Genomic DNA, 56,709 nt, shown 5'->3' with positions numbered 1-56,709 from the left:
GCCCGTCCTGTGCAAACGAGAGCGGAGAGAACGATGGGCACCACACCCTCACCCTCGTCACTCCCACCCCCGACGCCACCGAAGCCAACAGACCTCACTGGACGGCGGCTTGACCGACCGCCGGAACGGGCGGCCCGGCTGAACCCCCGCCGGGCCGTCCGCTCACCGGGGATCACCGAGGTGAAGACCGCTGCCGGGGCTTGGTATGGTTGTCCGCGTCGCCACGGCCAAGCCGGGCGACGACCCTTGTCCGGGTGGCGGAATGGCAGACGCGCTAGCTTGAGGTGCTAGTGCCCTTTATCGGGCGTGGGGGTTCAAGTCCCCCCTCGGACACAGAATTTGCGCCTGCCGGTGCCGGCCCTTCTTCAGCCGGCACCCGCGGGCTCCCCAGCGTCTCCGCGGCCGGGCAGCTTCCTCTCTGCGTACCGAGGGTGGCCTCACCCCCTCGTGTCCCCCGTGTTCACCGCACATCGGGGGCGTTCCCCGTCCCGGCACAGCGCCCCTCTCGCCTGCGCGGTCCTTCTCGGGCGATGCTTCCGTACGCGGGGACAGCACCCCGCAGCGGAAGCTCACGGAGGAAACGCACGGTGACCCGAGCCCGTCACACTGACAGTAAATAAGCACGCCCTGAGCAGTACCGTCACTGTCGCCCGTCCCCGCAGTACAACGGACCGTCCCGCAGCAGAACGGAACCGCAGAGCCGCCCAACACCCCGCAAAGGGAGACCGATGTCAGATTCACATCCGCAGCAGGTCGGCGTCGCAGCCGAGTCGAGAGCCGGTGAGACCCGGGTCGCGGCCACGCCCGACAGCATCCGGAAGATCCTGAAACTCGGCTACGAGGCCGTCGTCGAGTCAGGAGCGGGCGCGGCCTCGGGCTTCTCCGACGAGCAGTACACCGAAGCGGGCGCACGGATCGGCGACGCCTGGCAGGCGGACATCGTCCTGAAGATCAACGAACCCTCCCGCGAGGAGACCGGACGGCTGCGCGACGACGCGACACTGGTCGGCATGATCGGCCCGGGTCTGAACCCGAGCCTGCTGGAGGATCTCGCACAGCGGTCGCTGACCGTGATGTCCATGGACGCGGTGCCGCGCATCTCGCGAGCCCAGTCCCTGGACGTGCTCAGCTCCATGGCCAACATCGCCGGGTACCGCGCCGTCATCGAGGCCGCGCACGTCTTCGGACGGTTCTTCACCGGCCAGGTCACCGCGGCGGGCAAAGTACCCCCGGCCAAGGTCCTCGTGGCCGGTGCGGGCGTGGCCGGGCTCGCGGCGATCGGCGCGGCCAGCAGCCTCGGCGGTGTCGTACGGGCGACCGACCCGCGCCCGGAGGTCGCCGACCAGGTCCGCTCGCTCGGTGGTGAGTACCTCGCCGTCGAGGTCGAGCAGGAGGCCTCCACCGACGGGTACGCCAAGCAGACCTCGGACGACTACAACCGCCGTGCCGCGGAGATCTACAGCGAGCAGGCCGCCGACGTCGACATCATCGTCACCACGGCGCTGATCCCGGGCAAGCCCGCCCCGCGGCTGATCACGGCGGAGGACGTCGCGAGCATGAAGCCGGGAAGCGTCATCGTCGACATGGCCGCCTCACAGGGCGGCAACGTCGAAGGGACGGTTCCGGGCAAGGCCGTCGTCACCGACAACGGCGTCACGGTCATCGGCTACACCGACCTGCCCGGCCGCCTGCCGGCGCAGGCCTCACAGCTGTACGGCACCAACATCGTCAACCTGCTGAAGCTGCTCACACCCGAGAAGGACGGGCAACTGACGCTGGACTTCGACGACATCGTGCAGCGCTCCGTCACGGTCGTACGGGACGGAGAGAAGACCTGGCCGCCACCGCCGGTGCAGGTCTCCGCGGCCGCCCCGGCCAAGACCGACGAGGCAGCCGCGACCGCCGCCGAACCGGCGAAGCCGCGCCTTTCCGCGACGGGCCGCTACGGCCTCATCGGCGCCGGCATGGCCGCCATGTTCGCGCTGATCGCCTTCTCGCCCACTCAACTCGCTGAGAACTTCACCGTGTTCGCGCTGGCGGTCGTCATCGGCTACTACGTCATCGGCAAGGTGCACCACGCCCTGCACACACCTTTGATGTCCGTCACCAACGCCATCTCCGGCATCGTCGTCGTCGGGGCGCTGCTGCAGATCGGCCACGTGGGACCCACGGTCACCGTCCTGTCGTTCGTGGCGATCCTGCTGACCAGCGTCAACATCTTCGGAGGCTTCTCCGTCACCCGTCGCATGCTCGGCATGTTCTCGAAAGGCTGAAGCCCCATGACTGCCACCACATCCGCCCAGGCCGCGGATCTCGTCGCGGCCCTGCTGTTCATCCTCAGCCTGGCCGGGCTCTCCCAGCACCGTACGTCCCGTGCCGGCGTCGGCTTCGGCATCGCCGGCATGGGGCTGGCGCTGCTCGCCACCGTCGTGCTCGCCGCGCGCGAGATCTCCGTGACCGCCACTCTCCTGATCCTCGTGGCGATGGCGATCGGGGCCGTCGCGGGTCTGTGGCGCGCCCGTCTCGTGGCGATGACGGAGATGCCCGAACTCATCGCGATCCTGCACAGCTTCGTCGGAGTCGCTGCCGTACTGGTCGGCTGGAACAGCTACTTCGAGGTCGAGGCGAAGGGGGACGCGCAGCACGTCGTCCCCGCCGAGCTGCTGTCGATCCACCACGCCGAGGTGTTCATCGGCATCTTCATCGGCGCCGTCACCTTCACCGGTTCGGTCGTCGCCTTCCTCAAGCTGTCCGCGCGGATCAAGTCGCAGCCGCTGATGCTGCCGGGCAAGAACGCGCTCAACCTCGGCGCCCTGGCCGCCTTCGTGGCGCTCACGGTCTGGTTCACCATCGCTCCGAGCCTGGGGCTGATGATCGCCGTGACCGTGCTGGCTCTTCTCCTCGGCCTGCACCTCGTCGCCTCGATCGGCGGCGGCGACATGCCCGTCGTGGTCTCCATGCTCAACAGCTACTCGGGCTGGGCCGCGGCCGCCGCGGGCTTCCTTCTCGACAACAACCTGCTCATCGTCACGGGGGCGCTGGTCGGCTCCTCCGGTGCGTACCTGTCGTACATCATGTGCAAGGGCATGAACCGGTCGTTCATCTCGGTGATCGCCGGCGGCTTCGGCATCGAGGCCCCGTCGGGCGGCGACGACGAGCAGGGCGAGCACCGGGAGACGAGCGCGGAGGACGCCGCCGAACTGCTCGGCGCCGCAAGCTCCGTGATCATCACCCCGGGCTACGGAATGGCCGTCGCACAGGCCCAGCACCCGGTGGCCGAGCTGACCCGCACCCTGCGCGAACGCGGCGTCGAGGTCCGCTTCGGCGTCCACCCCGTCGCCGGGCGGCTGCCGGGACACATGAACGTCCTGCTGGCAGAGGCGAAGGTGCCCTACGACGTCGTCCTGGAGATGGACGAGATCAACGACGACTTCGAGCAGACGTCTGTCGTCCTCGTCATCGGCGCCAACGACACCGTCAACCCGGCCGCCGCGGAGGACCCCACCAGCCCGATTGCGGGCATGCCGGTGCTGCGCGCCTGGGAGGCGGAGAACGTGATCGTCTTCAAGCGCTCGATGGCCTCCGGATACGCGGGAGTTCAGAACCCGCTGTTCTTCCGGGAGAACACCGCGATGCTCTTCGGCGACGCGAAGCAGAGCGTGGAGAACATCCTCCGGGCGCTGGACGACGCGGGGTCTTCGGGTTCCGCGTCCGGCGGCGGCGCGGGGAGGCAGCCGGCGGGCGCCTCGGCGGAGTGACAGCCACGCACCCGGCCCCCGGCCGCCCGGCACTCGGGCGACCGGGGGCCGCGTACGTGCGCCAGAACATGCGTCGGCACCGAGCTCGGCGTGGCTGACAGTTCGTCGCCGTGCACCCGGCAACATGCGGATTCAAACCGGGAGATGAGCAACAGGGCCCCCTGCTATGGTGCGCCGATGTCATCGGTCAAGCAGTTCCAAGTCGCCTTCGACTGCGCGGAACCTGAGCGCGTCGCTCGATTCTGGTGCGAGGTGTTGGGGTACGTCGTACCGCCGCCACCGGAGGGGTTCGCCACTTGGGACGCTTTCGACCGCTCCCAGCCTCCTGAGGAGCGGGGTTCGTGGTTCGTATGCGTTGATCCCTCAGGTGTGGGCCCGCGACTGTTCTTTCAACGCGTTCCCGAAGGCAAGGCCGCCAAGAACCGGGTGCATCTTGACGTGCGGGCCGGCACCGGACTCGTAGGCGAAGAGCGTCTGGCCACGCTTGAGGCCGAATGCGCACGGCTGGTCGCGCTCGGCGCCACCCACGTGCAAACGCTGTATGCCGATGAGGAGAACGAGTCGTGCATCCCAATGCTGGACATCGAGGGCAACGAGTTCTGTCTCGACTGAGCATCCTCCGAGACGGTGAGGTGGGGAGCCGTCTCCCATCGGGCCACTCTTGCGGCAGTCCCATTGTTGGTCGAGTACCGGGCTCAGCCCGGTGAACGGGGCCGGCTCCCGGTAGGCCCGGCCGACGGTGCTGACGGCCAGGCGGCGATGGTCGGCAGCTTGGTGCCCACGGTCGGTGTGCGGTCCTGGATCTGCCGGGCGAGCTGCTGGGCGCGGAGCTGCTCGAACGGCGGGATGGGCGACGCCGAGTCGATGACGATCATCGGTTCGCCGGTGCGCTCGTGGCGTGCCCGCGCCGCCGTGCCGCTAGCGCGGTCCACACAGTGATCAGGGCGAGCGTGAACGCGCCCAGGGCGACGAAGACAATCCAGGCAGTGATCCACCAGTCAGGCACGGTGTCGAGCACCGAAACGGTCGGCAGGCACCACACCACGGTTGGTGTGGTGGCGTCGCGGGCGTCCTCGCCCCGCATGATGCCGTCGGCGGTCAGCGAGGCCTCGTCGTCGGCCACGACCGGGTGCGTCAGAACATGGCGCAGCTGGACAATCATGCCGACCGCGACCCCGCACAGCCCGATGAGCAGGATCAGTGCCGCGTACCGCGCGGTGGAGTCCTGCACGGTCAGGGCACCGATCGCCAGCACCGTCGCGCCCGCGAAGGTGGCAACCGCGAACGCGGCACGCGGACCGCCGAGCACGGTGCGCCAGCCGAGCCGGACCGGGTGGGCCGCCCGTCGCGGCAACGTCGCGCCGGCCCGCCGGTCGACCCGCCGCACCCACAAGCCCAGCAGCGACTGGGCCAGCACCAACCCCACCACCAGCAACGTCAAGACCAGCAGCGACCAGCGCGGGTACGACCCGGACCCGTCAACCGCGGCGCCGGCAGTCCGGTCGACGGAGTAGACAAGGGCGACCGCGAGGATGAACGCGGCAGGCAGGACAGCAGCTGCCAGACGGGCACGTTGCCGGGCCGCCAGACGCGTGGCCAGCAACGGTGTCGGCCGGACGTCGGCCAGGCCGTGCATGGCCAACCACACGCTGACCCGCTTTATATCCGTCGGACCCATCGACTGGTCAGTCATCCGGCAACCTTCCTTTCAGCATCACCCTATGTCTCAAGCCTTGTCTCAGTACAGTGCGTCAAGCTTTGCGACAAGTCAACGCCGCCGACTGGAAAGGTCTGTCCGCGGTACGGCCCGCGCGGGCCGCAGTCCGCGACCGGGTACTGCGGTTGGCTGGTTCTGCAGCACGCATCGAACGCCACGGGTGAGGTGGTCGTGGGCTTGGACGGGGTGCCGGTCCGGGCACGGCACACTCCAACGCGCCACGTCGCGCACCCACGAGCAACTGTCGGCCGTGCGGCCGGAGTTCATACTTGGCGGGCGTCGGCGTCGCGTTTGGCCGGCGGCGCCGCGTCAGCTGCGGTCAGGCGTCTCCGAGGATGAAGTCGGCCGCGCGCCAGGCCAGCGCTGAGACCGGCCCGTTGAGGTTGCCGGAAACCATGATCGGCAGCACCGAGGCGTCCACGACACGCAGATTGGCCACGCCGCGGACGCGCAGGCGCGAGTCGACCACGTCGTCGTCGTTCGGCCCCATGGCGGCGGTCCCGATGGCGTGGTACCCGCAGCCGCCCGCGACCAGCCCGGCGTCGATGATCTCCTGGTCGGTCTGCACCTCGTGTCCCGGCGCGGTTTCGTGCTCGATCCGGTTCGTGAGCGGCGCGGTGGAGAAGAGCCGGCGGACGGCGCGGAAGACGTCCACGGAGGTCGTGCGGTCGTGCTCGGTGGCGAAGTAGCCCGGGTCGATGTCCAGCGATGCGTCCGGATCCGCCGACGTGATGCGGACGCCGCCTTCGCTGTCCGGGCGCAGCATGTAGGCGAGGCACATCATGCCCGGCTCCCGCTCGGCCTGGATGCTCTTGCCGGGCTCGGGGGGCAGCAGCGAGTACGGCGCGATCTGCAGTTGCGCGTCGGGGCGGTCGAGCTCCGTGCGGGTCTTGAGGAAACCGACGATGTCGGACGCCGGCGCGGCCATCGGCCCGCCCCCGGTCGCTTCGTACTCAGCCTGCGCCTGCTTCACGCCCTCCGGAGTGCCGAGAAGGCGGTTGTACCCGATGTCCTCGGTGAGCCGGAACTGCAGTAAGAACACGCGGTGTTCGCGCATCCGGGCGCCGACGTTCGGGCTGTCCACCACGACGCCGACCCCGGCGGCGGCCAGTGTCGCGTGATCCCCGATACCGGACAGCTGCAGGATCTTCGGCGTGGCCAGCGCACCGGAGGAAAGGATCACCTCGCGCGTGGCGCGGTACTCGACGGCCCGTCCGTCCTGCCGGCCCTGGATGCCGACTGCCCGGGCACCGTCGAGCACGACCCGGTCGACGGATGTGCGCAGCGCGACGGTCAGGTTGGGCCGGTCCATGACCGGGTGGAGGAACGCGTCTGCCGCGCTGCACCGCCGGCCGTCGCGGATCGTCGTCATCGTGTAGCCGATGCGTTCGTCGTCGGCCTCGTTGTGGTCCCGCGTCCGCTGCCATCCGAGCTCGGTACCAGCGGTGATCACGTCCTCGAGCAGCGGGTCACCGCCGTCCGTGGTCGACACGTGCAACGGGCCGCCCGCACCGCGCAGTTCGGAGGCCCCGAGCTCGTTGTCCTCGATCGTCCTGAAGACCGGGAGCATGTCGTCCCAGCCCCACCCAGGGTTGCCGAGGGCGGCCAGCGCGTCGTAGTCGGCGCGGTTCCCGCGGGTGTACACCATGCCGTTGACCGAACTCGACCCACCGAGGGTCTTGCCCCGCACCCAGTGCTCGATCTGCTGGGCCGGCCCGAACGGGCGGGTCGGATAGTGCCACGCGGTGGTGGGGTCGCCCAGCAGTTCACCGAATCCTCGCGGCACGGCGATGAGTGGGTTCGTGTCCTGCCCGCCTGCCTCGACCAACAGGACGTTCACGCCGGGGGCTGCGGAGAGCCGGTTGGCGAGCACGCACCCCGCGGTGCCGGCGCCGACGATGACGTAGTCGAACTGTGCCACGGAAATTCCCCCTCTTTCGGTGCGGTCCCCAGAGCTGGAGGCTATCCGCATGCCGTCGCCGTCGGCCCCGAACACGGCCTGACCGGTGACGAGTACGGCACCTGACCGGTGAGGAGTACGGCAACGGTCAGCGGCAGTACGGGAGTTGATACTCCGCCCACACGGTCTTGCCCGGTCCGTCACCGCGCGGCCGCCAGCCCCAGTGGGCCGCGAGCGCCGCGACGAGCAGCAGGCCCTGGCCGCTGTCGCAGCTGTCGGACCGTGCGGAGGCGACGGGCACGCACTCGGACCGGGTGTCGGTGACCTCGACGCGCACGGTCGAGCCGAGCGCGGTCAGCACCAGACGGAAGTCGCGGCCCGGAACCCGGCCGTGCTGCACCGCGTTGGCGGCGAGCTCGGCGACGATCAGGGTCAGAGCGTCGTGCGCGGTGCTGTCGTACGGGATGTCCCACGTCTCCAGCCTGTTCCCGGCCAGGCGGCGGGCGAGGCGTGCCCCGCGCGGGGTGGAGCTGAACCGCATCGCGAAGTGGCCTACGCGGGCTGGAACATGAGCCACGCGAACAGGTGGAACCGTCTCATTGGTCATGCCCGCAACGCTTCCGCCGGTGGCGTAGCGTGACCAGTGGTGACGCGCTGCGAGCCGGTCGTTGTACGCGGGGGTGCGGGGCGTTGTACGCGATGCGTGGCGTGACCGACGTTGCGAGGACGGGGTTGGGGCGGGGGAGTGGTCGCCGATGGGGAGGTCTACCGCCCGGACGCGCGGCTCCACTGGACGAGATCGCCGACGAGCCTGTGCAGCGCATGCGAGAGCCGGCCCGCGTCGGGTAGCCCCGAGCAACCACAGTCACTGCGGCTCAACACGACGCCGTCCATGGCGGCTTCCAGGACTGCGTCCGCACCGTTCAACCGGAAGCCGATGCAGTGTCATGGCCCACCGCGGTAGCTTCCGCGAACCTTGTCCAGACAACTAGACCCTCAGAGGTTGCTTCAATGGGCTTTTTCGACAGACTGACCGGCACCATACGGCCGGATAGCGGGATCGCTCCGCGCCCCGTCGAGGACGTGCGAGCCATGATCCTCGGGCTCAACGGGCCGGACGTCCCATACGTCGTGCGCAACAGCACACCTGACGAAGGGGCCGATCTTGTCGCGGAGTGGCGGCTAAGGGAGCCGGCCTGGCAAGCCTTCTTCGCAAGAACCCAGATAAGCCGCGCTCTTCAGATCCGAATGCGCTTTGAACCAGCGGACCATGAGGTTCGTACTCTCGACCACCAGTGGAAGATCAAGTGGATCGGGGGTGTTCCGGTGGCAGCCAGCCACACCAGGGGACAGGCGAAGACTGTCTCCCGGCAGTGGACGATCGGGCGAGGGGCCGACGGTCGTCTTGGGATGACGGAGAGCTTCAATTTCGACACCTCGGACCTGAAAGACCCTCTGAGAGATGCGGTCCTCAAGGCCGGATGGACATGGCGCGGAGTCGTCTACGGCAAGCTGTGACAGTTGCCGTTACGCGGGCCGGGGCAGGGTAACCGGTGCCACGCACAGCCATGGATGGACTCAGACATGCAGGGTGGGCCGGTAGATGAGCTCTTGGACGTGGCCGTCGAGCGTCCGGCGCTCTGTCAGTTCGAGGTCGAAGTCGGCCGCACCCTGGAAGACCGGGTCCAGCCCGGTCTGACCGGTGATCACCGGGAAGAGCGTCACCTGGACGCGGTCGACCAGACCGGCGGCCATCAGCGCCCGGTTCATCGACAGGCTGCCGTGTGAGCGCAGCGGTACGTCGGACTCCTCCTTGAGCCGCGCGACGACGTCGACGGCGTCACCGCTCACGAGGTCCGCATCCGGCCAGTCGAGGGGCCCTTCCAGTGTGGTCGACACCACCGTTGCCGGCAGGCCCCGCATCCGAGTGACCCACGGGTCACGCACGTCGGACTCCTCGGTGCTCGAGGCCAGCATCTGCGCGAACGCCCTGTACGTGTTGGCCCCGAGGACCATCCGCTGCTCCTCGCGGTACAGGGCCAGGCGGTGGTCGAGAAGCTCGGGGCCTTGCTTGCCCCAGTAGCCGGTCCAGTTGCCGCCGGCGGCGCCGAAGCCGTCGAGGCTGGAGAAGACGTCGAATGTGTAGGCAGCGGTCATGATGCTCTCCTCGAGTGCGGTTGATCGCCTGTCGGGGATGCAGACCGGCAACCACGGCGAAACTCATTGCCCGTCACCTTCCGGGAGACGGCCGCGCTGGATGCGGCCCCAGGGCTTCCGCGGGTGGCGTAGCGTGACCAGTGGTGACGCGCTGCAGGCAGTGGTTGTACGCGATGCACGGCGTGACCGCTGTTGCGAGGACGGCGTTGGGCGGGGGAGTGGTCGCCGATGGGGTCAGAGATGCCGATGACGCAAGGTGAGGGTGAGCCGGGAGCCGACGCCGCGGCGCGTCCGGAGGACGAGCCGGGGACGGGTGTGGTCGTCGCGTTCGGCCGCCAGTTGAAGCTGCTGCGCACCCAAGCAGGGCTGGACCGTGCGGAGTTCGGGAAGCGCACGGGTTATGCCCCGCAGTCCATCGCCTCCTTCGAGCAGGGTCGGCGCATTCCGCCGCCCAGGCTCATCGACCGCGCGGACGAAGTGCTGGAAGCCGGGGGAGTGCTCACGGCGTTGAAGGAAGAGGTCCTGCGGGCGCAATACCCGGCGTTCTTCCGTGACATGGCCAAGTTGGAGGCCAGAGCCATCGGCCTGTGCGTGTATGCGAACCATGCGGTGCCGGGCCTCTTGCAGACAGCCGAGTACGCGGGAGCTGTCTTCCGGATGCGACGGCCCTTGCTGGAAGACGAGGTAATCGAGCAGAGATTGGCTGCGCGGATGGCCCGTCAAGAGATCATTATCCGCAGACCTGCACCACTGCTGAGCTTCGTCATCGAGGAAGTGGTGCTCCGAAAACCGATCGGTGGCCGCGGCGTCGTTCGAGGACAGCTGGAGCAGATTCTGCTGGCAGGGCAGAAGCGCAATGTGGAGATCCAGGTGATGCCCACCGACCGCGAGGATCACGCGGCAATGGGCGGGCCGTTCACCTTGATCGAGACCGGCGAGGGCCAGCGGATTGCCTACACGGAGGTGCAGGAGGACAGTCGCATGTACACGGGCCATCGAAGGGTCCATGAACTGGAATCGCGCTATAGCATCCTGCGGTCACAGGGGCTCACCCCGAGCGAGTCCCTGGCCTTCATCGAAGATCTGCTGGGAGTGGAATGAGCGACAAGACACCTGGGTGGGCTCTTCCGGAGTCGGCGTGGTTCAAGAGCAGCTACAGCGACGGCGGCGGCGGCGAGTGCGTGGAAGTCGCCGCCGCGCCCGGCGCCGTGTATGTGCGGGACTCGAAGGTTGCCGCCGGGTCGGTGCTCGCGGTCGCGCCCGAGGCGTGGACCGCATTCGTCGGGATGGCGGCCGACCGGCGCGGCTGATCCGTAACCGGGCCGGGGGCTGCCACACATCGCGTGCCGCAGCCCCCGCTCACGTCCGGACCGGCAGCCCGGGACATCGACCCGGCCGGGAGACCGGCCCCCGTCAGGCCACCCCCAGCCTCCGGGCGGAGGCCTGCGGCGCCAGCCGTTGTGACCACTGGCCGCGGGAGGTGCCCAGGGCGGTCTCGGCGAGGCGGTGGACCTGGATGTCGCCCGTGCCGGCGGGAGCGTAGGTGTGGTACGCGTCACGGACGAGGCGTTCGAGGGGACGGTCGGTCTGGAGGCCGGCAGCCGCGTGGATCTCCATGGCGGTGCGGGAGGAGTCGAGGGCCGCTTCGACGTTGATGTACTTCGCGTGCATCAGCTCCGCGTCGCACGGCTTGCCCTCGTCCAGGAGGTGCACGGCGTTGTAGGCGGTCAGCCTCGCGGTCATCAGCCGCGACTGCATCAGCCCGATCTTGTGCCGGACGGTGGGAAGATCCGCCAGGGGGCCGCCGTAGCGCCGGCGCTCCTGTACGAAGCGGGTGGTCTCGTCCATGATCGCCTGGTGGATGCCGAGTGAGACCGCCGTCAGGTTGGGCCGGCCGTAGAGAATGCTGGAGGAGTACGCGACGGCGAGGCCGTCCCCCTCTTCCCCGATCAGATTGGCGGCCGGTATCCGGCAGTCGTCGAGGACGAGCTCGCCGAAGCTGAAGCCGTGCAGGCCCATCGCTTGCTGGTGGGGGGTGAGCGAGAGGCCCGGCCGGTCCGACTCGACGAGGAACGCCGACAGACCCCTGGCGCCCGGGCCCGTACGGACGACGAAGCCGTGCACGTCGCCGACGTGGCTGTTGCCGACGAAGACCTTGCGGCCGTTCAGGACGTAGTCGCCGTCCTCCCGGCGGGCGGTGGCCTCCATGCCCAGGACGTGGCCGCCGGATCCCGGCTCGGTGACCGCGATGGTGGGCAGGCACGAACCGTCGGCGAACCTCGGCAGCCATTCGCGCTTCTGCCGATCGGTCCCGAAGTGGATGACCTTGGCAACGCCCAGCTGGGACGCCTGCACCATCGCGCCCATGGCGCCGCTGACGCGTGAGAGCTCCTCGATGACGATGGTCTTGGCGAGGTGGCCCGCGCCCATGCCGCCGTAGGCGGGGTCGATGGTCACGCCGATCCAGCCCTGCTGGGCGATCAGCGCGGACACTTCGTGTTCGACGGTCGCGGAGGATTCCATCTCCGCCACCCGCGGGGCGACCTTGGCCTCCGCGAATTCCCTCACCTGCTGGCGAAGACGCTCGTGATCTTCGGTCACGTACGAGGTGGACATCTCACTTCCACTTTCTCCCCCGGGCGGTTCTTGATCGGTCGGAGTGGGCGCCGCCCCTCGGTGCGGCAGGGGCGGAAGAGCCGGTACCCATCAGCCCGGAAGGGGGCGTAACGGACATCGGCGTCATGGGTGAGCGCTGGGTCGGATGCAGGGATGTGGAGGTTGAGCCGGCGCCCTGGGCGGAACGGCCCGGCACGCTTCTCGAAATCGCCGGCCCCCGTGAAGCCGTCCGCGTGGCCGTCGGTCGCCGACAGAACCATTGCGGTGCGAGGGGGCCGGTACCAGGTGAGCGGCGAGCTCTCCCGGCCTGGCTTGCAGAACCAATAGAGCACCATGTGCGACGGCTGTCGAGGGTGATGCGGCCGAAGTCACAGACGGGTTCGCGGTGATCTTCGCCGTCACCGCGGACGGGTGCGGGGGTCGGCCGCGCGCCTGGGGACCGGCCCGCAGTCCGGTGAAGCGCCTCGTTGACATGGCTGCGACGCCTCCTGATACTGACTCGCTGTTCAGCTGCGACCGCCGTCACCGTCCTGGAGGCACCATGCCGGACCGGGCCCTGCGATGAGCACGACTCCCGCACACGCCCCGCTTGTCTCCCTGACGTGGACCGACCATGTGACGGGCCGCGAGGGCTACTTGGTCATAGACCGTCTCGTACGAGGCGTCTCCAGCGGCGGCCTGCGGATGCGCAAGGGCTGCACGCCGGCCGAAGTCGCGGGCCTGGCACGCGGGATGACGATGAAGGAGGCGCTGCACTACGACCCGCAGGGCCGCTACGTTCCACTCGGCGGAGCCAAGGGCGGCATCGACTGCGATCCGCAGGACCCGGAGGCCTACGGCGTACTCGTGCGCTACCTGCGCGCGATGCGCCCGCACATCGAGCACTTCTGGACCACGGGCGAGGACCTTGGACTGACGCAGACGACCGTGGATTCCGCGGCCGCCGAAGCCGGCCTGTCCTCCACCATCCAGGCCGTCTACCCGCTTCTCGACGACGAGGGCAGCGCGCGGCGGCGGCTCGATGCGGCCTTCGCCGTCGAAGTGGACGGCATCGGGCTCGACGAGCTGGTGGGCGGATGCGGCGTCGCCGAAGCGGTGCTCGCGGCACTCGACAGGGCAGGGGTCGCGTACGGGTCGGCCCGCGCCGCCGTGCAGGGGCTGGGCACCATGGGCGGCGCCACGGCCCGCTTCCTCTCGCGTGCCGGGCTGAAGATCGTCGCGGTGGCCGACGTCGAGGGGACCATCGCCGACCCCGGCGGGCTGGACGTGGAGGTCCTCCTCGCGGCCCGTGACGCGTACGGCGCCGTTGACCGCTCGGCGCTGCCCCCGGGCAACAGGCTGCTGCCGGGCGGCGCTTGGCTCGCCACCGATGCGGAGGTGCTGGTCCCGGCGGCGGTCTCGTACGCCGTCGACACCGTCAACCAGTCGCAGATCACCGCCCGTTGGGTCGTCGAGGCGGCCAACATGCCGGTGCTGCCGGAGGCCGAGGAACTGCTCGCCGCACGCGGAATCACCGTACTGCCGGACGTCGTCGTCAACTCCTGTACGAACGCGTGGTGGTGGTGGACGCTCTTCGGCGACATCGGGGCCGACGCCGATGAGGCGTTCGCGTACACCCGCCGCTCGATGCGCGCCCTGACCGGCCTGATGCTCGCCCGCGCCGAAGCCGACGGCACGACCCCGCGGGCGGCCGCCCACGCCATCGCGGCCGAACGGCTGCCGGTCATCGCGGAGCGATTCGGACGGTACCGCTGAACGACGGGCCCCGCCCTCACTCATGAAGGGGCGGGACTCGGCAGCCGACTGCACGCTTCGCCGCGGACGACGCGCTCGTCCGGGAACTGGCCGTCGACCGGCGGGCGTTGACGTCCGCTGCCGGACGGTCCGCGGCCCGCCCGAGCGGGTGTCCAACCGGGCTTGCGGCGCCCGGCGCACCGGGTTCGGGCCGGACGGAGACGGCCGCCCGCCCGGTGTCCCGGGCATCTCGGCCGCGGGCACCGTTTCTCCAGCCGTTCTGCTCTCGCGTCCCTGGCCCGGCGCATGCCGGACCGCTTTGGCCGATCGGACAGCCATTTCCGGGTCTCGTTGGCTTCGGGCGACAGCACATGACCACTCTCCATCGCGCATGATCGCCGCATTCGCGATGAAGGGAAGCCACGGTGGAGCCGGAGAAGCAGCAAGCAGCGGGCGGGTCCGCCACCTCAGGGCCCGAGCGGCCTGAGCGGTCAGGGAACGAGCGGTCCGAGCGGTCCGAGCCGCCCGCGCGGTCAGGGAGCGAGCGGTCAGGGAACGGTCACCCGCACGCCCAGGAGCAGCCCCGCCCGTACGGGACGCGCACGCGCACCCGCGCCCTGTCCGCGAGGATGGCGCGGCGCAAGCCCGTCGAGGATCTGGCACAGGCCGCCGCGGCCGGCCCGCTGCGGCGGACGCTGGGCGTCGGCCAGCTCACGATGATCAGCGTCGGGGCGACGCTGGGCACCGGCATCTTCGTCGTACTCGGTGAGGCGGTGCCGCTGGCCGGGCCAGCCGTGATGGTGTCCTTCGTGCTCGCCGGTCTCACGGCTCTGTTCTCGGCGCTTTCCTACGCCGAACTGGCAGGCATGATCCCGGCGTCGGGCTCCTCGTACTCCTACACCTACGCGACGCTGGGCGAGTTGGTGGCCTGGGTGTGCGGCTGGTGTCTGATCCTTGAGTACGGGGTGTCGGTCGCGGCCGTCGCGGTGGGCTGGGCGCAGTACGTCAACGAACTGCTCCAGCTGACGACAGGTTTCGCCCTGCCCGACGCGCTCAGCCGGCCCATGGGTGACGGCGGAGGAATCGTCAACGTACCCGCCGTGGTCGTCGTGTTGCTGGCCATGGTCGTGCTGCTGGGCGGCGCGAAGGAGAGCGCGCGGGTGAACGCGGCGATGGTCGCCGTCAAGGTGGGCGCCCTGCTGGTGTTCTGTGCGGTGGCGTTCACCGCGCTGGATGCCGGCAACTTCCAGCCGCTCTTCCCCCTCGGCTTCGCGGGTGTGAGTGCGGCGGGAGCCACCCTGTTCTTCTCGTACATCGGGTTCGACGCGGCCTCCACCGCGGGTGAGGAGGCCAGGAATCCGCAACGCGACCTTCCCCGGGCGATCATCCTCTCCCTGGTCCTCATCACCGTGGTCTACTGCCTGGTTGCACTGGCCGCGGTGGGTGCCATGCCGTGGCAGCGCTTCGAGGGAACGGAAGCGGCGCTGAGCCAGGTGCTCGTGCACAGCGCCGGCGGAGGCGTGCTGTGGCCGGTGGTGCTCTCCGCGGGGGCGGTCGTGGCGACGACGAGCGTGGTGCTCGCCGTGCTCTACGGACAGACCCGCATCCTCTTCGCCATGTCCCGCGACCGGCTGATCCCGCGGCTCTTCTCCCGCGTGCACCCTCGTACCGGAGTGCCGCGGGCCAACACCGTGCTGGTCGCCCTGTTCATCGCGGTGCTCGCCGCGCTCGTCCCGCTGGGCAGCCTTGCCGACGCCACCAGCATCGGCACGCTGTTCGCCTTCGGCCTGGTGAACGTCGCGGTGGTGATCCTCAGGCGCAGGCGCCCCGACGCTCCGCGCGGTTTCCGCGTCCCGCTGTCCCCGCTGACTCCACTGCTCGGGGTGGCCTGCTGCGCGTACATGATGACCAGCCTGGGTGCGGAGACCTGGTTCGTCTTCGCCATGTGGATGCTCGCCGGGCTGGCCGTCTACCTTCTCTACGGGATCCGGCACTCGGCGCTCCACCGCGCCGCCCCGGACGAGTCCGCGAGGGACTCCACCTCGTGAACCCGAACGCGAACGTGAACCTGAACCTGAACGCGGACGTAAACGCGAACGTGAACGCGGGCGGCGCCACGGGCGCCGCAGGACCGCACGCTCTCGATCTCACGGCCGATGTCGCCGAACTCGCCCGGCAGCTCGTGGACATCCCCTCCGAGAGCGGAGAGGAGGCAGCGCTGGCGGACGCCGTGGAGGCGGCGCTGCGACCCGTACCGCATCTGGATGTCGAGCGGCATGGCAACTCCGTCGTCGCCCGTACCGCTCTCGGACGTCCTGAACGCGCCGTTCTCGCGGGGCACTTGGACACAGTGCCCGCGGCGGGCAACCTTCCCTCACGCCGGGACGGCGGGCGCCTGTACGGGCTCGGGGCCTGCGACATGAAGGGCGGCGTCGCGGTGGCGCTGCGCCTCGCCGCGACGGTGAGCGCGCCGGTCCGCGACCTGACGTACGTCTTCTACGAGTGCGAGGAGGTCACGGCCGACCGCAACGGACTCGCCCGCATCGCCTCCGTGCGCCCCGGCCTTCTCGACGGCGACCTGGCAATCCTGCTCGAACCCTCCGACGGGCGCGTGGAGTTGGGATGCCAGGGCATCGTGACGGCGGAGATCACGGTCCGCGGGGAACGGGCGCACACCGCACGCGCGTGGCAAGGACGCAACGCCGTACACCGGGCCGCGGATCTCCTTCGGCGACTGGAGGAGTACGACGAACGCGTGGCGCGGCATGCCACGGACGTCGAGATCGACGGACTGGTCTACCGGGAAGGGCTGAACGCGGTCGCCGTACGGGCCGGAGTGGCAGAGAACGTCGTGCCCGACGAATGCGTGATCACCGTCAACTTCCGCTTCGCGCCGAACCGTTCACCCGACGAGGCGACGTCCTGGCTGCGCGGCTTCCTCAACGGCGTCGACGGCCTCGACGGCCTTGAGGGCCATGAGGGCCAAAACGGTCACGACAGCCACCGCGGCCACGATGCCTGCGAGCTGCGGGTGACCGACGTGGCGGCGGGCGCCCCGACGGGACTGCACCTTCCCGCCGTCGCCTCCCTCACGGCCGCACTGGGCGGGGCCCCACGGCCGAAGCTCGGCTGGACCGATGTCGCACGGTTCGCCGCGCTGGGGGTGCCGGCGCTCAACTACGGCCCGGCCGACCCGTCGCTGGCACACACCGCGGGCGAGTATGTGCCGGTGCGTCAGCTGACCGACTGCGAGGAGCGGCTGCGCGGCTGGCTCACGGGCTGACGTCTTCGCCCCTGTCCCCGTCCGGCCGCCGCAGGGTGCGCAAGTGCAGCCACAGCACCAGCCGTTCGTCGGGGTCGTCCAGATCGAGGCCGAGCTGCTGCCGCATCTGCCGCAGCCGGTAACGGCAGGTGTTGGGATGCACGGCGAGCCGCTTCGCCGCTCCCGCGACGTCACATCCCGCTTCCAGGTAGGCCAGCAGCGTCCTGGCGTACTCGGTGCCGTGGGAAGCGTCGTGCGAGAGCACGTCCCGCCACGGCCCCTCAGTCATGTCCGGGCGGTCCGCGAGCAGAGCGGAGAGCCGGAGCAGGGTGATTTTCGCCCGTACGTCGTCCACGGCTGCCACCGTCACATCCGCGCCGTCCCGCCGCCGTTGGAGCAGCACGCGCAGCGTGAGGTCGGTGTCGGCCCGCAGGGCGGCGGCCCGCTCCGGCCCTTCGGTGACGGGGCTCAGCCCGGCGACGACCGGGACGCGCAGCGAAGCGGCGGACCGCAGTGTGATGTCCCGGGCGAGCTGACGCTGGCGCCGCAGATCACGCTCGCCCGGCACGGGCAGCAGGGCGTAGACGACGCCGTCGACCAGAGTGCACGCCTGCAGCCCGTACCGGGCCTCGCACTGCAGCCGGACCAGATCGAGCAGGCGCAGCGCCGTCTGGTCGGCGCTCGCAGCGGTCAGTTCTTCGGCGAAGGTGAAGGCGGCCAGCCGCACCGCCGCGTCCTCGCGCAGCCCGAGCCGTGCCGCGGCGGGACCGGAGCGCGGGCCGCCGTCCAGGATGCGGCGCAGCAGATCGCCCTGGCGACTGCGGGCGAGTTCCTCGGCGGCCCGCGCCTGGAGCATGTGCAGTGCCACCGTCGACGCGCCCTGCGTCAGCAGGTCCGCCGCGTCGTCCGCGAGCGTCCCGTCGTCCACGACCCAGACGGACCCGAGCGCTTCGCCTCCCGCCCGTACGGCGACCGCGAGGCGCGGCAGCCCGGTGCCGCGTGCGGGGAAACGGCACACCCGGCCGGTGCGGAAGAGCTCCCGGTACTCCTCCGCGCTCTCGTCGTCCGGCGGCACCTGGAGGCCGAGGATGCCCTGCCGCCTCTCCTCGTCGGCGGTCTGTCCCGGCAGCGTGGAGTACGCGAGGATCCGCTGGCCCGTGTCCTCGATGGCGGTGGCACCGCCGACGGCCGTGGCCATGGCGTCGGCGAGGGAGAACAGGTCGCCGAGCGCTGATGCGCCGGGTGAACCGGGCGCGGAGCGCTGCGCGTTGAGCGCCGAGGCGATCAGCAGATGCAGATGGTGCCAGGGGACGTCCGCGTCGACGGTGAGCAGTGCCACGCCGTGCGCCCGCGCCGTAGCGAGCAGCGGGCTCTCCGCCGGACCGGCGTCCGCGGCGCTGCCCGCCCGGCCCGTGGGCTCTTCGGTCCCGCCGCCGGAGCCGGCCGGGCCGGGCTCCTTGATCACGACTCCCGACAGCCCGGCTTCGGCTGCCTCGGACAGCAGATCCGCCGCCGCCGGGTCCGCGGAGCGGACGCCGACAGCGAGCAGCAGCCCTCCGGGGGAACGGGGCAGCGGTGAGTGCGGATCGTGCAGCAGGACCTCGCCCACCGCGGCACTCGGTCCGGCGGGCGCCGCGCGCAGCCGCATCACCGGCTCACCCAGCACCTCAAACAGCCGTTCCAGAGTGCACGGGGGTCTGACGTGACCGGATTCCATGTGAGATCACGTCCATTCCCTGTCCGGACCGGTGTGGCAGCCGCCGAGTCTTCGCGGCATCGCTTTCGGCCGCTTTGGCCGATCGCACAACGATCTTGAGCCCGCCTTGCGCTGCTGTCCAGTTCACGGGAGCGGACGGCGCCCGAGACTCGAAGCCATGACGAGTGCGAACTGCGAGGCCGGGACGGCTGCGGCAGCGGCAACGGGTGCGGGTGCGGCAGCGCCAACAGCAGCCGCGGCGAGAGCCGATGAAGCCGCACGCGACGCGGGAGTGGAGATGCGGGAGGTCGACGGCGTGGACGGGGTGTCGGCCGTCGCCGCCTTCCTGGCAGAAGTGTGGCGGACCCCGCCGGAGAGCCCTCCGTATCCGGCCGAACTGCTGCACAGCATCGTGCACGCGGGCGGCTGTCTGCTCGGTGCTTTCGACGCGGAGGCCGGCTGGCCGGGGCGACGGCAGGGGTGTTCGGGGCGCCGGCCGACCGGACGCTCTACTCCCTGGTGGCCGCGGCACGCGCTTCGGGCCGTGGCGTCGGCTACGCGCTCAAGCAGGCCCAGCGTGCCTGGGCACTGGAGCGCGGTGCCACGACCATGGCGTGGACGTTCGACCCGCTGGTGGGACGCAACGCGCGATTCAACCTCGCGAAGCTCGGTGCGTACTGCACGGAGTACCTCGTCGACTTCTACGGGCCGATGCGGGACGGCGTGAACGACAACGACGAGAGCGACCGGCTGACCGCGACATGGGACCTCCTCGACGGCGCCCACGCCGGAGCCCCCACACCAGGGGCGCCCCACGTACGTACGGAACACGTACGTACGGAAGCGGTGGCCGACCGGCTCGCACCGGACGGCGGCCCGCTGACCGCGCGTGCGCGGGACGGCCGCATCTGGTGCCGGGTGCCTGCCGACGTCGTCGCGCTACGGGAGGAGGACCCGGGCCTCGCGCTCCGGTGGCGGCACGCGGTCCGTGACGTCATGGTCGCGGCGTTCGCCGAGGGGTGCGCGGCGACCTGGATGGCACGCGACGGCTGGTATCTGCTGACGCCCGGCCATCTCCGGCGTGGGGACACCCACACCGGCGGCGGCGCGGGGAGGGGGACCCCGGCATGAGGATCGAGCGCATCGAACTGCTGAGGGTGGCCGTCCCCCTGGTCACTCCGTTCCGTACCTCCTTCGGAACGATGGAGAGCAAGGACACCTTCCTGCTGCGCGTGGTCACCGATACCGCGGAGGGATGGTCGGAGTTCGCGGCCGACCCCGGGCCGCTGTACTGCTCCGAGTTCACCGCCGCCGCCGAACTGGTCCTCGCCGACCACCTGGTGCCGCGTGTCACCGCGCTGCCGGAGGTGACCGCCGCGGCGGTCGGCCCGGCGACGGCGGCCGTGAAGGGGCATCCGCTCGCGAAGGCGACGCTGGAGACGGCCGTGCTGGACGCCGAACTGCGCACGTACGGAATGCCGATGGGGGTGTTCCTCGGCGCGACCCGCGACCGGGTGCCCGCCGGGGTGTCGGTCGGCATCCGGGACTCGGTCGGTGAGCTGCTGGACGAGGTCGAGCGTCATCTCGCCGAGGGCTACCTCCGCATCAAGCTGAAGATCGAGCCGGGCTGGGATGTGCGGCCGGTACGCGCCGTGCGTGAACGCTTCGGCGAGGAGCTGCCGCTCCAGGTCGACGCCAACACCGCCTACACTCTCGCGGACGCCGAACAGCTGCGGCGGCTCGATGAGTTCGGACTGATCCTGATCGAACAGCCGCTGGACGAGGACGACATGTACGGCCACGCCCGCCTCGCCCGGCAAGTCCGCACACCCCTCTGCCTGGACGAGTCGATCGGTTCGGCGCGCGACGCCGCCACGGCGATCGCCCTGGACGCCTGCCGGGTCGTCAACATCAAGCCCGCACGGGTGGGCGGCTATCTGGAGGCCCGCCGCGTACACGACGTCGCCGCCGCCCACGGCGTGCCCGCGTGGTGCGGCGGCATGCTGGAGACCGGCATCGGCCGGGCCCCCAACCTCGCGCTCGCCGCACTGCCGGGCTGCGTACTGCCGGGCGACGTCTCTGCCTCGCGCCGTTACTTCACCGAGGACCTGACGGAGCCCTTCGAGCTGGAAGAGGGGCACATCCGGGTGCCGCGGACCCCCGGCATCGGCACACAGCCACTGCCGGAGGTGCTCCGTCGGCACGTGGTGTCCCGTCGCACGATTCACGGCTGAGCCCCTGCCGTACGTCTGCCGGCGGCGTACGGGCACGTGAAGCGTGTGCCCGTACGCCGCCGGCAGGGATGTGGCGCGAATTCACCCGGACTCAGGTGCCGGTGCAGTACTCCGCTTCCTTGCCGATGGATCGGTACATGCAGTCGGCGTTCTCGATCAGCTGGAGCACCGCGTCGCGGTTGCGGCTCGTCTCGCGCTCGATGACCTCGTCGGGCGGGTAGAAGCCGCCGCCGGCGATGCTCTCCGGATACATCTCGAAGGTGTAGCCGAAGATCTTCTGGTCGCCCCACAGCCAGTCGTCGACCGATCCGTCCGTGACGTAGAGGTCGCTGGACTGCTCGGCCGTGTAGCCGTTGCTGGCGCCCATCTTCTCGCCGACGGCGGCGAAGGCGTCGCGGTCGTCCTGGGTGAGCCCCTCGGCGGTGTCGTCGTGGGTGTATCCGTAGGGCCACAGCACCAGTTCGCTGTAGGTGTGGAAGTCGATGGCCGCCTTGATCTGCTGCTTGCCTGAGGTCACCCGGGAGCGTACGAAGTCGGCGACGACCTTCACCTCAGGTGCCGACTCGGCGGCCGCGCCCCGGTAGGTCTCGGAGCTCTCACTGCCGGAGGAGCCGCCGCAGCAGCCCCACTTGTAGGCCCAGTTGCGGTTCAGGTCCGTACCGACGGCGTCGGCACCGGAGTTGGGCTGCCGGTTCTTGCGCCAGCTGCGGTATGAGCCGGATTCGATGTCGTACTCGCCGCCGTCCGGGTTGAGGTCGGGCACGATCCAGATCTCGCGGCCGTTCACGGCGTCCGCTATCCGGGAGTCGCTCGCGTAGTCCTCGCCGAACTCGCGCAGCAGGTAGAGCGCCATCTCGACGGTGAGGTGCTCGCGGGCGTGCTGATGGTGGGTGAAGAGGACCTCGGGCTCGTCCTCGTCCGTGCCGACGTTGTCGCTGATCTTGACGGCGACGATGTCCCGGCCTTCGTGGGACTTCCCGATGACGGTCTTGCTCATGATCGAGGGATTCTGCGCGATGCGCTGGTCGATCTCGTCCATCGCCTCGGCGTAGTTGTGGTAGCCCGAGTCGTCGGGTGGGAAGTCGCGAGGTTCGGCGGCCCGTCCGCCGGTGCGGGCAGGAGGCCCGGTCAGTTTCTTCAGCGTATGCCCGAGCTTCCGCAGCGTGCGGGTCTGGGACGGGTCGGCGCTGACGACCACGGAGTGGTCGCGGACCTCGTCGATCGAGACTCCGGTGGCGGCGAGTGCGGTGCGGGCGGCCGCGGTTGACGGCCCGTGGATCTCGTACTGCCTGATCTCCTCGTCGGCGGTCGCGGAGGACGGCCGGGCCGGGGGAGAGGCGGTGGCGACGGTGCTCGCGGTGAGCGGCGCCGCGAGTGCGAGCGCCAGCAGGGCGGCGAAGGCGGTGGACCGCTTTCGGTGTGTACGAAGTCGCATGGCAACTCCTGGATCGGGAGCAGGGGGGTGCCGGAGCGCGCGGACGGGGTCCGCGCCCTCCGGCCTGGCGATGCGAGGTGCAGTCCGGTGCGAGGAGGAACGGATGCTCCGCCCCCGCCGCGCCGGATCAGAACAGGCTGTGGAGGAGCTTGTTCGGTGAACCGGCCATCGGGTCCTGGACCTTGTCGTTCGTGGCGTTGTCCACGAGCGCGTCGCGGACCTCGGCGGGGGAGGCGCCGGGGTGGTCGGCCAGGTAGAGGGCGGCGGCGCCGGCCGTGTGCGGCGAGGCCATGGAGGTACCGCTGATGGTGCTGGTGGAGGAGTCGTCGTCCTTCCAGGCGGACGTGACGTCCACACCGGGGGCGAACAGGTCCACGCAGGTTCCGTAGTTGGAGAAGGAGGCGCGTGCGTCCGAGCTGTCCGTGGCGCCGACCGTGATCGCCTCGGTCACCCGGGCGGGGCTGACCGTGCACGCGTCCTCGGGGAATCCGAGGAAGTTGCCGTTGCCGGCGGCGATGGCGTAACTGACGCCGGACGAGACGGAGTTGCGCACGGCGTCGTCGAGTGTGTCGCTGGCGCTGCCGCCCAGGCTCATGTTGGCGACGGCGGGCTTGGCGGCGTTGGCGGTGACCCAGTCGACACCGGCGATCACACCGGAGGTGCTGCCGGAACCGTTGCAGTCGAGGACCCGGACGCCGACGACCGAGGCTTCCTTGGCCACACCGTACGTCGACCCGGCAGTGGTGCCCGCGACGTGAGTGCCGTGCCCGTGGCAGTCGTTGCCGTTCTGGCCGTCGCCGACGGTGTCGGTGCCGATGGACGCCCGGCCGCCGAACTCGCTGTGGGAGGTGCGCACTCCGGTGTCGATGACGTAGATGTTCACGCCGGACGCCGTGGTGTTGTAGGTGTACGTGCTGTCAAGCGGCAGGTCGCGCTGGTCGATCCGGTCGATTCCCCAGGTGGCGTCGGCCTGTGTGTCGCTGACCGTGACCTTGGAGTCCTGTTCCACGAGGGCGACGCGGGGGTCGGTGGCCAGCTTGCGCGCCTGAGCCTCCGTCATCTTCGCGGAGAAACCATTCAGCACGTCATCGTAGACATGTGCGAGACGGCCGCTGCCGCGGGTGAGTTCACCCGCGACGGAGTCGGCCGACCTGGTGCCGTCCTTGAGGGTGACGATCCAGCTGCCCGGGATCTCCGTCCCGGTGGGGGCCAGCAGTACGTCGGCGGGGGGAGGCGCCGCGCTGGCCGGGGAGCCGGCCAGTTGCATGCCTGCCATCAGCAGGACCGCTGGGACGAGGGCGCTCAGACGGCGGGTGACAGATCGCATGAAGTGCACCAGACCTTTCCTGGACCGGATCTCGGACGCGTACGGACCGGGCTGCGCGTGCTTCATCCGGGCAGGGCGCGGTGGGGCACGCGGATGTGCGACTGGTCAGGTGGTACACGGGGCAACTGGAACTGCTTCCGGCCGAGTTGACCGGCGCACTGCCGAGCCGGGGCAACGCTGCTCTCGGGGTGGGGACGAGAAACCCGGGTCGGCGCACCGAAGCTGTCAACAGCCGTTATCGAAGCCGTTACCCTGCTGCGCAGAAGTCTGCGGGCCGCTGGGGACCACGTCAAGAGCCGTGTGCGGCAGGGGATTCGACGCAGGGCGGGGGCGCGTCCCCGCAGGACGTCCCACGAACGTCAGACGGCGGACGCCGCGTCCGCCAGGTCGATGACCCGGGCGGTGGCGGATGCCGTGGCGATCGTCGACTCGTCGCTGTCGAAGAGAGACGCCTCCAGGAACGCCAGATCACCCTCGCGGCGCACCACCCGTCCCCTCCCGACGAGCCGTCCGGGACGGGCCGGACGCAGGAAGCTCACCTTCAGTTCCAGCGTGGACTGGAACTCCTCGGGACCTACCGTGGCGAGCAGGGCGGGGCCCACGGTGTCGTACAGCATCGCGGAGAGGAACGCTCCCAGGACGTTGCCCACGGGGTTGGTGAAGTCCTCAGTCGCCGTGAACGCCAGCTCGATCGTGCCCTGTTCGGGATCGGCGTCCACGAACTCAAGACCCAGCGTGGCCGCGGCGCGGGGCATCGGGGCACGCCCCGCCACCCCGTCCCAGAACGGTCCGGTCCTCTCGGGCATGGTCGCCGCTCCATCTGTCGCAGGCCTCCGCGGTCATCCGCATTGTCCTGGCAACGCGGGAGGATCCGCGGTTCTTCCGCCGCCGGTGCCTGGGCGGCCGTCCACCGCTGCCTGCCGCCGCCTCGCGCGGCCGACGGCGGGGCAGGGGTGCTCCCCTCGGCCGCCGGGGTCTCCCGGCTGACTCCCTGGCTGCCTGCGCCTACCGCAGCGGGATCACCGCCCAGGGGCTGTCCGGGCGGACCGTCAGCACGCGGTGGGAGTCGCGGACATCGCGGTACCAGGAGCTGAAGCGCTCCTCGTCGAAGTGCATGCAGCGGCCCAGTACGTAGGCGGCGGAGAACTCCTTCCAGGTGCCGTACGTCTTGGCTGCCAGCGCTCCGACCGAGCGCAGGGCCTCCCGCGCCTCCTCGGGATGGGCGAATCCTGCCGCGACGCCCCAGCAGGCCATGTTCGCCGCCCGGCCCAGGTCCCAGGCCAGTGACCGGCGAACCCACCCGTGAGGGGGCAGGAGACCGTCTTCGCGGAAGCGGGCCTCGTAGCGCTCGGCGCGCTCACCCTGCCGGTGCAACCTCTCGGCTGCCGCGGGCAGTTCGGGGCTGCCCTGCCCGAGACGCGGCTGGAGTGCCTGGGCGATCTCGTGCATCCACGCGTCTCGGGTGAGATGACCGTAGCGCGTGAGCAGGTCCTCCCGAGCGCCCAGGACCAGGTCCCAGGTGGGAGTGGAGACCTCGGTCTCGAGGAGCCGCCGCAGGATCGACTGCCACTCCTCACGGGTCGTCACCCCCCACGACGCCTTGAGCCGGACCCTCTCCCACTTGAGGGCGGGCGGGGGCGAGACCAGGGTGTTCCAGTGCTCGCCGTTGGAGTACTTCATATGCGCGCCGCAGGCGAGCCCGCGCAGGACCTCCGGGTCCCTCTCGACGTCCTTGCGTGCTGTGCGCAGCCGATTGCCGACCCAAGGCAGTATCGGAAGCTTCCGCAGTGCCTGGAAAAGCACTTTCATCCCCCGTCATCTGATCTTCATCCAGCCAGCCGGATTCTACGGCGCGGAGTACCGGGCCCGACGGCCGCCCAGGCCTCCCCGGAACGGCTCCACCGATGGCCCTCGGGCGGTTCAAGGCGTCGGGCCGGTGGGACGACTGACTGTTCGGGACGCTTCGAGCAGGGGAGAGAGACGTGCGGGCGACCTTCGTGCTGGGACGGATCGCCGGTGTCCGGATCGGAGTCCACTGGAGCGTGCTGCTCATCTTCGGGCTCGTCGCCTTCGGCCTGGCGCAGGGCCGCCTCGCCGAGACCTATCCGGACCATCCGGTGGCCGCGTACTGGGTGGCCGGGTTCCTCGCGGCCGGCGTCTTCTTCGTGTCACTGCTCGCGCACGAACTGGCGCACGCCCTTGTGGCCCGGCGCAACGGGATCGAAGTGGACGACATCGTCCTGTGGCTGCTCGGCGGAGCGGCCCGGATGAAGTCGGAGGCCGCGACCCCGGCCGCGGAGCTGCGGATCTCGGGGGTCGGCCCGCTGGTCAGCCTCCTGCTGGGCGGCGTCTTCGTACTGGGCGCCTGGCTGCTGGATGTGGCCTCCGCTCCAGGGCTCGTCGCCGAGACGGTGGCCTGGCTCGCGGCCATCAACATCCTTCTCGCGGTCTTCAACTCCGTTCCCGCCGCCCCGCTCGACGGTGGCCGGCTGCTCCGGGCCTTCCTCTGGTGGCGTACGGGCGACCGGCTGAAAGCGACCGCCGGTGCCACCACGGCGGGACGTGTCTTCGGATGGCTGCTGGTGCTGCTGGGACTCGTGCTGTTCCTGGGCAGCGGCTCGTTCGGCGGACTGTGGCTCTCGTTGGTCGGCTGGTTCCTCATCGCGGCCGCCACCGCGGAGGGGCGGCAGGCACAGCTGCGCGGAGTGCTGTCCGGCGTGCCGGTGCGGGACGCCATGACGCCGGATCCCATCACGGCGCTCACCGGGCTCATCGTCGCCGACTTCCTGGCCGGTCCGTCCTACCGGAAGCGGCACTCCGCGTTCCCGGTCGTCGGCGAAGCGGGAGCCCCAATCGGCCTGCTCACGCTGGAGGGCGCCAGACGGGTGCCGTGGGACAGCGCCGAGAAGGTGACGGTGGACGAGGTGATGGTGCCGCTGTCCGAGGTCACGGTCGTGGGTCCGCAGGATCCGCTGGCGGACCTCCTGCCGCGCATGGAGCCCGGTGCGCACAACCGGGTCCTGGTGGCGGACGGAGGAAGGCTCGTCGGCATCCTCACCCTGTCGGATGTGAGCCGTACGGTGAGGTGGCTCATGGACTTCGCGGAGCCCGGCCGGCGCTAACCCCGGGCCTTCACGAGGGGTGCCGTCCGGTAGCTGACCGAGAAAGCAGAAAACGCCCCTGAGCTACGAACGACAGGACTTTCTGAGGGTCCTGTACGTGGTAGCGAAGGGGCACCTCCGGGGCCGCCAGGCCCAGGGGGACTTCGTGCCGGGGGTGGTGCCCCCAGCACGCACCGGACGACGCTCCTGGGGTCCCCCCGGGCCGTGAGGCCCAGGGGGGCGAACATTGCCGGTCACGGCACTAGCGTGAGTGCTTCTCGTCGTCGCACATGGTGTCGGCCAGTACGGAGGGGTCGGCGGTGCCTCCCCACGCCTCCTTGTCGCTGTTCTTCTTGAACTTCTTGTACATGTCGCCGTCCGGATGGACCTCCACGAGGCCGCCGCCTTCGTCGGACCAGGAGGGGTAATCGTCCTGGCGGTATTCCAGGGCGGTGCCGGCCGACGCGTAGTCCTTCAGACCTTCCTCCTGGTCGTTGAAGAGTGCGTGCGAGCCGAACCCGACGAAGACGCGCGGGAATTCAAGCCCCAGTGCGGCGCTTTTGCGGTCCGCGCTCGAGCTTTCGGCGTCCTTCCAGCTGACCTTTTCGTGCGTCTTGTGCTGGCTCAGCCACAGATCGGAGCGCTTCCAGTCCGGGCCGTCCTTCTTCCAGATCACGTCGATGTGCTCGAAGTCGTGCGGGTGGCCGTCCGGTTCGAAACCGCTGGTGGCCTGGTACATGCTGTAGGTGATCCGGATCTCGTCGGCCGTGCACTTCCGGCCGGTCCAGAAGGTCGGGAAGTCGCCGCCGTGCTCCGCACAGCCCCCGTCGGTGTCCGGCCAGTTCTTCACGTCGCCGCCCGGCACCGGATCACCGTTCTCGTCGAACGGGTTCTCAGGCCAGCACGGATCGTTGTTGTTGGCGCGGGGGTAATTCCACTCCGGTGCGGACGCCTTGGCGAAGTCCTGCATCTTCGCCCCGCCTTCCTTGAGGGGCTCGTTCAGGGTGCCGATGCCCCCCTTGCCCTCCTCCGCGGTGCCGTCCGCCTTCTGTTTCTTCGACGCTAACGACGACTGCTTCTTCCCGCTCCCGTCGCCTCCCGCGTCACCCCCACCGCTGCTCCCGCACGCGGTCAGCAGCAGAGCACTCGTCGTGGTTACCGCCGCCAGCACGGCTGCACGATGACGAATACGGAACATCGAATCTCACTCCCCTTGGTTGATCCGGTTCTTCCTGAACCGTGACAGCCAAGTGAGCCGCGATGGGGAAACCCGTGCACACGGGGACGAACCCACGACAACGTGGATACGATCATGACAAGACGGAGACAACCCATGCGCCCCTTTATGTGTTGCCGGAGAGCCCGTCTCTCACCGCCTGACCCGGCTGAAGTCCGGGTCGTACGGCGCACGCAGGTGCACGGTGGCCGGGTGTAGCCGGCCGCCGACGTCGATCTCGTACGTGCCGGATGTGAGGTAGGCACGGGTGACCGGCTCGCCGTCGCGGCGCCAGATGTACGCGAGGCCGGCGCACGCGCCGAGCGTGGCCCCCCATGCGGCGGAGGTGACCTGGCCGACGGCGGCGCCGTCGCGCAGCACCAACTCGCCGCCCCACATCATCGGTTCGGGCTCGTCGAGGACGAAGGACACCATCCTGCGGCGCGGCCCGTCGGACCTGGCCTTCTCGACGGCTTCACGTCCGCGGAAGGGAATGTCCTGCTTGAGCTTGCACGCGAAGAGCAGCCCCGCCTCGACGGGGTTGTAGTCCGCGGTGAGGTCGCTGCCGATGGCCCGGTAACCCTTCTCCAGCCGCAGCGAGTTGATGGCGTAGTAGCCGGCGTCGACGAGGCCGTACTTCTCGCCGGCGGCCTTGAGGAGCTCGTAGACGCCGACGGCGAACTCGACGGGTACGTACAGCTCCCAGCCCAGTTCCCCGACGTAGGTGATGCGGGTGGCCCGCACCGTGAAGTGGCCCAGGTCGATCTCCCGGCTGGTGGCGAAGGGAAACGCCTCGTGGGAGAGGTCGCTGCGGGACAGACTCCGCAGCAGGTCACGGGAGTGCGGCCCCATCACGCCGTAGACGGCGTACATCGACGTCACGTCGACGACCGTGACGTGTGCGTCGGGGGCGGTCTGCTTTACGACGAGGTCGAGGTCCCGCCGCACCGCGCCGGAGCTGGTGACCCAGAGGAACTCGTCACGGGCGGTGCGGGTGACGGTGACGTCGGCCTCGTATCCGCCACGGTCGCCCAGCACACCGGTGTAGACCGTACGGCCCGGGGGGACGGCGACGTCCGCCGTGCACAGCCACTGCAACAGGGCTTCGGCGTCACGGCCCTTGACGAGCAGCTTGCCGAAGGACGTCTGGTCGAACAGGGCGACGCGTTCGCGTGCGGCCCGGTGTTCGGCGTCGGCCCACGGCTGCCAGTTCTGCTTGCCCCAGGCGTACTCCAGGGCCGGCTCCGTGCCGGCGGGGGCGAAGACGTCGGCACGCTCCCAGCCCATCTTCGAGCCGAACAGCGCACCCGCGTCCGTCAGGAGATGGTGGACGGGCGAGCGGCGGAACGGACGGGCGGTGACGGGTTCGCGGTTGGGCCAGGGCACTTCGTAGTGCAGGCCGAGGATCTCGCCGACGCGGGCGCGCAGCCACTGGTTGTTGCCGTTGAAGGGGCCGAAGCGGCGGATGTCGACGCCCGCGACGTCGCCCGCGGGGGAGCCTTCGACGATCCATTCGGCAAGGGCGCGTCCGGCGCCGCCGGCGGAGGCGATGCCGACGGAGTTGAAGCCCGCCCCTACGTAGAAGTTCCGCAGCTCGGGTGCCTCGCCGAGGATGAACTGGTTGTCGGGCGTGAAGCTCTCCGGCCCGTTGTAGAACTTCTTGATGCCGGTCTCGTGCAGCGCGGGGATGCGCAGCAGGGCGCTCTCCATGAGGACGGAGAAGTGGTCCCAGTCCTCCGCCAGCAGCTGGAACTCGAAGGGGTGGGGCAGTTCGTCGGGCGCCACCCACGGCTTGGCCTCGGGCTCGAAGCCCCCGACGACGAGTCCGCCGACCTCCTCCTTGAAGTAGGTGTAGCCGTCGGGGTCGCGGAGGATGGGGAAGTCGCCGTGTACGCCGTCGATCTGGTCGGTGACGACGTAGAAGTGCTCGGCCGAGTGCAACGGCACGTTCACCCCGGCCAGTTCACCCACCGCCTTGGCCCACTGCCCGGCGCAGTTGACCACGAACTCCGCCTCGATGTCGCCCTGTTCGGTGGTCACTCCGGTGACTGTGCCGTCGCGCGTGGCGATCCCGGTGACCCTGGTCCGCTCGATCACGCGGGCACCGCGCAGACGGGCGCCCTTGGCGAGCGAGTTGGTCAGATCGGTGGGGTTGGCCGTGCCGTCGCCTGGCAGCCAGATCGCGCCGAGCAGGTCCTCGGTCTCCAGGACCGGGTAGAGCTCCTTGGCGCGGGCGGGGCTGATCAGTTCGCAGTCGAGGTCGTAGGCCTCGGCGGTGGCGGCGGTCCGCCGCAGCTGCGTCATGCGGTCCTCGGTACGGGCCACGGTGACGCCTCCGCAGCGTTTGTACCCGGTCGCCAGACCTGTCTCGGCCTCCAGCCGCTCGTAGAGCCGAGTTGAGTACTGGACGAGGCGGGTGCCGCTCTGCGAGGCCCGCAACTGCCCGATGAGGCCTGCCGCGTGCCACGTCGTACCGCAGGAGAGCTGCCCCTGTTCGAGCAGGACGACGTCGCTCCAGCCCAGCTCGGTGAGGTGATAGGCCACGCTGGTGCCGATGACGCCGCCGCCGATGACGACGACGCGTGCCCGGTCGGGCAGTTGCCGGCCGGTGCGGGCGCTCACCGCAGGACCCCGTCGCCGAGACCGTCCGTGTCACCGGTTTCCGAATCGCCGGTCTCCGTGTCGCCGGTCTTCTGGGCACCGACCTTCGGTGACTGGCCGTCCGGGCCGGCGTCGGCCACGAAGTGGTGTTCCCGCGCGACCTCGTCGGCCTTGTGCCGCTGTACGAGCAGGTAGTACGCGCCGCCCAGCACGGCCACCCCGGCGAAGCTGACGACTCCGCCCCACGCGTAGCCGCCCTCCCCGTACAGATCCACTCGCGGCCACAGCAGATTGACGGTCATCAACAGGCCGTATAGGACGGCCAGTCCGTTGACGACCAGACCAGGGACGCGTCCCAGCGTGAACAGCCCGCCGCCGCCCCGGTCGTGCGGCCAGCCGCCGAGCCTGCGCCTGAGCACGGGCACGGTCACCAGCAGATAGGCCGCGTAGACGATGGCGATCGCGACGGACGTGACGATCGAGAAGATCTTGGGATTGCCGACGTTGACGATCAGGATGGCCGCGGCCACCAGGCCGGAGACGAGCGCCGGGGCCGCGGGCGACTGCCGCGTCTCGGTGACGTGGGCGAGCTTCTCGCCGAAGGGCAGCTTGTTGTCGCGCGCCATGGAGAAGGCGATCCTGATCGTGGCCGTCTGGATCGCGAGGGTGCAGATGAAGACGGCGATCGCGACGTCCAGCAGAATGATCTTGCCCATGGTGGAGCCCAGCACCGTCTGCAGGATGTACGGAAGACCAGCCGTGCCGAGCTTGTCCAGGTCGAGCGTGCGCGTCGCCATGAGAGCGAACAACAGCAGCAGCGCCCCGGCGATGCCCGCCGCGCCGAGGGCCTGGAGCAGGGCGACCGGGGTGCGCTTGCGGGGATTGCGGGTCTCCTCCGCGAGCGAACCGGCCGTGTCGAAGCCGAACATGACGAACGCCGGCATGATCGCCGCCATCAGCAGCGGCGCACCGTAACCGAGGACGTCCCAGCCGTAGATGCCGGGCCCCGCGCCCTGCGTCGTCGCGACGACCTCCGGGCCCCGTACGGCGTGCACCGCCAGCAGCACCAGCACCACCGCGACGCCCACCAACTCCGCTGCCACGCCCACGTTGTTGACCTTCGTCATGACCTTCACGCCGAGCGCGTTGATCACCGTGGTGAGGGCGATGCAGACGGTGCCGAGGAACACGGCGTTGTGTGTGTCGTTCGCGAACACCTGGAACCCCGACCAGAGTTGGGGCAACACCACCTGAAACGCCATCGTCACGGCGGCCACGCTGACGAGCGAACCGACGAGCATCGTCCAGCCCGCCATCCAGGCGCCGCCGGGACCGGAGATCCGCTTCGACCACTGGTAGACGGACCCGGCGATCGGGAACCGGGCGCTGAGCTCTGCGAAGACCAGCGCCACGCAGAACTGCCCGGCCAGCACGACCAGCCAGGCCCAGAAGATCAGCGGCCCGCCGAACCCGTAGCCCAGACCGAACAGCTGGAACATGCCGGTGAGGATCGAGATGTAGCTGAAGCCCGCGGCGAAGGAGGAGAAACCCCCGAGCCCGCGGTGCAGCCGCTGGCGATAGCCGAGCGAGGCGAGATCGTCGGAGTCCACCGTGTCGGACCGTTCGACGGAGTCCACGGTGCCGGACCGGTCGGACCGGTGGTGGGACCGGCTGTCCGGTGTTGTCGCGTTGCTCTTGCGCATGGTGGACCTTTCGGGAGCGGCCGGCGGATGGCGTATCCGATTCCGTTGGTCAGTCGGAGAGTCGGGCGTCCTCCAGCAGACGCTCGAAGCGGGGGCCGTCGGAGAAGATCTCGACCGCCGAGTCGTACTTCTCCATTCCCCAGGTCCAGAAGTCGAAGTCGATGCTGCTGGTGGACCGCTGGATCGAGGCCCACAGCGTCCATCCGTACTTCGACATCAGCCCTTGGAGCTGTGCCCGTGCGACCTTGCTCGGGCGCGGGCGGCCGAAGTACGCGGTGATCAGTTCCTCCAACTCCTCGTGGGACAGGTGGCATTCGCTCCAGATGTTGCCCAGCTCGAAGCAGGGGTCGTTGTTGCCCGCGTACTCGTAGTCGATGATCCGGATCCGTTCGCCGTCGTCGATGAAGTTCTCGGCGAGGAGGTCGTTGTTGCAGGGCACCGTCGTCACGGGGGTGGCGTCGAGTACGGCACGTACGCGGTGTACGGACTCCAGGTTCTCCAAGTAGCGCTCCGGCAGCCGGAAGCCCCGGGCCTGAACGGTGGCCAGGTACTGGTCCTGGACCCCGGCCATGTCGAAGTCGCCGGAGAAGCGCGGCCCTTCGTGCAGGCGCCGGCAGGCCTCGGCGATGCGGGAGGGATTGCCGGGCAGCTTGACCAGCTCGTCGGACAAGGTGATGCCGTCGATGTATCCGACCACCAGCATTCCGTGCTCGGGAAGGTAGTCGAGCACCGGAGCGCCCACGCCCGCCGTGGCCGCCGCGCGGGAGTTGTGGTTCTCCCTGTCCCTGTCGATCGGCAGCTCGGGTTCGTTCCCGAAGACCCGCACCACGCAGTCGATGTCCTGCGCCACGACGCGGTAGTTGCGGTTGGTCAGTCCGCCGGAGAGCTCCCCGACGCGGCATGAGCGCCCGGCCAGTACGGGAATCTGCTTCAGCAGATCCTTCAGCGGGCTGTCCTCGGCCGGGCTGAGGTCTTCCACGATGCCGGTGTCCTGCTCGTCCATCCGCGGTCGCTCCTCATGTCCTGGAGTCCGGTGTCCTGGGGTGTGCTGGTTTCCTGATGTCCTGAAGTCCTTCTGCCCACGTGCGGGCCGGTGTCTCAGATACGTATGTTCTTCCCGGCGGGGTCGTAGAGGGGCGCGCCGTGCCGGGTCGCCGTGAATCTCCGCCCCGCGACCTCGACTTGGAAGTCGCTCTGTGCCGCGTACCGCACCGGCAGATATGCGTTGAAGACGGTGCGGCCGGCCGTCCAGCCGTAGCCGGCGCTCCGCACGCCGGCCGCCAGATCCGTCTCCGCGCGCGTCACCAGCTCGCCGCCGTGCATGACCACGTCCGCGTCCGTCGAGAACCAGCACAGCTTCTGAGAGGTGCCCTCGTCGCGCATCTTCCGCAGCGCCGGACCGGCGAGCAGCTCCGGCTTGTCCGCGTGCACCATGGAGCCGAGACCTGCCTCGTACGGGTTGTTGTCGCTGCGTACGTCCGCCGCCCAGGCCAGGTAGTGCTTCTCCAGACGCAGTGAGCCGACCGCCCTGAAGCCCACGTCCCGGATGCCGAACTCCTCCCCGGCGGCCAGCACTTGCTCGTACAGGCCGCCCATGTACTCGGTGGGCACGTGGAATTCCCAGCCCAGCTCGCCGGCGTACGTCGCACGCAGCGCGCGCACGGGCGCATATCCGAGATCGGCCTCCTGCGCGGTCATGTACGCGAACGCGTCGTTGCCGAAGTCGCAGTGGCTCAGCTTCTGCACGACCTTCCGGGACATCGGCCCGCACACGTTGAGCACCCCGTAGGCGGAGGTGACGTCCCGTACGGTCACCGAGCCGTCGTCGGGCGCATGCTGGAGCAGAAATGTCACATCGTGGCGGCCGAACGCACTGCCGGTCACGAAGTAGTACAGCTCCTCCGCGAGCCGGGTGACCGTCGCATCGGCCTCGATGCCGCCCCGTGCGTTGAGCAGTTGCGTACGGACGACACGGCCCGGCGGCACGTCGAGGTCCGCGCCGGCGGTCCGCTGCAGCAGGGCCGACGCCCCCGGCCCCGAGATCTCGTACTTGGCGGACGACGTCTGGTCGATCACGCCGACGCCCTCGCGCACCGCACGGTGCTCCTCGGCGATGTGCGGCCAGGCGTTGCTGCGCCCGAAGGACGGCACCTCGACCGGTTCGGTACCCGGCGGCGCGAACCAGTCCGCCCGTTCCCAGCCGTACGTGGCGGCCGGCACCGCTCCCCTGGAGCGGAGCACCTCGTGGAGCGGGCTGCGCCGCTGGCCGCAGGGGGCGGGCGGCTCGCTGTTGGGGTAATGCAGCCGGTAGTAGCGCTCGTACGCGCCGACCGCCCGCTGCTCCAGATACGACGGCACGTTGTGCCCGGCGCCGAAGCGGCGGACGTCGAAGGGCCACAGATCCATGCCCGGATCGCCGTCGATGATCCAGTTCGCCATCGCGTACCCGGCGCCGCCCGCGGCCGCGACCCCCGCGGAGAAGCCGCAGCAGTGGAAGACGTTGTCGAGGTCCTCGGTGATGCCCATCAGCGGTTCCGCGTCCGGGGAGAACGGGATCGGTCCGTTGACCCACGTCTGGATCCCGAGATCGCCGAAGAGGGGCACGCGGGCAGTGGCGCCCTCGGCCAGCGGCTCGAAGCGGTCGACGTCCGGGGGGAACAGCTCCGGCCCCAGCTCACGCGGGATCGTGCGCCACGGTGCGCGCGTGCCGTCCTCCCAGCCGCCGACGAGCAGGGCACCGGCTTCAGGCTTGAGGTATATGCGGGCGTCGGGGTCCCGGAAGGTGGGAAGGTCCCTCGGAACGCCGGGGCTCTTCTCCGTCACCACGTACTGGTGCTCCACCACGCCTGTCGCGACGTTCACCCCGGCGAGCTTCGCCGTCTCGGTGCCCCACATCCCGCTCGCGTTCACCAGGGCCTCGCACTCGACGCGTCCCTGCTCGGTGATCACCGCCGTCACCCGGCGGCCGGTGCGCTCCACGGCCTCCACGCGGCAGTTCTGGACGATCCGCACGCCCGCCGCACGGGCGCCGGCGGCGAAGGCGTGTGTCAGCTGGCTCGGGTCGGCGTAACCGTCGCCGGGCACCCAGGTCGCGCCGTACACCCCGTCGGTGTCCATCAGCGGGAACAGCTCCCGGGCCTCCGCGGGAGAGGCCAGATGGACGTCGAAGCCGAAGCTCTTACCGGCGGTCGCCAGCCGCTTCAGCTCCTCCCAGCGGTCCGCGCTGGCGGCGACCCGGACGGAGCCGACTCCGCGCCAGCCCGTCGCGTAACCCGTGGACTCCTCCAGGGTCCGGTAGGTCTGCACGCTCTTCCGCATCAGCTTCGTGAGATTGCTGGACCCGCGCAGCTGGCCCACCAGTCCGGCGGCGTGCCAGGTGCTTCCGTGGGTGAGCTGTTTTCGTTCGACGAGCAGGACGTCGGTCCACCCGCGCTGGGCGAGGTGGTACGCGATGCTGCAACCGACGACGCCGCCGCCGATGACGACCACTCGGCTTCGATCGGGCAGTGCCATGACCATCCCGGGTGCGTAGATCGCGGAAAGCTCTGGGGTGGGCGCGGATCCGATTGACGGGGGACGCTACCACCGGGCCCCGGCCCCCACCAGGGTGAACTCCGCAAGAGTCCTCGCGCGGGGCCCAGCCCCGGCGCGAGGCGAGGGCGTCCACGAATCGGGCGTCCACGCTTCCCACGGTCGCGTAGCGTGACCAGTGGTGACGCGCTGCGTGCGCTCCTGTGGTTGTACGTAGACGGGGAGTGCCCTGTACGCGGTGTGCGCCGTGACGGCGTCGTGCGCGGGAAGTTGGGCTGGGGAGGCGGTGGCCGATGGGGCGGGACGAGGATGAGCGGGAAGACACGGAAGCGAAGCCGGAGGACGAGCCGGGCACGGGCGTAGTCGTCGCTTTCGGGCGGCAGTTGAAACTCCTGCGGACCCAAGCGGGCCTTGAACGGCCCGAGTTCGGCAAGCGCACGGGCTACGCCGCCCAGTCGATCGCGTCCTTCGAGCAGGGGCGGCGGATTCCGCCCCCGAGGTTCATAGACTCCGCGGACGAGGTCCTGAACGCCGGGGGAGTGCTGAAGGTGCTCAAGGAGGAGGTCGTCCGTTCGCAGTACCCCGCGTTCTTCCGGGACATGGCTCGGTTGGAGGCGGAGGCCGTGACTCTGCACGTGTACGCGGCGCAAGCGGTGCCCGGTCTCCTGCAGACCGAGGAGTACGCACGCTCGGTGTTCGGGATGCGGCGCCCTCTGCTCGACGAGGAGACCATTGAGCAGCGAGTCACGGCTCGGCTGACTCGTCAGGCGATCTTCTCCCGCACGCCGATGCCGACGCTGAGTTTCGTGATTGAGGAGTCCGTGCTTCGACGGCCCGTCGGTGGTCGGACAGTCCTTCAAGGTCAGTTGGAGCAGATCGTGCTCCATGGGCACCGTCGCAATGTCGAAGTACAGGTGATGCCCACCGATCGTGCTGAACACTGCGGCCTGGCCGGGCCGTTCACCTTGATCGAGAACCGTGACGGCCGGAGGATGGCCTACGTCGAGGTTCAGCGCGACAGCCGTCTCTACACCGACAGGACCGCGGTCAGGGAAATCGAGGAGCAGTACGGCATCCTCAGGGCTCAGGCGCTGACACCAGGCGAATCGCTGGCCTTCGTAGAGGAACTGCTGGGAGCGGAATGAGCATTCAGACACCTGAGCCGGATGTGCGGGAGTCGGCTTGGTTCAAGAGCAGTTACAGCAGTGGCGAGGGCGGTGAGTGTCTGGAGGTCGCGTTCGCCGCGGACGGCATACACGTCCGGGATTCCAAGGACCTCGGTGGCCCCGTCCTCTCGGTCCCGCCCGACGCCTGGGCCGGGCTCGTCGGGCTGGCCGCGGGCCGCAGGCTCGGCTGACGACCAGCCCGTCCCGCCAACAGGCGCCCCGCCGCCCGGTGTCGGGCGGCGGCGTACGCGCCGGGCCTCCTCGGCTCGACTACGGCGGTCCGGCGGCGGCAGCTGCGCATGCTCCGCTGCCGCCGCCGGGCGGGAGGCTACCGCCGTCCCCGCTACCGGTCGCCCGGTTTTCCGCGCGCCGGGGCTGGGGCCCGGTCAACTCCCCGGCGGCTGCCCGCCGGCGCGCAGCGCGGGATTCTCCAGCGGCGGATCACCCAGCACATGCACACGGCGCAGATGGCGCGGGGCGCGGCTTGTGAACGCCTCCCTGCCGTGGAGCAGGGTGTAGTTGTCCGCGACGACGAGGTCGCCCGCACGCCACCTGTGCGTGTACACGTGGCCGGGTGCGCGCAAGGCGCTGCTCAGAGTGCGGTGGAACTCCTCCAGGCGGGCCTCGGGAACGCCGTCGAACTCGAGGTCGGGGTGGTTGATGAACTCGTCGTCGGGAGCGACCGGTTCGTTGTAGCGGATCACCGGCTCTCCCGTTACGGGGTGTTCGGTCACCACCGGTGAGACGGCCGTGCTTTCGTAGAACTCCGTCTTGCGGCGGTAGGTCCCACTGGCCCGCTCCCACAGCGCCCGCGTCCCCGCATCCGCGTCACGGAGCACGGCGGAGGTCTGGGAGAAGACGGTGCCGCCGCCCTGGTCGTCGCCCGGTGCGCTCACGCAGTGGAAGAGCTGGAACTCGGGCACCTGGGGGCGGTACATGCCGTCCCAGTGCAGCGGTACGTGACGGTGGTCGAAGATGTGGTCGTCGGGCTTCTCGTGCTCGGTCAGTTCGAGCACCGCGCCGAACGGCCACATGCTGATCTCGCCCCACAGCGTGCAGTACGCGGCCAGTTCGTGCGCGTCCGCGAAGGACGAGAAGCCACGCAGGAGCAACAGGTGGTGGGCGCGGACCAGTTCGCGCAGTTCTGCCACGGGAAGGGCGTCCAGCCGCTCTTCCGGCGAGGCGGCTTCGACGAGGGCGCCGAAGCCGGCGAGCGGCGGACGGACCGGGGTCTGGATGGTCAAGGTCACCACTCCTTCGGTGCGGTGGAAACGGCGGGTATGGCGGGTGCGGCGGGGACGCCGGGAACCACAGGCGCGGCAGAAACGGCCGAACCTCCGGAATCGGCGGTCGTGTTCGCGGTTACGGCCCGGCGCCGGTCGGTGCCCTCGTGCGCGCTGCGTACCGGCCCGTCCAGGACGAAATGGCTCGGCCGGCCCTCGCGTTCGACGAGCTCGCAGCCGAGCGCCTCGGCCTCCGCCCGCTTCATCAGGACCAGCCGTCCGCCGACGTCCACGGCCACTCCGTGCCACGGCGTGAGCCAGCTGCCGGTGGAAGGGCCGAGCTGGATGCCCAGCTTGGCGGCGGAGCAGGGCTGGGGGTGGATGGAGAGCCGGACCGAGCCGGGGAACCGCCGGGCGAGGAAGTCGCCCCAGGCCTTGCTGCGCTGGATGACGAGATAGGCACGCGTTCGCGCGTCCCGCTGCAGTGCCGCCCGACTGCCCGTGTATTCGGGGGTGTTGCCGTCCTCGAAGAGGAAGCGGGTGATCGCTCTGTAGAGGGGTACGTCCTCGCCCTGCCGTACGCCTTTGCGCAGCCGCTCCAGCGGAACGGCGTGACGTTCGGTGAGGGCCGTGCGCATCCCGTCGTGGCCGAGCCCCGCGAATTCGGGGACCTGGTCGAGCGTGAAGAGCGAGACCGCGCCGTGCGGGAGCGACTCGATCATCGTGCGCAACTCGCGGTGGTACGCCGTGATGTCGTCGTCCGGTATGCCGACCGCGTCGCTGAAGACACGCCCGTCGGAGCAGATCACGATCTCGGCGCCCGGCGGATGGATCCGCCGTATCGAGGCGCCGAGGGAGTCGAGGAAGCCGAGGCCGAGCTCCTCGGCCATGTCCGGAAGCGTCCCCAGCACTTTGGCGCGGTTGGGCGACTTGCCCGGGAAGGCCGGCAGTACGAGGCGTACGGGGCGGTCCGCGCGCACGGAAGGCTCGATCACCTCGGCCTGGGTGTCACGGCAGCCGGTGCAGGGGAACTCCCCGCACTGGCCCGGCCCTTGTTGTTCGGGTTGGCCGGGACGGCCGGATCTGCGCTGATGCTCCAGCAGCAGCCGGGCGATCTCATGGGCCCGCTCCCTGGCGCTGGAGGCAGGCAGGGCGTGCGACGTGAGCATGCGATTGCTCCTCGCGGTGTGGGTGGGGGGTGGTGGGGCGCCCGACCACACGATGCCCGCATCGGCGCGCTACCTGCTCCTCCCGAGTGGCCATAGCATCGTGTGATGGACCTCGAAGTGCGCCACCTCCGAGTGATCCGGGCCGTGGCGGACGAGGGGAGCCTGACCAGGGCGGCGGCCGCGCTGGGGCTGTCGCAGCCGTCCCTCACCGCGCAGTTGCAGCGGATCGAACGCATGCTGGGCGGCCCGCTGTTCGTACGGCACAGGGGCGGAGCCAGCCCGACGGCCCTGGGGGAGCTGGTCGTCGCGAAGGCCCGGGATCTGCTGCCGCAGCTCGATTCGGTGCAGCAGGAGGTGCTGTCCCATCTCGGCTTCTCCGACGGCCGGTTGTCCCTGCGCTACGTCGCCAACCCGGGGCCGCTGATGGTGCGGCTTCTGGAGCCCCTGGGTGAGCTGTTCCCCGGCGCCGACGTGAAACTGCGCACCGAGGCGGACGTCGGAACCGTCGTCGACCTCGTCGCCGACCGGCAGCAGGACCTTGGCGCGCTCGTGGAGTACGTCGGCAAGCCGCGACCGCCGCGCAAGGAGGTCGAGGAGCGGGAGGTGGCAGTCGAGCCGGCGTTCGTGCTGCTGCCCGAAGGGCACCCGATGGCCGGACTGCCGGCGCTGGAGCTGAGCCGGCTGGCGGACGAGGTCTGGGTGCTGCCGCCCAGCCGGGGCAGCGGCCTGCACGACGCCTTCACCGCCGCGTGCACACGTGCCGGGTTCACCGCTGTCGTACAGCACGAGGCCGAGGCCGCGGCGGCCCGTGAACTCATCGGCGCCGGGGCGGCGGTCGGCCTGGGCCAGGCCACCTTCCGCAGCACGGCGGGCATAGTGCCGCGCCCCTTGCGGGGCACGCCGCTGCGGCTCCGGCACTCACTGGTGTGGCACCGGGAGAGCGCTCTGGCCGCATGCGGGGCGGCGCTAGTGGAGGGCGCCGAGAGGGTTTACGGGGACGCGATCGGCAACAACCCGCAGTATCCGGCCTGGCTCAGTGCCCACGGTCGGCAGGGCGACCTCAAATGAAGCTCAACAAGAACCTCAATTCCCCCTCAAGCATACGGGTGTTTCCTTAATCCATCCTCAAATCGAGGTAACGATCCGAGCATTGCGGGCGTGGAAATTGGGTCGGCCCGCCGACTTATGGGCGGTTCTCCCTGTGAGGCCGGTCACATCTCTTTGCGTGAACCGGCACCGAGGCCGTGATAGATCTTCACGATCTCCTGCACGGCACCCCTCCTGTCGTGCAGGAGACCGTGCTGGCGGATTGCCAACCAGCACCTCCATTCATTCCCGGGAGATCCGGATCCGGCCGCCCATACAGGGCCGCCCGGACGTGGAGAAAGGCACAGACTCAATGGTCTCGGTGGAAACCACGCAGCCTGAGGGCTCAGGACAGGCCGCGAGCGGCGGATCAGAAGAGGGATACGAGCGCGGCCTCGGCTCGCGTCAGGTTCAGATGATCGCGATCGGCGGCGCCATCGGCGTCGGCCTGTTCATGGGAGCCGGAGCGAATATCGCGAAGGCCGGCCCCAGCATCATTCTCATGTACGCGCTCGCAGGCGTGGTCGTCTTCCTCATCATGCGCGCGCTCGGTGAACTCCTTCTCTACCGGCCCGTGTCCGGTAGCTTCGCAGAATACGCCCGCGAATTCATCGGCCCCTTCTTCGGATTCGCCACGGGCTGGACGTACTGGCTGCTCTGGGTCGTCACAGGCATGGCCGAACTCACAGCCGCGGCAATCTATATCCATTTCTGGTTCCCGGTGATTCCGCAGTGGATCAGCGCGCTGGTCTTCCTGGTGGTGCTGTTCGGGGTCAATCTGATCTCGGTCAAGATCTTCGGCGAGGTCGAGTTCTGGTTTTCGATGATCAAGGTCACGGCCATCATCGGCATGATCGTGATCGGCTTCGGCGTGCTCACCCTGGGCTTCTCCCAGGTCGGCGACACCGCCTCGGCGGCCAACCTCTACGCGCACGACGGCTTCTTCCCCAACGGCATCGGCTCCAGCCTGATGACGCTCCAGGGCGTCATGTTCGCCTACCTCGCGGTCGAGCTCGTCGGCGTCACCGCAGGTGAGTCGGAGAACCCGGAGAAGACCCTCCCCAAGGCCATCAACACCCTGCCCTGGCGGATCATCTTCTTCTACGTCGGCTCGCTGCTGATCATCCTGTCGGTCGTGGAGTGGACTCAATTCTCCGAAGGCCAGAGCCCGTTCGTGAAGGCCTTCTCCGAGATGGGTATCCCGCTCGCCGCCGGGATCGTCAACTTCGTCGTACTGACGGCGGCCCTGTCGTCCTGCAACTCCGGCATGTACTCGACCGGCCGCATGCTGCGCGACCTCTCGTCGAACAACCAGGCGCCGAAGATCTTCGGACGGCTCAACTCCCGTAAGTCGCCCGCCGTCGGCATCACCGCGTCCGTCCTGCTGATGGGCATCGGCGTCGTCCTCAACTACCTCGTGCCGGAGAAGGCCTTCGGCTACGTCACCTCGGTGGCCACCGCGGCAGGCATCTGGACCTGGATGATGATCCTCATCAGCCATATCCGCTACCGGAGGGCACTGAGCGCGGGCCTGCTGCACCGCTCGTCGTTCCCGGCGCCCGGCGGCGCCGTGGCGAGCACGGTCGCGCTGCTCTTCCTCCTCATGGTCGCGGTCCTGATCGCCTACGACTCGGAGGCCCGGATCTCCCTGTACGTCGGCGCGATCTGGGCCGTGCTCCTCGCGGGCGGCTGGTTCAGGCTCAGGAGCCGCGACAGGGCAGTGGCGGCCGCGCCGGCCAAGCAGGGAGAGGAGAGGGCGGACCGCTCCTCCGTCTCCGGATAACCGGCCGGCCAGCCGGCCAGCACGCACACTGCCCGGTCCGCTTCGTCCCGGCACCGCGCGCCCCGCAAGCGGCGCGGCCGGGACGAGGCGGCCCGGCTCGGGCCCGTTTCCTCCACGAGGGCGGCCGTGTCAGGCGGATGTCACACAGGCGGATGTCACGCTCCGGTCCTCTGGTCCGTCCTGGTGGGTGACGACTGATTCCGCCGACCTGGAGCTCGAATGAACGCCGCGCTGTGGACCGCGCAGATCCTGCTGGCCGCCCTCTTCCTGCTGTCGGGGACGCTCAAGGTCAGCATGCCGAAGGACCGCCTGATCGCCTCGGGACAGACTGGTGTGGCACCGTTCCCGCTCCCCGTGATCAGGGTGACGGCCACCCTCGAACTGTTCGCTGTGGCGGGCCTGTTGCTTCCCTGGCTCACCGGTGTGGCGCCGTCGCTGACGCCGCTGGCAGCGGTCGGACTCGCGATCGTGATGGTCGGCGCCCTGAGCAGCCACAGTTGGCTGCTGCGCGCGGACCGCGCCGCCGGACGCGGCAACCGGGAAGCCGTGAACGTCGCCGCGAACGTCGTCATCCTCGCCCTCTGCGCCTTCGTCGCGGCGGGCCGCTTCTAGGGCGCGTCCGCAGAGTGCCGGCACTAGGTCCGCGTACCGGCGGAGCCGGGCTCGCCGAGAGCGGTGAGCTGGCGGTCGTGCAGCCTGCTGAGCAGGAACAGCGCCGACGTCGCGCCCAGCAGGGCCAGGAACATGTCCCACTGGGTGTCCCACACATCGCCCTGGGTGGCGAGGAAGTCGTCCGCGGCGGAACCGCCGATCAGCGCGGCCCACCATTCGATCAGCTCGAAGAAGGCGCTGAACGCCAGGCAGCCGCAGACGACGAGCGGGGCCAGCCAGCGGCTGCCTCCCAGTGGCGAACGACGGATGAGGATCTCCCGCCACAGGATCGCGGGCACGAATCCCTGCACGAAGTGGCCGATGCGGTCGTACGGGTTGCGCGGCATTCCGAACCAGTCCTGCAGCCACTCACCGGGCGGGGTGAGCGCGTACGTGTAGTGGCCGCCCAGCACCAGGATCAGGGCGTGCAGCGTGAGCAGCACGCACAGCAGGCCGGTCAGCGGGAAGCGGCGCCACACCAGTACGAGGAGCGGGACGCCGACGAGGACCCAGAAGGTCTCCATCAGCCACGTCGGGCGGTCATGGGGCGCCACGCCCGACACGATCAGCGCGGCTGTCACCACGACCACCGACGTGACCGGAAGTGACAGGCGGAGGCGGGACTTCGAGTCCGCGCCGAGAGTGCCGGATGCGCCGGACACCCCGGACGAGGTGGAGGAGGTGGGCGAGGGCATCTGGACCATCCCGGAGTGAGCTGCTGTCGGGACCGCGTTCCCGCGGCCGGCCTAGGGGGTGTTTCAAAGTCCCGTCTGGCCCGCGGCCTGCGGCCGGAACGACGCTAGTTGAGACACCCCCTACGTCTGAGCGAGGGGTCCGCAGGACCCTCTCGCTGCCGCACTCTGCCCAAGGCGGCCGCCTCCGGCATGAGTATCCGTACTCACCTCACCGGCCTCACATCTGGGCTCCCGCCCCCAGAACCACGGGGCGGCCCTGCTGGATCACGTGACCGCACCCGGGGTTCACGGGTGGAACAAACCCGTGGCAGGGTTGGCTGCCGGCCGAAGCACAGTCCTGCTCATCAGCATCAACGGACCCGCACCGCGCCGGCAGAAGCCCCGTCGCGGCCCGGCCGGGTCCCCGACAGAGCGAGTGGCACCATGGACATCCTGCGCAAGATGCCGGTCGAGCGCGTTCTCGACCGAACCCGGCAGAACACCCTCAAGAAGCGCTTGACGGCCTTGTCGCTCGCGGGGTTCGGCGTCGGGGTCATCATCGGCACGGGCATCTTCACGCTGGTCGGCGTCGAGGCCAAGGCGCACGCCGGTCCGGCGGTCGTGGTGTCCTTCATCATCGCCGGCCTGGTCGCGGCACTCGCGGCCCTGTGCTACGCCGAGCTGGCGTCGGCCGTCCCCACGGCGGGCAGCGCCTACACCTACGCCTTCGCCACCCTCGGCGAGCTGTTCGCCTGGATCATCGGCTGGGACCTGCTGCTGGAGTTCGCACTCGGCGCCGCCGTCGTCTCACGCAGCTGGTCCGGCTACGTCGCCAACTTGCTGGATCTGCCCGCCGAGTGGTTCGGGGAGCAGGCCACTGTGAACATAGGCGCGGTCTTCATCATCGGGGTCCTCACGGTCGTCGCCGTCGCGGGCATCCGCGAGTCCTCACGGCTCACCAACCTGCTGGTCGTCGTCAAGGTCTCCGTGTGCGTGCTGATCGTCGTCGCCGGTCTGTTCTTCGCACGCGGAGCCAACCTCCAGCCGTTCGTGCCGCCGGCGGAGCCCGCCGAGGCCGGTGCGAGCCTCGTCGACCAGCCGCTGATCCAGGCGGTGGCGGGTCTGGAGCAGTCGGTCTTCGGCTTCGGAGGTGTGCTCACGGCCGCAGCGGTCGTCTTCTTCGCCTATACGGGCTTCGAAGCGCTGGCCAACCTCGGCGAGGAGACCAAGAACCCCAAGCGTGACCTTCCCCGCGGACTGCTCGGCAGCCTCGCCGTCTGCACTGTGCTCTACGTCGCGGTGGCGCTGGTGCTCACGGCCGTCGTCGACTACCGGAAGATCGACGAGGGCGCGCCGATCTCCGCGGCGTTCCAGTCGGCGGGAGCACCCTGGGTCGGGGCACTCGTGGCGCTGGGCGCCATCACCGGTCTGACGTCGGTGATGATGGTCGAACTCGTCACCCTCGGCCGCATCGGCTTCGCGATGAGCCGCGACGGTCTGCTGCCGCGCCCCTTCTCCGAGGTCCATCCGCGGTGGCGCACGCCGCACCGCATGACCATCGCGATCGCCGTGCTGATCATGCTGCTGGCCGGGTTCGTCCCGATCACCGAACTCGCCGACATGGTCAGCATCGGCGCCCTGTCCGGGTTCTTCATCGTGGCGCTGGCGGTGCCGGTGCTGCGCCGCCGCAACCCGGAGCTGGAGCGGCCCTTCCGCGTGCCCCTCTCGCCCGTACTGCCGGTCGTCACGGCCCTGGCGTGCCTGTACCTGATGTCCAACCTCGACGTCTTCACCTGGCTGCGGTTCGGGGTGTGGCTGCTGCTAGGCCTGCTGATCTACCTCTTCTACGGACGTCGCCACTCCGTGCTCGCACGGGGGACGGAGAAGAAGGACGCGGGAGCCGGCGACTGACGCGCACACGGGCGCGAGCATCCGGACCGGCGCGGGCCGGAGCGTGCGGGCTGCACGCCCGCCCAGCGGCGGGTGACCGGCGGCGGGTAACCGGGGCGACTCCTGATACGGGCCGCCGCCGAGCGCCGGTGAAGTCACCGCCCCTCGGCCAGCTTCCCCAGCGTCAGCAACTGACGGCGCATCATCAGCAGGTCGCCCCACGCCATCAACGGCCGCCGGAGCCGCCCGAGCGCCCCCTCCTCGCCGCCCACCACGAGTTTCGCCAGCAGCCGCGTGGTGCCCGGAGCGTCGTCCGTCACCGCGTAGGTGACCGCGAAGTCCCCGAAGAGACGCTGCCCCTTGCGGTCGTCCAGCATGAGTGTCATGTGCTCGTCCGGTACGAAGTCCACGAGCCGGAAGATGGTCATCACCCGCTGCCCCGGCGCCAGTTGCCCGGCGCCGGGGGTGAGGCGGCGGGGACTGCGGCGGCCGGCGTTGTCGAGCAGGTCGTAGCTGTACGGGGCGACCTTGAGCTGGCAGAGCCAGCGGTAGAGCACGGCCCGGTCCGCGGCGACGGTGACGGCACGGAACCACTCCTCCCTCGGTCCGGCGATCAGGGCGTCGCACGGGTACTCCCTGCGGACCTCGTCCTCCCGCGCACCCCACACCCGCGGAAGGCGGCCGGTGACCTTCGCATATCGTCTGCCGCTCACAACTGAAGCGTCGGCCGGAGGGCACTCCGCGGTCAAACCGCGCCGGGGTGGTACGCCCGCAGGCCTCGGGGAGGCGCCCCGCGGGGCCAGCGGGCTGCGGGGTTTCCCGGACCCCCCGGTTCTGCGCGGCATCGCCTGCTGGCAGGCTGCGAAGCACTGCCGTCCGCTTGCCGCCGTACACGAACCGAGGAGGCCACTCATGACGGATCCTGCCGGGGACACGCCTGCGCCCACGCTCGCGCAGCTCTCCGCGCTGATGCCCTTCGCCCAGCGTCTCGGAATCCGGATCGAGATGGCCACGTCCGAAGAGGTCGTGGCCACGCTGCCATGGGCGGAGGACCTGTGCACCGCGGGGGGCGTGCTGCACGGCGGCGCGCTGATGTCGCTCGCGGACTCGGTCGGTGCCGTCTGCGCCTTTCTGAATCTTCCGCCGGGCGCCGGGACGACCACGGTGGAGTCGAAGACGAACTTCCTGCGCGGCGTCCGTTCCGGTCAAGTGCGTGCTGCCGCACGGCCGTTGCACGTGGGCAGGACGCTCATCGTCGTCGAGACGAGCCTGTGGGACGAGAAGGAGCGGCGCGTCGGGCAGACCACGCAGAGCCAGCTGGTGACCCCGCCGGCGTCCGGCGGGTAGGCAGCGGAGCGGCGGTGCGTCCCGTGCTGCCGCACCCCCCGGCGCCACCGGCCCGCCGCAGGGCTGTCGGAGCCGGCACGTATGCTGCCCGGGACGTTCGCCCAGGGGGAGGGAAAGCACGTGGGTCAGGCAGGCAAGATGCTGCGCGAGATGGCCGTCGCGCCGACGGTGCAGGTCGTCAGCAGGACGGGGACGGTGACCAGGCTGGCCCGACTGGTGCTGGTCGCCGAGCAGTTCGGCTTCATGTACGGGGACACGCACCAGAGCGGCGGGCGGGCGCCCAAGACGGTGCTGACCGTCCACCGCGACCCCGCCCCCGAAGCGCAGCGCCGTGCGGCGGACAACCATGCGCGGTATCCGCAGGCGGCCGACGGTGGTGACCTGCCGGGGATGCAGCCGGGCGGCAAGCTCAGGCCGCTCCCGGACGCCGCGGCCCATCTTGAACTCCTCAAGGCCCGGATCAACTTCGACCTCACCGGCAAGAGCGCCGAGAAGCGCATGCTCATGGGCGCCCTCGGTGCGACGGCGGGATTCGCCATCCTGATCTTCCGCCTTGTCGCCGAGGGGACGACCCCGGTCGCCGCCGTCGTGGGTTACGTACTGATTCTGCTGGCGCTCGGCGGCGGCTTCCTGTGGAACCGCAAGCGGAACGCCCGTTTCGAGAACGTCCTGCGCCAGGCGGGTCTCACTCCCGTGCAGGACGGGAACGGTCGCACCCGCTATCTGCCGCCCGGCAGTCAACTGCCGGGCCAGTACAACCCGTTCGCCCAGCCGGGCAACGGCTTCCCGCAGCAGGCACCCGGACATCCTGCGGCGCAGCCGCAGCCGTCGGCCCAGGTCCCCGCGCCCGGGGGTCATCAGCAGCCCCAACAGCCCGGTCCGCACTGGCAGTTCCAGCCGCAGCAGCAGGGGCCGTACCAGCAGGCCCTGCACCAGCAACAGCCGTACCAGCAACAGCCGTACGGGCAACAGCCGTACCAGCAGGGACAGTACGGTCACGGCGGGCCCTACCCACAGCAGCAACCCCCACAGCAGCAACCCCCGCAGCAGCAACCCCCGCAGGCACCCCCGGTGCAGACACCCCCGGTGCAGACACCCCCTCAGCAGTACGGGCAGCACAGCTAGGCCCTTTCGTCCGGCACGCAGTACGGCGGTGCGTCTTCGCCCGTACCAGCGCGGCCCCGGCCGCCGTCGCCGCGATCACCGCGAGTACGGGGCCGATGGCGAGGGTGTGCCGCACGGAGGAGGCAGCCGCGTATCCGATGCCGGCCTCGGCGGTGGCCCACACCAGGGCGGCACCGGCGCTGTAGGGGGCGATGCGCCGGTAGGGCAGGCGGGCGGCACCGGCGAGGTGGGGGGTGAGGGTGCGCACCACGGGAATGAAGCGGGAGATGAAGACGGCCTGGCCGCCGCGGCGGGCCGTCAGCGCTTCGGCGCGCTGCCATGTGGCGTCGGGGACGCGACGGCCGAGACGTCCGGTGCGCAGTCGGCCGCCGAGCAGACCTCCCGTGCGGTGCGCCAGGAAGTCGCCGGCCACCACGGCGCACGTGGCGGCCGCGATCACCAGCGGGAGGTTCAGTAATCCGGTACGCGCCAGTGCGCCTGCTGTGACCAGCAGGGTGAGAGTGGGAATGAACGCCCCGATCAGCAGGACGGATTCGGCCAGCACGGCCACCGCCACCGTCGCCAGGGCGATGCCCGAGGACATGTCGCCCAGGGCGTCGGCAGGAAGGGTCATCGGCTCGTTCCGGCCGCGGCGTTCTGCCGGGCGGGGTGCGGGACTTGGGGCGCGGGGCACCTGAGCTGCCAGACCGTGGCCGGCGGGAGATTGGCCAACACCGTGCTGCAGCCGGTGGCGTAGCGGCGCTGGTAGCCGGCCAGGATCTGCTCCACGGCCCGGTGCCGGTGCGCCTGCGCGGTGGACGCGAACAGCGAGCGGGCCCGCCGGGTGCCCCGGTAGGCGAAGTAGGTCAGGGTGCCGCCGGGATGGAGCAGTTCCAGGTACCGGTCCATGATCGTTTCGACTTGTCCGGGGGAGAAGTTGGCGAAAGGAAGTCCGGAGACGATCACGTCGTAGCGGCGGCCGGTCTCCAGACGCTCGACGTAGGCGGTGTGTATCCGGATCTGCCCGGGCCGTCCGGCCAGGCGCGGATGCGTGCCGACGAGTTCGCTCAGCCGGCCGGCGAAGCGCGGGTTGGCCTCGGCGACATCGAGGTGGCTGCCCGGTGACAGCTCCCGGATCAGGGCGCGGGTGACCGCTCCGGTTCCGGCTCCCGCCTCCAGGATGCTCAGCGGCCGCGCGGGCTGTGCCCTGACCGGTTCGGTCAGGGCACGGGCCAGTGCCTTGCCGCTGGGTGCGACCGCGCCGACCGTACGAAGGTCGCGGGCGGCTTCGAGGAGGAACGTCCAGCTGTCGGCAGGGCGTTGGGCGGAAGCACGGTGGTGAGGGGTGGTCGAGTGGCTCATGGGGCCGACGCTAGGAAACCGGCGCGCACCCGCGGCTCCGCCGTTGTACGACGACGTCCCCCTACGAAAGTAGGGGGCCGGTATGGAAGATCGCCGGAAGAAGACCATCTGGACGGTGCCTAGGATCGCCGGGTGAGTTGGACAGCGCACCCTTCACGGGTCACATACGGGCGCCACGGCCTGGTGCTGCTGCTGACCTTCGCCGCTGTTCAGTACGGCGCCGTGTCCACCGACGGCCGGTATCTGACGGTGCGTTCCGCGGCAGCGGTGCTGTGCGGGCTGGCCCTGCTGGGCCGCGTCCGCCTCCACTGGCTTGTCGCCCCGCTCCTCGCCACCGCGGCGGCGGGGCTCTGGGGGTGGCCGCTGCTGCCGCTGCTGCTGCTCGCCCTGTTCGAACTGGCCGCGCACCGCCGCGCCGTCGTGGCCATGGGCTGCGGCGCCGCCGTGCTGGTCACCGAGGCGTTGCTGTCTTCGGCGACCGCGTCGTTCACTCTGCGCTTCAGCCTGCTCCTGCTGATGGTCGTGGGGATCGGGCAGTGGGCGGGTAAGCGCCGCCAGGTGGAGGTGCTGAACGCTCGGGTCGAGCATCTGCTCATCGAGCGGGAACTGCGGGAGGAGGCCGCCCGTGCCGCCGAACGTTCCCGGATCGCCGCCGAGATGCACGACGTACTGGCGCACCGGCTGAGCCTCATCGCCCTGCACACCGGCGTACTGACCGCCACGGCCGGCACGTTGCCCGAGGTTGTCGCGGAACGCCTCGCCCTGCTGCGCACCGCCTCCACCGAGGCCCTCGGCGACCTGCGCGACATCCTCGGCGCCCTGCACGGCCGCCGGAACACCGTCGGGCAAGCGGCTACCGCGCCTGTGCTGCGCGATGTGAGCGAGCTGGTCGAGGAGGCCGGCACGGCGGGGCAGCAGATAGAGACGAAGGTCGAGGGGAAGCCCGTACAGGCACCCACCGTCCACCGGCTGGCCGTCTATCGTCTGGTGCAGGAGGCGTTGACGAACGCCCGTAAGCACGCCCGGGGCGCACCGGTGACCGTCCGGATCGACTACGGGCCGCCCGCCACCGTCGTCGAGGTCACCAACGACCCCGGTTACGAGGCGGCGGAGGGGGCCGGTTCCGGCTTCGGGCTGGTCGGTCTGCGCGAGCGCGTCACCGCGCTCGGCGGCAGGCTGCAGGCCGGCCCCGACGGCGCCGGCGCCTGGCGGCTGGCCGCCCGCATCCCCTACTCCCCAGACATCGAGAAGAACGGCGTCCGCACATGATCCGCGCCATGATCGTCGACGACGATGCCCTGGTCCGCCTCGGTCTGGCCGACCTCCTCGACGGCGAGGACGGCATCGAGGTCACCGCCCAGGCGTGCGACGGCCTGCACGCCGTCGAACTGGCCAGAGCACACCACGTCGACGTCGCCCTGGTCGACGTCCGCATGCCCCGCATGGACGGCATCGCCGCCATCACACATCTGCGTGCGCTGCCCCACCCCCCGAAGGTGATCACGCTGACCACCTTCGACCTTGACGAGTACGTCTACAACGCCCTCGCCGCCGGTGCCGACGGTTTCCTGCTCAAGGACACCAAGCCTGCCGAGATCATGCGCGCCGTCCACCTCGTCGCCTCCGGGTCCGCCATGCTCCACCCCGCCGCGGCCCGCCGGCTCATCGACCGATACCACGCGACGAGCCGTCCCCAGGCGGCAGCCGCCCGCACCAGTCTCGAACGGCTCACGCCCCGCGAACACGAAGTGCTGGCCCTGCTCGCCAGGGGCGACACCAACGCCGACATCGCCGCGGGCCTCGGTATGCGCGAGAGCACCGTCAAAGCGCACGTCAGCCGCATCCTCACCGCGCTGGAAGTGGCCAACCGCGTCCAGGCGGCCCTGCTGGCCCGCGACGCAGGCCTCACCGACGGACGGTGAGGACGGGTCAGCCGGACCGGGGACCGACGCCCGTACCGCGAGCCGCCCGGTCAGCTGCCGGCGGACCCGGGGCCCAGGCCCGCGGCGCCAGGGGCCAGGCCTGCGGCCACGAGTCCGGCGAGCACTGCCTCGCCCAGGGCGTTCACCGCGGACTGCGGGCGGACCATCACGGTGAACTCCTTGATCAGGCCTGCCTCGTCGAAGTGCAGCAGGTCCATGCCGTGGATCTGCTTGCCGTCCACCGTCGCCCGGAAGACGAGGATCTCCGCGGGAGCCTCGCCGCCGTCGGCGCTGGTCTCGGCCGTGCCCTCGAACCGTCCGACGTAGCGGAAGTCCTCGAAGGTGCGCAGCAGGACGTCGAAGAGCCCCAGCACCATGGGCCGCCCTTCGAAAGGCGCGAACTTCACCGGGCTGTAGAAGCGGACGTCCTCGGTGAACAGGTCCTCCAGCGCGGCGCGGTCGCGTGCCTCGACGGCGGCGCGGAAGCGTGCAGCGGTCTCCATGGTCCCTCCGGATGCTCGGGCCCTCCGGCTCGATGCTGTTGCCGACCCGCTGATACTCAAGAATCTGACTACTCACATTCATGAGTATCATGCACGGGCAGACGGACGCTGGGAAGGGGCGGCTGCGATGGCTCTGAGACATGCCGTGCTGGCGGCGCTGCTGGACGGCGAGTACAGCGGCTACCAACTGGCCAAGGCGTTCGACGTGGGCGTCGCCAACTTCTGGCACGCCCTGCCTCAGCAGCTGTACGCCGAACTCGCCAAGCTGGAGCGGGAAGGGCTGGTCACGGGACGCCAGGTCGTACAGGAGACCCGCCCCAACAAGCGCCTCTTCCGGGTCTCCGACGCGGGCTTCGCGGAACTGGAGCAGTTCGCGGCAGCGGCGGCGAAACCCTCGTTCATCCGCGACGACTTGCTCGTGAAGGTCCAGGCCGTCGACCGCACCGACGCGGGCCCGGTGATCGAACAGCTCGAAGAGCGCGCGTCGGCCGCGGGGGCCAGGACCGAGCTCTTCACCGACCTGCTGCGGCGGATGCGCGGCGACGCGGACGAGGCGGAGTTCCTGCGCAGGGGCGACCGGATCGGGCCGTATCTGACGTGCCTGCGCGGCCTGGCCTTCGAGGAGGGCCACCGGGACTGGTGCCGGCACGTCGCGGACGTTCTCCGGGAGCGGCGGACGGCGGGGGCCGAACGGTGAATACGTGCGCCCCGTGGCACTGGGCGGCGGAACACCTGGCCGCCGTCCCCTCCTGGGCCCAGCACGCCGACCTGGCTGTACGAGGCCGTGTCGCCGGACAGGTCCGCGCCGAACGGCTCGGCCCTGCCCTGGCGTTGAGTCCCGGCCTGGTCACCGTCGGGGCCGGGATGAACGGTCTGCTGAGACCCCCATGGAGAAGTTCGTCCAGAAGGCGGTCAACTCACCCATGACAGTGACTGGTTGAGCCCGCGACTCACAGCCAGGGCGTCCTTGCCGAGTACGGTGACCAGCACCGCGGGACCGGCCAGCGGGGTGACCACCGCGCCGGGGGACGGTACCCGGGGTTCCGCCGGCGCCGCGTCCAGTTCCGGGTCGACCACGAGCAGTTGCCCCACGGCCCGGTGCCCGTCCAGTACCGCTGAGCTGTCCCAGCCGGGTGCGCCAGGGCCGAAGTCGAGCTGCTGCCGGAGGAGCGGGCGGCCACTGATGCTGACCGCCAGCCGGGTGGTGAGACGGCCCGGCTCCTCGCCGCTGCGTCCCAGGACCGACACCTCCCGCAGCAACAGGCGGGCGGTAGGCGCGAGTTCGACGCGGACGGTCTGCCGCAGGACGCTGCGCGAAGCCGAGATGAGGGGTTCGGGCCACCACTGCAACCGTCCGCGCTCGCCGACGGAGAGACGTACGTCGTAGTGGGCCGCCGCGTCGCCACGGCCCGGCAGGGCGAGAGTGGCGGCGGCGGAGTCCATGCGCAGGCGTGCCCCGTCCTCGACCCCTACGTCCAGGGCCAGCCGGTCGCCGCCCAGCGGCCCGCTCATCGCGCCGACGAGGGTGACGCGGGCTTCACCGTCGGCGCAGCCCGTCAGGCGTGGCGCGAGCGGCCCTTCGCCGCGGATCACCGGGACCGCGCTGCCGCCGCGCCCGTCCGCGACGGCGGTGACGCGGGCGGCGGCGCGTACGGCCGAGGAGTACGGCAGCGGCGGAGCGTCCGTCGCGGCCGTGACCGGTTCGCTCACGCGGATGCCGCCTGCCGCTGCCAGGTCGCGAGACGGGTGCGCGTCCAGTCGGCCACGGGCCTCACGCCTTCCTCGGAGGTGAGCGAGGTGAAAGCGACGGGAAGGCTGCCGCGCTGCGCCTCGGCGTCGGCGGCCATGGCGGCCAGGTCGCATCCGACATAGGGGGCGAGGTCCGTCTTGTTGATGACGAGGAGGTCGGCGGTGGTGATGCCCGGGCCGCCCTTGCGGGGGATGTCGTCCCCGGCTGCGACGTCGATGACGAATATCTGGGCGTCGACGAGGCCCTTGGAGAAGGTGGCGGTCAGGTTGTCACCGCCGGACTCGACGAGGACGAGGTCGAGGCCGCCGGAGGAGGAGGCGGCCTCCTCCAGGTCCTCGACCGCTTCGAGGTTGGCGGAGATGTCGTCGCGGATCGCGGTGTGCGGACAGGCGCCGGTCTCCACGGCGGCTATCCGCTCCGGGGGCAGCACGGCGGCCCGCAGCAGGAACGCCGCGTCCTCGCGGGTGTAGATGTCGTTGGTGACGACCGCGAGGGCGAAATCCTCGCGCAGCGTGCGGCACAGCGCCGCGACCGTGGCGGTCTTGCCGGAGCCGACGGGCCCGCCGAGCCCGATCCGCAGAGCGCGGCGGGAACCCTCCGGGCACGCGGGCCGTGAGCCGGACGGCTGTGCGGCTCCGTGAGTGTGCCGCTGCGGGAATGAGCCGGGTGGGTCCAGATGCATGGTGCCTGCTCCTCGCATGGGGTGGGTGCAGTGGGCGGGGTGAAGTGGCGTACGAGTGGGGCGTGCCGGAGACGCCGCCCCGGGACGGCGGTCGCGGACGGGCGTGCCGGGACGACCGGGCGCTTCACGAGGCGAAGAGACGTACCGGCCATCCCGCGTGCTCCTCCGCGGTGATCTCCAGCAGCGGCGCGGCCGAGGCCGGAAGGGCGTCGAGGCTGCCGCGCGCAGTGCCCGCGGCCTCCCCGGCGACGTCGTCAACTTCGGGCGCGAGTCGCGCGATCACGGCCGCGGCCTCGAAAGGGTCGAGGGAGAGCAGCCGTACCGCCGCGGTGGCCGGTCCCGACACCGCTTCGTACGCGGCGGCGTATGCGCCGTCCTGCGGGGTGAGCCCGGCCGCCGCGACCACGAGCCCGAGGACGACGGGCTGATGTGCGCCCTGCGGACGTGCTGCCGCGAGGGCGTCGATGGCAGGTGAGGGCCATGCGGCGCGGGCCGCGCGGGTGAGTTGCCGTCCGAGCCTGCGGGATGTGCGGCGCAGGGCGGGGGAGGGCGTACGGGCGTCGGCCGCCTCGTCCAGGTCGAGGGGGTCGTGGACGCCGGCCGCCGCCGCGGCGGCGAGCCCCGAGGCGACCAGCCCTGCCGTGTGCAGGCGTCCACGGCAGAACTCCTCCAGGGTGGCGGCGTCGGTGACGCGGCCGGCGCGTACAGCTGCCTCGGCCCCGCCGGAGTGCGCGTGCGCTCCGGCGGGGAAGCGCCCGTCGGTAAGGGCGAGGAGAGCTGCTGCCACTGTCATCGCAGTAGTGCCGTTTCGGACGAGTCGGACGCGTCGGATGAGTCGGATGAGTCGGATGAGTCGGACGAGTCAGAAGAGGAAGTACCGCTGTGCCATGGGGAGTTCGGCTGCGGGTGCGGGATCCACGGGTTCGCCGTCCACGGTGACGGTGAAGGTGTCGGGGTCCACGGTGACGTGCGGCAGTGCGTCGTTGCAGCGCATGTCGGCCTTCGTGACGCTTCGGGTGTTCCCTGCGGCGGTGAACTGCTTGCCCAGGCCGAGCCGTTCGGGCAGGCCGTCCTCCAGCGCGGCCTCGTTGACGAAATTGAGCGAGTTGGCGGCCGGAGCGCGTCCCAGCGCGCCGAACATGGGCCGTGGCAGCACGGGTTGAGGAGTGGGGATGGAGGCGTTCGCGTCACCCATCTGCGCGTAGGCGATCTGCCCGCCCTTGACGACCAGTTGGGGCTTGACACCGAAGAACGCCGGGTCCCAAAGCACCAGATCGGCGAGCTTGCCCGGTTCGACGGAGCCGATCTCGGCGTCGAGGCCCTGAGCGACCGCCGGGTTGATCGTGTACTTGGCGACGTACCGGCGGGCGCGGGCGTTGTCGGCGTGGCTGTCCCCGGCCAGCGCACCGCGGCGCAGCTTCATCACATGCGCCGTCTGCCAGGTGCGCAGGACCACTTCGCCCACGCGGCCCATGGCCTGGGCGTCCGAGGAGATGATCGAGATGGCGCCCAAGTCGTGCAGGACGTCCTCGGCGGCGATGGTCGAGGGCCGGATGCGGGATTCGGCGAAGGCGAGATCCTCGGGGACGGCCGGGTTGAGGTGGTGGCAGACCATCAGCATGTCGAGGTGTTCCTCGACGGTGTTGACGGTGTGCGGCCGGGTCGGATTGGTGGAGGAGGGCAGCACGTTGTGGTGGCCGACGACGGTGATGATGTCGGGCGCGTGCCCCCCTCCCGCGCCCTCGGTGTGGTAGGCGTGAATGCCGCGTCCCGCGATCGCCTTGAGCGTGTCCCCGACGAAGCCTGCCTCGTTCAGCGTGTCTGTGTGCACGGCGAGCTGGGCGCCGCTCTCCTCGCAGACGCCGAGACAGGCGTCGATGACCGCGGGCGTCGCTCCCCAGTCCTCATGGATCTTGAATCCGGCTGCCCCGCCGCGAAGTTGGCTGTGCAGAGCCGCACGCGAGACCGTGTTCCCCTTGCCCAGCAGCCCGACGTTCACTGGCATCGCGTCCATTGCGGCGAGGGTGCGGCCCAGATGCCAGGGGCCCGGGGTGACCGTCGTCGCCTTCGTGCCTTCTGCCGGGCCCGTACCGCCGCCGAGCAGGGTCGTCACGCCGGACGCCAGAGCCTCGTCGACGAGTTGGGGACACACGAAGTGGACGTGGGTGTCGACGCCGCCTGCGGTGAGGATCTTTCCGTTCCCGGCGATGATCTCGGTCTCGGGCCCGATGACGAGACCGGGGTCCACGCCGTCCATCGTGTCGGGATTCCCCGCCTTGCCCAGCGCCGTGACGCGGCCGTCGCGGATGCCGACGTCCGCCTTGACCACGCCCCAGTGGTCGAGGACCACAGCGCCCGTCACCACGGTGTCGGGTGCGCCTTCCGCGCGGGTCGTGCGGGCCTGGCCCA

At 70.2% G+C, this 56,709-nt stretch carries 49 protein-coding genes, 1 tRNA gene and 1 pseudogene (1 of these 51 running past the window's edge); 24 read left to right on the top strand and 27 right to left on the bottom strand.

Annotated elements, in window-relative coordinates:
- Nucleotides 1–248: 248 nt before the first annotated feature.
- The 4 genes from ACSMXX_RS03905 (at nt 249) to ACSMXX_RS03890 (ending at nt 4,370) form a co-directional block, all read left to right on the top strand.
- A tRNA-Leu gene (locus ACSMXX_RS03905) sits at nt 249–333 on the top strand.
- A 395-nt stretch (nt 334–728) separates the two neighbouring features.
- Complete coding sequence (locus ACSMXX_RS03900; protein ID WP_473182631.1) at nt 729–2,273, top strand: Re/Si-specific NAD(P)(+) transhydrogenase subunit alpha; 1,545 nt, start codon at nt 729–731, stop codon at nt 2,271–2,273.
- A 6-nt stretch (nt 2,274–2,279) separates the two neighbouring features.
- On the top strand, nt 2,280–3,758 hold the full coding sequence (gene pntB, locus ACSMXX_RS03895) for a Re/Si-specific NAD(P)(+) transhydrogenase subunit beta (protein WP_473182630.1): 1,479 nt from the start codon (nt 2,280–2,282) through the stop codon (nt 3,756–3,758).
- Nucleotides 3,759–3,935: 177 nt separating this feature from the next.
- On the top strand, nt 3,936–4,370 hold the full coding sequence (locus tag ACSMXX_RS03890; RefSeq protein ID WP_473182629.1) for a VOC family protein: 435 nt from the start codon (nt 3,936–3,938) through the stop codon (nt 4,368–4,370).
- Nucleotides 4,371–4,453: 83 nt separating this feature from the next.
- On the opposite strand, the gene ACSMXX_RS03885 is transcribed toward ACSMXX_RS03890, so the two are convergent.
- From ACSMXX_RS03885 to ACSMXX_RS03870, 4 genes are all read right to left on the bottom strand, one after another.
- On the bottom strand, nt 4,454–4,633 hold the full coding sequence (locus ACSMXX_RS03885) for a hypothetical protein (RefSeq protein WP_473182628.1): 180 nt from the start codon (nt 4,631–4,633) through the stop codon (nt 4,454–4,456).
- The gene (locus tag ACSMXX_RS03880; RefSeq protein WP_473182627.1) at nt 4,630–5,451 is read right to left on the bottom strand and encodes a hypothetical protein; all 822 of its coding nucleotides are present in this window, start codon (nt 5,449–5,451) and stop codon (nt 4,630–4,632) included. Before ACSMXX_RS03880 ends, ACSMXX_RS03885 begins: the two co-directional genes overlap by 4 nt.
- 343 nt (nt 5,452–5,794) lie before the next feature.
- Nucleotides 5,795–7,396 carry a GMC family oxidoreductase gene (locus ACSMXX_RS03875; RefSeq protein WP_473182626.1) on the bottom strand — a complete coding sequence of 534 codons (1,602 nt, stop codon included), beginning with the start codon at nt 7,394–7,396 and terminating at the stop codon, nt 5,795–5,797.
- Nucleotides 7,397–7,523: 127 nt separating this feature from the next.
- Complete coding sequence (locus ACSMXX_RS03870) at nt 7,524–7,982, bottom strand: ATP-binding protein (RefSeq protein ID WP_473182625.1); 459 nt, start codon at nt 7,980–7,982, stop codon at nt 7,524–7,526.
- A 404-nt stretch (nt 7,983–8,386) separates the two neighbouring features.
- On the opposite strand from ACSMXX_RS03870, the gene ACSMXX_RS03865 reads away from it, so the two are divergent.
- Complete coding sequence (locus ACSMXX_RS03865; RefSeq protein ID WP_473182624.1) at nt 8,387–8,893, top strand: hypothetical protein; 507 nt, start codon at nt 8,387–8,389, stop codon at nt 8,891–8,893.
- Nucleotides 8,894–8,953: 60 nt separating this feature from the next.
- On the opposite strand, the gene ACSMXX_RS03860 is transcribed toward ACSMXX_RS03865, so the two are convergent.
- The gene (locus ACSMXX_RS03860) at nt 8,954–9,532 is read right to left on the bottom strand and encodes a dihydrofolate reductase family protein (protein ID WP_473182623.1); all 579 of its coding nucleotides are present in this window, start codon (nt 9,530–9,532) and stop codon (nt 8,954–8,956) included.
- 246 nt (nt 9,533–9,778) lie between these two features.
- Between ACSMXX_RS03860 and ACSMXX_RS03855 the strand changes: the two genes are divergently transcribed.
- Both ACSMXX_RS03855 and ACSMXX_RS03850 read left to right on the top strand, forming a co-directional pair.
- The gene (locus tag ACSMXX_RS03855; RefSeq protein WP_473184616.1) at nt 9,779–10,633 is read left to right on the top strand and encodes a helix-turn-helix domain-containing protein; all 855 of its coding nucleotides are present in this window, start codon (nt 9,779–9,781) and stop codon (nt 10,631–10,633) included.
- On the top strand, nt 10,630–10,842 hold the full coding sequence (locus ACSMXX_RS03850) for a DUF397 domain-containing protein (protein WP_473182622.1): 213 nt from the start codon (nt 10,630–10,632) through the stop codon (nt 10,840–10,842). The genes ACSMXX_RS03855 and ACSMXX_RS03850 overlap by 4 nt, the downstream gene beginning before the upstream one ends.
- Nucleotides 10,843–10,945: 103 nt before the next feature.
- Here the strand turns inward: ACSMXX_RS03850 and ACSMXX_RS03845 are convergent, their stop codons facing one another.
- Entirely contained in the window at nt 10,946–12,148 is a 1,203-nt protein-coding gene (locus ACSMXX_RS03845) for an acyl-CoA dehydrogenase family protein (RefSeq protein ID WP_473182621.1), read from the bottom strand.
- Between the two features lie 561 nt (nt 12,149–12,709).
- Between ACSMXX_RS03845 and ACSMXX_RS03840 the strand changes: the two genes are divergently transcribed.
- The 3 genes from ACSMXX_RS03840 to dapE all read left to right on the top strand — a co-directional run bounded on the left by ACSMXX_RS03840 (nt 12,710) and on the right by dapE (nt 17,165).
- Complete coding sequence (locus ACSMXX_RS03840; protein WP_473182620.1) at nt 12,710–13,903, top strand: Glu/Leu/Phe/Val dehydrogenase dimerization domain-containing protein; 1,194 nt, start codon at nt 12,710–12,712, stop codon at nt 13,901–13,903.
- A gap of 596 nt (nt 13,904–14,499) precedes the next feature.
- On the top strand, nt 14,500–15,930 hold the full coding sequence (locus ACSMXX_RS03835; RefSeq protein ID WP_473184615.1) for an amino acid permease: 1,431 nt from the start codon (nt 14,500–14,502) through the stop codon (nt 15,928–15,930).
- A 50-nt stretch (nt 15,931–15,980) separates the two neighbouring features.
- A complete protein-coding gene (gene dapE / locus ACSMXX_RS03830) occupies nt 15,981–17,165 on the top strand; it encodes a succinyl-diaminopimelate desuccinylase (RefSeq protein WP_473184614.1) in 1,185 nt (394 codons plus the stop codon).
- On the opposite strand, the gene ACSMXX_RS03825 is transcribed toward dapE, so the two are convergent.
- Nucleotides 17,155–18,861, bottom strand: coding sequence for a helix-turn-helix domain-containing protein (locus ACSMXX_RS03825; protein WP_473182619.1), 1,707 nt, complete (start codon nt 18,859–18,861; stop codon nt 17,155–17,157). The two genes, dapE and ACSMXX_RS03825, sit on opposite strands and share 11 nt — an antisense overlap.
- Nucleotides 18,862–19,320: 459 nt before the next feature.
- Between ACSMXX_RS03825 and ACSMXX_RS03820 the strand changes: the two genes are divergently transcribed.
- Nucleotides 19,321–19,971 carry a chorismate synthase gene (locus tag ACSMXX_RS03820; RefSeq protein ID WP_473182618.1) on the top strand — a complete coding sequence of 217 codons (651 nt, stop codon included), beginning with the start codon at nt 19,321–19,323 and terminating at the stop codon, nt 19,969–19,971.
- Entirely contained in the window at nt 19,968–21,074 is a 1,107-nt protein-coding gene (gene menC, locus ACSMXX_RS03815) for an o-succinylbenzoate synthase (RefSeq protein WP_473182617.1), read from the top strand. The genes ACSMXX_RS03820 and menC overlap by 4 nt, the downstream gene beginning before the upstream one ends.
- 91 nt (nt 21,075–21,165) lie before the next feature.
- On the opposite strand, the gene ACSMXX_RS03810 is transcribed toward menC, so the two are convergent.
- From ACSMXX_RS03810 to ACSMXX_RS03795, 4 genes are all read right to left on the bottom strand, one after another.
- Complete coding sequence (locus ACSMXX_RS03810) at nt 21,166–22,509, bottom strand: M14 family metallopeptidase (RefSeq protein WP_473182616.1); 1,344 nt, start codon at nt 22,507–22,509, stop codon at nt 21,166–21,168.
- 127 nt (nt 22,510–22,636) lie between these two features.
- Entirely contained in the window at nt 22,637–23,836 is a 1,200-nt protein-coding gene (locus tag ACSMXX_RS03805) for a S8 family peptidase (protein ID WP_473182615.1), read from the bottom strand.
- A gap of 359 nt (nt 23,837–24,195) precedes the next feature.
- Nucleotides 24,196–24,642: a PaaI family thioesterase gene (locus ACSMXX_RS03800; protein WP_473182614.1), complete on the bottom strand. Its 447-nt coding sequence runs from the start codon at nt 24,640–24,642 to the stop codon at nt 24,196–24,198.
- Nucleotides 24,643–24,841: 199 nt separating this feature from the next.
- Nucleotides 24,842–25,645, bottom strand: coding sequence for a DUF1266 domain-containing protein (locus ACSMXX_RS03795; RefSeq protein WP_473182613.1), 804 nt, complete (start codon nt 25,643–25,645; stop codon nt 24,842–24,844).
- Between the two features lie 173 nt (nt 25,646–25,818).
- On the opposite strand from ACSMXX_RS03795, the gene ACSMXX_RS03790 reads away from it, so the two are divergent.
- Complete coding sequence (locus ACSMXX_RS03790) at nt 25,819–26,958, top strand: site-2 protease family protein (protein WP_473182612.1); 1,140 nt, start codon at nt 25,819–25,821, stop codon at nt 26,956–26,958.
- Between the two features lie 241 nt (nt 26,959–27,199).
- Here ACSMXX_RS03790 and ACSMXX_RS03785 read toward each other — a convergent pair whose 3' ends face one another.
- From ACSMXX_RS03785 to ACSMXX_RS03765, 5 genes are all read right to left on the bottom strand, one after another.
- Entirely contained in the window at nt 27,200–28,108 is a 909-nt protein-coding gene (locus tag ACSMXX_RS03785) for a hypothetical protein (RefSeq protein WP_473182611.1), read from the bottom strand.
- A gap of 198 nt (nt 28,109–28,306) precedes the next feature.
- Nucleotides 28,307–30,775, bottom strand: a complete 2,469-nt coding sequence (locus ACSMXX_RS03780; protein WP_473182610.1) for a GcvT family protein — start codon at nt 30,773–30,775, stop codon at nt 28,307–28,309.
- Nucleotides 30,772–32,457, bottom strand: a complete 1,686-nt coding sequence (locus ACSMXX_RS03775; protein WP_473182609.1) for an APC family permease — start codon at nt 32,455–32,457, stop codon at nt 30,772–30,774. The genes ACSMXX_RS03780 and ACSMXX_RS03775 overlap by 4 nt, the downstream gene beginning before the upstream one ends.
- 49 nt (nt 32,458–32,506) lie before the next feature.
- Nucleotides 32,507–33,460, bottom strand: coding sequence for a choline/ethanolamine kinase family protein (locus ACSMXX_RS03770; RefSeq protein WP_473182608.1), 954 nt, complete (start codon nt 33,458–33,460; stop codon nt 32,507–32,509).
- A 95-nt stretch (nt 33,461–33,555) separates the two neighbouring features.
- Nucleotides 33,556–35,970 carry a GcvT family protein gene (locus ACSMXX_RS03765; RefSeq protein WP_473182607.1) on the bottom strand — a complete coding sequence of 805 codons (2,415 nt, stop codon included), beginning with the start codon at nt 35,968–35,970 and terminating at the stop codon, nt 33,556–33,558.
- Between the two features lie 311 nt (nt 35,971–36,281).
- Between ACSMXX_RS03765 and ACSMXX_RS03760 the strand changes: the two genes are divergently transcribed.
- Nucleotides 36,282–37,133 (top strand): helix-turn-helix domain-containing protein, encoded by an 852-nt coding sequence (locus ACSMXX_RS03760; protein WP_473182606.1) that lies wholly within the window; start codon nt 36,282–36,284, stop codon nt 37,131–37,133.
- Complete coding sequence (locus tag ACSMXX_RS03755) at nt 37,130–37,345, top strand: DUF397 domain-containing protein (protein WP_473182605.1); 216 nt, start codon at nt 37,130–37,132, stop codon at nt 37,343–37,345. The genes ACSMXX_RS03760 and ACSMXX_RS03755 overlap by 4 nt, the downstream gene beginning before the upstream one ends.
- 195 nt (nt 37,346–37,540) lie before the next feature.
- Here ACSMXX_RS03755 and ACSMXX_RS03750 read toward each other — a convergent pair whose 3' ends face one another.
- Nucleotides 37,541–38,398, bottom strand: a complete 858-nt coding sequence (locus ACSMXX_RS03750; protein ID WP_473182604.1) for a TauD/TfdA dioxygenase family protein — start codon at nt 38,396–38,398, stop codon at nt 37,541–37,543.
- 2 nt (nt 38,399–38,400) lie between these two features.
- Nucleotides 38,401–39,546 (bottom strand): L-tyrosine/L-tryptophan isonitrile synthase family protein, encoded by a 1,146-nt coding sequence (locus ACSMXX_RS03745; RefSeq protein WP_473182603.1) that lies wholly within the window; start codon nt 39,544–39,546, stop codon nt 38,401–38,403.
- A 105-nt stretch (nt 39,547–39,651) separates the two neighbouring features.
- Here ACSMXX_RS03745 and ACSMXX_RS03740 point away from each other — a divergent pair, with 105 nt between their 5' ends.
- From ACSMXX_RS03740 to ACSMXX_RS03730, 3 genes are all read left to right on the top strand, one after another.
- Nucleotides 39,652–40,614: a LysR family transcriptional regulator gene (locus ACSMXX_RS03740; protein ID WP_473182602.1), complete on the top strand. Its 963-nt coding sequence runs from the start codon at nt 39,652–39,654 to the stop codon at nt 40,612–40,614.
- 331 nt (nt 40,615–40,945) lie between these two features.
- Nucleotides 40,946–42,415, top strand: a complete 1,470-nt coding sequence (locus tag ACSMXX_RS03735) for an amino acid permease (protein ID WP_473182601.1) — start codon at nt 40,946–40,948, stop codon at nt 42,413–42,415.
- A gap of 219 nt (nt 42,416–42,634) precedes the next feature.
- Nucleotides 42,635–43,027: a DoxX family protein gene (locus tag ACSMXX_RS03730; protein ID WP_473182600.1), complete on the top strand. Its 393-nt coding sequence runs from the start codon at nt 42,635–42,637 to the stop codon at nt 43,025–43,027.
- Nucleotides 43,028–43,050: 23 nt separating this feature from the next.
- Here ACSMXX_RS03730 and ACSMXX_RS03725 read toward each other — a convergent pair whose 3' ends face one another.
- Nucleotides 43,051–43,761 carry a DUF2238 domain-containing protein gene (locus ACSMXX_RS03725; protein WP_473182599.1) on the bottom strand — a complete coding sequence of 237 codons (711 nt, stop codon included), beginning with the start codon at nt 43,759–43,761 and terminating at the stop codon, nt 43,051–43,053.
- 423 nt (nt 43,762–44,184) lie between these two features.
- Between ACSMXX_RS03725 and ACSMXX_RS03720 the strand changes: the two genes are divergently transcribed.
- A complete protein-coding gene (locus tag ACSMXX_RS03720) occupies nt 44,185–45,651 on the top strand; it encodes an amino acid permease (RefSeq protein ID WP_473182598.1) in 1,467 nt (488 codons plus the stop codon).
- A gap of 134 nt (nt 45,652–45,785) precedes the next feature.
- Here the strand turns inward: ACSMXX_RS03720 and ACSMXX_RS03715 are convergent, their stop codons facing one another.
- Nucleotides 45,786–46,343 carry a hypothetical protein gene (locus ACSMXX_RS03715; RefSeq protein ID WP_473182597.1) on the bottom strand — a complete coding sequence of 186 codons (558 nt, stop codon included), beginning with the start codon at nt 46,341–46,343 and terminating at the stop codon, nt 45,786–45,788.
- Between the two features lie 199 nt (nt 46,344–46,542).
- Here ACSMXX_RS03715 and ACSMXX_RS03710 point away from each other — a divergent pair, with 199 nt between their 5' ends.
- Both ACSMXX_RS03710 and ACSMXX_RS03705 read left to right on the top strand, forming a co-directional pair.
- Nucleotides 46,543–46,977, top strand: a complete 435-nt coding sequence (locus tag ACSMXX_RS03710) for a PaaI family thioesterase (protein WP_473182596.1) — start codon at nt 46,543–46,545, stop codon at nt 46,975–46,977.
- Nucleotides 46,978–47,097: 120 nt separating this feature from the next.
- On the top strand, nt 47,098–48,102 hold the full coding sequence (locus tag ACSMXX_RS03705) for a hypothetical protein (protein WP_473182595.1): 1,005 nt from the start codon (nt 47,098–47,100) through the stop codon (nt 48,100–48,102).
- A 190-nt stretch (nt 48,103–48,292) separates the two neighbouring features.
- Here the strand turns inward: ACSMXX_RS03705 and ACSMXX_RS03700 are convergent.
- A pseudogene (locus ACSMXX_RS03700) lies at nt 48,293–48,685 on the bottom strand (DedA family protein); the annotation flags it as partial.
- Nucleotides 48,686–48,711: 26 nt separating this feature from the next.
- A complete protein-coding gene (locus tag ACSMXX_RS03695) occupies nt 48,712–49,443 on the bottom strand; it encodes a class I SAM-dependent methyltransferase (protein ID WP_473182594.1) in 732 nt (243 codons plus the stop codon).
- 132 nt (nt 49,444–49,575) lie between these two features.
- On the opposite strand from ACSMXX_RS03695, the gene ACSMXX_RS03690 reads away from it, so the two are divergent.
- Both ACSMXX_RS03690 and ACSMXX_RS03685 read left to right on the top strand, forming a co-directional pair.
- The gene (locus tag ACSMXX_RS03690) at nt 49,576–50,712 is read left to right on the top strand and encodes a sensor histidine kinase (RefSeq protein ID WP_473182593.1); all 1,137 of its coding nucleotides are present in this window, start codon (nt 49,576–49,578) and stop codon (nt 50,710–50,712) included.
- Complete coding sequence (locus ACSMXX_RS03685) at nt 50,709–51,365, top strand: response regulator (RefSeq protein ID WP_473182592.1); 657 nt, start codon at nt 50,709–50,711, stop codon at nt 51,363–51,365. Before ACSMXX_RS03690 ends, ACSMXX_RS03685 begins: the two co-directional genes overlap by 4 nt.
- Before the next feature lie 50 nt (nt 51,366–51,415).
- On the opposite strand, the gene ACSMXX_RS03680 is transcribed toward ACSMXX_RS03685, so the two are convergent.
- Nucleotides 51,416–51,868: a nuclear transport factor 2 family protein gene (locus ACSMXX_RS03680; protein ID WP_473182591.1), complete on the bottom strand. Its 453-nt coding sequence runs from the start codon at nt 51,866–51,868 to the stop codon at nt 51,416–51,418.
- 127 nt (nt 51,869–51,995) lie between these two features.
- Between ACSMXX_RS03680 and ACSMXX_RS03675 the strand changes: the two genes are divergently transcribed.
- Nucleotides 51,996–52,565, top strand: coding sequence for a PadR family transcriptional regulator (locus ACSMXX_RS03675; protein WP_473182590.1), 570 nt, complete (start codon nt 51,996–51,998; stop codon nt 52,563–52,565).
- 215 nt (nt 52,566–52,780) lie between these two features.
- Here the strand turns inward: ACSMXX_RS03675 and ACSMXX_RS03670 are convergent, their stop codons facing one another.
- The 4 genes from ACSMXX_RS03670 to ACSMXX_RS03655 all read right to left on the bottom strand — a co-directional run.
- On the bottom strand, nt 52,781–53,578 hold the full coding sequence (locus ACSMXX_RS03670) for an urease accessory protein UreD (RefSeq protein WP_473182589.1): 798 nt from the start codon (nt 53,576–53,578) through the stop codon (nt 52,781–52,783).
- Entirely contained in the window at nt 53,575–54,300 is a 726-nt protein-coding gene (gene ureG / locus ACSMXX_RS03665; protein ID WP_473182588.1) for an urease accessory protein UreG, read from the bottom strand. The genes ACSMXX_RS03670 and ureG overlap by 4 nt, the downstream gene beginning before the upstream one ends.
- A gap of 124 nt (nt 54,301–54,424) precedes the next feature.
- Nucleotides 54,425–55,093 (bottom strand): urease accessory protein UreF, encoded by a 669-nt coding sequence (locus ACSMXX_RS03660; protein WP_473182587.1) that lies wholly within the window; start codon nt 55,091–55,093, stop codon nt 54,425–54,427.
- Nucleotides 55,094–55,162: 69 nt separating this feature from the next.
- A protein-coding gene (locus ACSMXX_RS03655; RefSeq protein WP_473182586.1) for an urease subunit alpha crosses the window boundary here: on the bottom strand, nt 55,163–56,709 show its 3' portion. The gene runs 202 nt beyond the window's last position; 1,547 of the gene's 1,749 nt are visible here — the last part of the coding sequence; the start codon falls outside the window, past its right edge; it ends in the stop codon at nt 55,163–55,165.

This window comes from Streptomyces sp. DSM 116795, assembly GCF_055792905.1.
Note: the sequence above shows the minus strand (reverse complement) of the source record. Positions and strands in the feature narration are given on the sequence as shown.

Coding starts and splice junctions, on each gene's coding strand:
- ACSMXX_RS03900 (WP_473182631.1), top strand. CDS start 729: ATGTCAGATTCACATCCGCAGCAGGTCGGCGTCGCAGCCGAGTCGAGA.
- pntB (WP_473182630.1), top strand. CDS start 2,280: ATGACTGCCACCACATCCGCCCAGGCCGCGGATCTCGTCGCGGCCCTG.
- ACSMXX_RS03890 (WP_473182629.1), top strand. CDS start 3,936: ATGTCATCGGTCAAGCAGTTCCAAGTCGCCTTCGACTGCGCGGAACCT.
- ACSMXX_RS03885 (WP_473182628.1), bottom strand. CDS start 4,633: ATGATCGTCATCGACTCGGCGTCGCCCATCCCGCCGTTCGAGCAGCTC.
- ACSMXX_RS03880 (WP_473182627.1), bottom strand. CDS start 5,451: ATGACTGACCAGTCGATGGGTCCGACGGATATAAAGCGGGTCAGCGTG.
- ACSMXX_RS03870 (WP_473182625.1), bottom strand. CDS start 7,982: ATGACCAATGAGACGGTTCCACCTGTTCGCGTGGCTCATGTTCCAGCC.
- ACSMXX_RS03865 (WP_473182624.1), top strand. CDS start 8,387: ATGGGCTTTTTCGACAGACTGACCGGCACCATACGGCCGGATAGCGGG.
- ACSMXX_RS03860 (WP_473182623.1), bottom strand. CDS start 9,532: ATGACCGCTGCCTACACATTCGACGTCTTCTCCAGCCTCGACGGCTTC.
- ACSMXX_RS03855 (WP_473184616.1), top strand. CDS start 9,779: ATGACGCAAGGTGAGGGTGAGCCGGGAGCCGACGCCGCGGCGCGTCCG.
- ACSMXX_RS03850 (WP_473182622.1), top strand. CDS start 10,630: ATGAGCGACAAGACACCTGGGTGGGCTCTTCCGGAGTCGGCGTGGTTC.
- ACSMXX_RS03845 (WP_473182621.1), bottom strand. CDS start 12,148: ATGTCCACCTCGTACGTGACCGAAGATCACGAGCGTCTTCGCCAGCAG.
- ACSMXX_RS03840 (WP_473182620.1), top strand. CDS start 12,710: ATGAGCACGACTCCCGCACACGCCCCGCTTGTCTCCCTGACGTGGACC.
- ACSMXX_RS03825 (WP_473182619.1), bottom strand. CDS start 18,861: ATGGAATCCGGTCACGTCAGACCCCCGTGCACTCTGGAACGGCTGTTT.
- menC (WP_473182617.1), top strand. CDS start 19,968: ATGAGGATCGAGCGCATCGAACTGCTGAGGGTGGCCGTCCCCCTGGTC.
- ACSMXX_RS03810 (WP_473182616.1), bottom strand. CDS start 22,509: ATGCGACTTCGTACACACCGAAAGCGGTCCACCGCCTTCGCCGCCCTG.
- ACSMXX_RS03805 (WP_473182615.1), bottom strand. CDS start 23,836: ATGCGATCTGTCACCCGCCGTCTGAGCGCCCTCGTCCCAGCGGTCCTG.
- ACSMXX_RS03800 (WP_473182614.1), bottom strand. CDS start 24,642: ATGCCCGAGAGGACCGGACCGTTCTGGGACGGGGTGGCGGGGCGTGCC.
- ACSMXX_RS03795 (WP_473182613.1), bottom strand. CDS start 25,645: ATGAAAGTGCTTTTCCAGGCACTGCGGAAGCTTCCGATACTGCCTTGG.
- ACSMXX_RS03775 (WP_473182609.1), bottom strand. CDS start 32,457: ATGCGCAAGAGCAACGCGACAACACCGGACAGCCGGTCCCACCACCGG.
- ACSMXX_RS03770 (WP_473182608.1), bottom strand. CDS start 33,460: ATGGACGAGCAGGACACCGGCATCGTGGAAGACCTCAGCCCGGCCGAG.
- ACSMXX_RS03765 (WP_473182607.1), bottom strand. CDS start 35,970: ATGGCACTGCCCGATCGAAGCCGAGTGGTCGTCATCGGCGGCGGCGTC.
- ACSMXX_RS03760 (WP_473182606.1), top strand. CDS start 36,282: ATGGGGCGGGACGAGGATGAGCGGGAAGACACGGAAGCGAAGCCGGAG.
- ACSMXX_RS03755 (WP_473182605.1), top strand. CDS start 37,130: ATGAGCATTCAGACACCTGAGCCGGATGTGCGGGAGTCGGCTTGGTTC.
- ACSMXX_RS03745 (WP_473182603.1), bottom strand. CDS start 39,546: ATGCTCACGTCGCACGCCCTGCCTGCCTCCAGCGCCAGGGAGCGGGCC.
- ACSMXX_RS03740 (WP_473182602.1), top strand. CDS start 39,652: ATGGACCTCGAAGTGCGCCACCTCCGAGTGATCCGGGCCGTGGCGGAC.
- ACSMXX_RS03735 (WP_473182601.1), top strand. CDS start 40,946: ATGGTCTCGGTGGAAACCACGCAGCCTGAGGGCTCAGGACAGGCCGCG.
- ACSMXX_RS03730 (WP_473182600.1), top strand. CDS start 42,635: ATGAACGCCGCGCTGTGGACCGCGCAGATCCTGCTGGCCGCCCTCTTC.
- ACSMXX_RS03725 (WP_473182599.1), bottom strand. CDS start 43,761: ATGCCCTCGCCCACCTCCTCCACCTCGTCCGGGGTGTCCGGCGCATCC.
- ACSMXX_RS03720 (WP_473182598.1), top strand. CDS start 44,185: ATGGACATCCTGCGCAAGATGCCGGTCGAGCGCGTTCTCGACCGAACC.
- ACSMXX_RS03710 (WP_473182596.1), top strand. CDS start 46,543: ATGACGGATCCTGCCGGGGACACGCCTGCGCCCACGCTCGCGCAGCTC.
- ACSMXX_RS03695 (WP_473182594.1), bottom strand. CDS start 49,443: ATGAGCCACTCGACCACCCCTCACCACCGTGCTTCCGCCCAACGCCCT.
- ACSMXX_RS03685 (WP_473182592.1), top strand. CDS start 50,709: ATGATCCGCGCCATGATCGTCGACGACGATGCCCTGGTCCGCCTCGGT.
- ACSMXX_RS03680 (WP_473182591.1), bottom strand. CDS start 51,868: ATGGAGACCGCTGCACGCTTCCGCGCCGCCGTCGAGGCACGCGACCGC.
- ACSMXX_RS03675 (WP_473182590.1), top strand. CDS start 51,996: ATGGCTCTGAGACATGCCGTGCTGGCGGCGCTGCTGGACGGCGAGTAC.
- ureG (WP_473182588.1), bottom strand. CDS start 54,300: ATGCATCTGGACCCACCCGGCTCATTCCCGCAGCGGCACACTCACGGA.
- ACSMXX_RS03660 (WP_473182587.1), bottom strand. CDS start 55,093: ATGACAGTGGCAGCAGCTCTCCTCGCCCTTACCGACGGGCGCTTCCCC.